Origin of the sequence: Halobaculum sp. EA56 (assembly GCF_051195075.1) — an archaeon.
Lineage (GTDB): Archaea > Halobacteriota > Halobacteria > Halobacteriales > Haloferacaceae > Halobaculum.
Window position 1 is genome coordinate 1 of record NZ_JBNTJX010000012.1, and the last position, 55484, is coordinate 55484.

Sequence of the window (55484 nt, forward strand, 5' to 3'; positions counted from 1 at the left end):
CGCTGCTGTTCCGCGGGACGCTCCGCGACGACGAGACGGTCGGCCTCGCGGTCCTGCTGGCGGGGTCGCCGCTGCTGCTGTACTACTCGCGGTTCCTCCGGGGCGACGTGCTCGCGGCCGGGTTCGGCCTGCTCGTCGTCGGCGGCGCCGTCCGCCACCGCGACACGGGCGCCCGGTGGCCGCTGTACCTGTCGGCGGCCGCGCTCCCGCTCGCGCTCGGCTCCTCTGGCTTCGCCGTCGTGTATCTCCCCCTGTGGCTGCTGGCGGCCGGACTCGCGCTCGACGAGGCGCGCGTCCGGGGAACGCCCGCCGCGGCGGCCGAGCGCCTCGGCGCCGGCGCCGCGTGGCTCCGCGGGAACGCGACGCCGCTGGCGCGGGCGCTGTTCGTCTTCCTCGGCGTCGCCCTCCTCGTGTTCGCACCCCGCGGCGGCGGCGTGGGGCCGGGGCTGTGGGACCCGGCGACGCTGCCGGCGGCGGTGTCGTTCGCGTTCGTCGAGGCGCCCGAGCGGTTCGTCTCCCTCCGGTTCGCCGACCGGCTCGCGCCCCCCGCCCGCGGCAACTCGTTCATCCCGGCGGTCGCGGGATACGTCCGCACCCTGCTCGCGACGGCGTGGCCGGCCGTCGCGCTCGGCCTCGTCGGCTTCCTCCGCGAGCGCTACCGCGCCGGAACGCGGGGCGTCGTCGCCTTCGGCGGCTACGCGGCCGGCTTCGGCCTGCTGGCGTTCCCCATCGCCTCGATGGGCGTGGAGCCGTGGACCGCCGTCCACGTCGTCCCGCTGCTCGCGCTCCCGGGCGCCGTCGCGCTCGCGTGGGTCGTCCGCGGGCTCCGCGCGCGGGCCGCGCCCGCGGAGCCGGCGCTGCTGGCGGCCGTGCTGCTCGTCGCCGCCGCCGGGGTCGCGGGCTACGGCGCCACCGCCGCGGGGGTCTACGCCGAGCCCTCCCCGGACTCGGAGTTCGCGCAGTTCGCCCAGCCCTCCTCGGACCTGGACCCGATGCTCGCGGCCGCCGGGTCGGCGATCGCGGCCGACGACGGCGCCGCCGGCGCGGACGTGGCCTACGTCGGCGACCGCTTCTACACCCGCCAGGAGTACGCGCTCCCGCCGGTCGAGCCCGCCGACCGGGACGCGTGGGGGGCGCGGCTCCCCCTGCAGTGGTACTTCGAGCGGATGGACGCGGACGTGACGAGCGTCCGCTCGGCGAGCCGGTTCGGGGAGGCGGCGCCGCCGGTCGTCGTTACCACGCCCGCCCGGCGCGTCTCGGTGAACGAGAACCTCGACGGCTACCGGCAGTACGACCTGAAACTGGGGCTGTGGGACCGCAGCGTCGTCGTGTTCGTCGAGGAGTGAGGCGAACCGGGCGGGGGGACGGCCCCTGCGCTGGCGACGCGGGCGTCGAACGAAGGGTGGCGGGGTGGACGGGAGGATATTCCGATTCGGGACGGCAGTACGGTACTGTCCGCGGCGCGCGTCAGCGGAAGCCCATCGCCTCGATCTGCTCCTGGTAGCGGTTGCGGATGGTGACCTCGGTGACCTGGGCGACGTCGGCGACCTCGCGCTGGGTCTTCTTTTCGTTGCACAGCAGGGAGGCCGCGTAGATGGCGGCGGCCGCGAAGCCCGTCGGCGACTTCCCCGACAGCAGCCCCTGCTCGGCGGACACGTCGATGATCTCCGTCGCCTTCGCCTGCGTCTCCTCGCTGAGGCCGAGCGCGGAGGCGAAGCGCGGGACGAACTGCTTGGGGTCGACCGGCTTCAGCTCCAGCCCGAGTTCCTGGGAGATGTAGCGGTAGGTCCGGCCGATCTCCTTCTGCTCGACGCGGGAGACCTCCGCGACCTCGTCGAGCGACCGCGGGATGCCCTCCTGTCGGCAGGCGGCGTACAGCGCCGCCGTGGCGACGCCCTCGATGGAGCGCCCCCGGATGAGGTCCTCCTTGAGCGCCCGTCGGTAGATGACGGAGGCGACCTCGCGTACCGAGCGGGGGACGCCGAGGGCGCTCGCCATGCGGTCGATCTCCGAGAGGGCGAACTGGAGGTTGCGCTCGCCGGCGTCCTTGGTCCTGATGCGCTCTTGCCACTTGCGCAGGCGGTGCATCTGCGACCGCTTCTCCGAGCTGATCGACCGGCCGTAGGCGTCCTTGTCCTTCCAGTCGATGGTGGTCGTCAGCCCCTTGTCGTGCATCGTCTCGGTCACCGGGGCGCCCACCCGGGACTTCGACTGCCGCTCGGAGTGGTTGAACGCCCGCCACTCCGGGCCGCGGTCGATCTGGCGCTCGTCCAGAACCAGCCCGCAGTCGTCACAGACCAACTCGCCCTGGTCCGCGTCCATCACCACCTCGCTGCTGGAACACTCCGGGCACGTGAGTGTCTCGTCCGATTCCTTCTCCGACTCGCCGCTCTCCCGCTGTCGCTGTCGGCTCGGACCTTCCATTAATAAGTCTTCTGTCGCGGCTCGTATTTAAACCTTTTGCGCCCCGCGAAACCGGGAGACGGCGTACAGAGGCGCCGAATGGCGCGAGAACGGGCGATACAGGGGGTAACGACGAACCGATAGGTATGTCACCCGGGAGTTCGCGGCCGGGATCCGCCGCGTCGCCGCCGCGCGCGCCGGTTCGGACCGGTCGTCGCCGAACGTCCCGTCCCGGCACGCAGGTCGCCCCTCCTCCCGTTCCCGACCGTCTTCGCCCGCGCCGCCGCGTACCTCCGTCCAGGGTAATAACTATCGCGCATTTACAAACGCTTTTGTATTACCGGCGTGTGTCGTTGATCCATGAGCACGCACGCGAGCACGCACGTCCGGCGGGCGGTCGACACCGCGGAACCGGTGGACGCGGAGCCGGTGACCATCGACGCCGGCGCGCTGGAGTCGACGGCGCCGGCCGACCTGCGCGACCTGCGCGCGGCGCTGGCCGAGGAGGGGTACGTCCCCGCCGGCCTGCGCGTCGAGGCGGACTTCTCCGCGGACTGTTCCTTCGAGACGCAGCGGGAGGCCGACCGCCTCCGCTCGTTCGTCCGGGCCGCCGGGCACCTGGGCGCCGGCGAGCTCGTCGTCGAGGCCGACGCCGTGGGCGACGAGACGAAGGTGACGCCGGCGCTGGAGGCGCTCGCCGAGCGGGCCGAGCGCGAGGGCGTCTCGCTGACCGTCGACGGCCCGGTCGACGCGTAGGCGGTGTCGACCCGTCGCGCGCTCGAGGGCGAACTGGCGGTCGTCGCCGGCTTCGCCGACCCGACCGCCAGCCTCGAACAGTACCCCACGCCCGCCGACGTGGCCGCCCACGTCGTCCACCTCGCGGACCTCCGCGGCGACGTGGCCGGCCGCACCGTCCTCGACCTGGGCGCCGGCACGGGCATGTTCGCGCTCGGCGCCGCCCTCCGGGGCGCCCGCCGGGTCGTCGGCGTCGAACTCGACGCCGGCGCGCTGGCAGTCGCGCGCGCCAACGAGCGCCGCGTGGGCGCCCGGACCGAGGTCCACTGGGTGCAAGCCGACGCGACGCGTCCGCCGCTGACCCGCGACCGCTTGGTCCGCGGGGGCGCGGACGCCGCCGGCTCCGACGCCGCGGACGCCGACGACGCAGACGCCGACGACGCAGACGCGGCGGAGTCCGGCCGGGTCACGGCGATCATGAACCCCCCATTCGGCGCCCAGGCGGGCAACGAACACGCCGACCGCGCGTTCCTCGGGACGGTGGCGGACCTCGCGGACGTCTCCTACTCGGTCCACAACGAGGGGAGCCGCGAGTTCGTCGAGGCGTTCGCCGCCGACGAGGGGGGCCGCGTGACCGACGCGTTCGCCGCGACGCTCACGCTCGACCGGACGTACGACCACCAGACCAGCGAGTCGGCCGACATCGACGCCGAGGTGTTCCGGATCGAGTGGAACCGCGGCGGCGACTGAAACGGGTCGCACGCCCCTCCGTCCCGCTCCCTTCCTCGTCCCGCGTTCTCTCCCCGTCCCGCACCCCCACGTTCGCCGGCCGCGGGCGTCGCTGCTCACCCGTTCCGCCCGCCGTACCGTTCCCTCGTCGCCACCCTGACCCGCGTCCCGGTGACGTTGCCGGTCGAGGCGTTCCCCTCGCCGGCGAGCGCGAACACCGCACGGCCGTCGCGTTCGAACCGGAGGCCGTTGGCCGTCACCGTCTCGTTCGCCCCGGGGATCGGCGCCCGCGCGGTCCGGTTGCCCCCGACGACCAGCAGTTCGAAGCCCGACTCGGTGGGGACGACCGACACGGCCCGGCCCTCGATCCGGGGCTCCGCGCGCGAGGCGTTCGACAGGAACGCCAGCCGCGTCTCCCCGTCGTACGAGAGCGTCACGCGGTAGGCGGGGCCGTCGCCGCCGACGGTCGTCCACCCGCGGCGCTCGACGAGGACGACCTCCCGCCAGCCGACGCCGCCGAGGACGACCCGCTGTCGCCCGGCGAACGCGAGCCGCCCCTTCGAGACGGCGGTCGTCCACACCCCGCGGTCGGGGTTGCGCACGATCACCCCCGAGGTGTTGACGCTCGTCGTCTCGCCGAACGCCTCCACGTCGACGACCGACACCATGCCGTTCTCCACGTCCTCGGCGTAGGTGACGGCGTAGCCGCGCACCTCGACGGGGTCGCCCGGCAGCGGCACGTCGCTGACGGCCACGAGGTTCACGAACAGCGCCGGCCCCGACAGCGCCGCGAGCACGACCAGGAGGACGGCGACCGACCCCCGACGCGGCGTGAGCGACCGGAGCGCCGCCCGGATCGAGTCCGCGGGCGGGGCGCCCCGCCCGACTGCGAGCGCGGCGACCAGCACCGCCGACAGCGCGACGAGGGCCACCCCGATCCCCCGATAGAGGACGAACGTCTCGCCGCCGCGGAACCAGTACACCGCCCACAGCGACTGCTCGACGCCGACGAGCAGGGCGCCGAGCGCGAGCCGTCGCGGCCGCGGCAGGTCGTCGCCGCGGGCGGCCGCCAGCCACGCGGCGAGCAGGACCCCGACGAGCAGGCCCAGCGCGTGCCCCTGGATCGCGATGTCGGCCCACCAGGGCGTGATGTAGGCGGACCGCCCCGAGGCGACGACGACCGGGTTCGCGAGCGCCCGGTAGCCGGTCGAGAGCGCGCCCGCCGCCGACAGCGCGACGACCGTGCCCAGCGGGCGATACAGCAGCGCGGCGCCGACGAACGCGAAGACGACGCCCGAGAAGCCGATCACCGGGCCGAGCGCGAACGCGCCGGAGAACAGCCCCGCGGCGACGACCGCCGCGGGGAACAGCACGAACGCCCGGACGAAGGGGTTGCTCCGGGCGGACCCGAACGACGACGCCCCCCGGCGTCGGGGGAAGTGGCCGACGGCGTACTCCACGAGCGGCGCGACCGCGAGCGTGCCGAACAGGTTCCCGAGGAGGTGGCCCGGCCCGGCGTGGGCGAACGCCGAGACGGCGACGCCGAGCGGCGCGAGGTACGACCACGCCCGGAACGGCAGCACGACGGGGCGGTACCAGTGGTCCCACCCGCCCTGGACGAACAGGTACACCGCGAGGACGAGCGCAGCGACGGTCAGCGTCCCCCACGGCACGCCGAGGACCAGCCGCCGCCGGAGGGTCGGACCGCGGTCGGCGCCCGCGAGGCGGTCCAGCGCGACCGTGAGCGCGACCGCGAGGACGGCCGCGGCGACGACCGCCGCGCGCGAGACGAGCGCGAGGTCCGGCGTGAGGTTCACACCGGCGCTGTGTCCGGGTCGTACTTGACCGTGCCGCCGTGGTGCCGCGACGCGACGCGAGCGCGCCCGGCGACGAGGCCGGCCGCGGCGACGCCGGCGGCGGCGGAGCGGTCCGCCGGTCCCGGTCCCTCGCCTCACAGCGTCCGGAGCGCGGTCTGTGGCGCCACGACCCGCTCGGTGCCGGACTCCGTGACGCGGACCATCTCCTCCTGGCCGACGTACCCCCACTCCGTCTCGACGCCCAACTCCATCGTGTACACCTCGCCCGGGCTGACCTCGTGGCGAGGGGCCTCGCCGTATCGGTCCCACTCCGGCCCGAGCAGGGTGCCCCCGTCATCAGAACGCGGCGCGTTCTGATTGGCTCACGAGAGCGGAGCTCTCGTGAACGTCGTGGGCGGCCCGGCCCACCTGGTGGCCGAAGGCGTGCTCGAAGGCGGGCCAGCCGCGGTCGGTCAGCTCCGCGCGCGCGGCGGTGTCCACCTCGTGGCCGACGGCGCCGGCCGCCAGCGCGCCGTGGCCGGCGTCGATGGCGGCGCGCACGTCCCGGAACGCCGCGCGCAGGCCCTCGCTCGCCCCGCCGCGTACCCACAGGCGCTGGATGTCGGCGGCGTACCCCTCCCGGCGGACGCCGAAGTCGACGTGGAGGAGGTCGCCCTCGTCGACGGTGTGGTCCGCGGGGAGGGTGTGGCCCACCTCCCGGTCGCCCATGTGGACCGTCGGGCAGTAGTCCCACGCCCACGCCGAGTCGAGGCCGCGCTCGCGCATCCGCTCGTGGAGGAAGTCGACGAACTCGCGTTCGGTCGTCTCGGGCGTCCACGTCGCCGCCGCGGTCTGGAGCAGTTCCTCGGTCGCCTCGGCGGCGCGCCGGATCCGCTCGAACTCCGTCTCGGACTTCGCCCCGCGGAGGCGCCGGACGAGGTCGCCCGACGGCACGAACTCGCGGTCGGGGAGAGACTCGCGCAGGCGCAGGAACAGCCCGTGCGAGAGGCTGTCGGCGACGACGTCGTCGCGGTCGTAGTTGAGCGCGACGCGCTCGGCGTCCATCCCGTCGAGCACCGCGCGGAGCCGGTCGGCGATCGACTCGTCGTAGGCGTGCACCTCGTGGACCCCGAGGTCGCGGGCGCTCGCGGCGGCGGGAGTTAGTCGTTCGGCCGGGTCCGAGCGCCCCGCCTCAGTCGTCGCGTTCGAGTTCGTCCATGATCGGTCGGACCTTCGGCTGGAGCTCGTCCCACTCGTCGTCGGGATCGGAGTCGGCGACGATGCCGTTGCCGGCGAACAGCGTCGCCTCGCGCCCGCCGGCGACGCCCGAGCGGATGCCGACCGCGAACTCGCCGTCGCCGGCGCCGTCGAACCAGCCGACCGGCGAGGCGTACCAGCCGCGGTCGAACGACTCCGTCTCGCGGATGGTCGCCAGTGCGGCGTCGAGCGGGAGGCCGCCGACGGCGGGCGTGGGGTGGAGCGCCTCGACGAGCTCGAGGACGTGGGTGTCCTCGTCGTCGAGCACCGCGGTGATCGGCGTCTGGAGGTGCTGGATGTTCGTGAGCTTCCTGACCCCCTGGTCGCCCTCGCCGACGGTGCCGAACGCGTCCAGCTGCTCGCAGACCGTGTCGACGACGACGCGCTGCTCGTGCTGGAGCTTCTCCGACTCCAGCAGCGAGCGGGCGAACTCGGCGTCCGCCTCGGGCGTGTCGCCGCGGGGCATCGACCCCGCCAGGGCCTCCGTCTCGACGACCTCCCCCTCGCGGCGGACGAGCCGCTCGGGCGGCGGGCCGAAGAAGCCGTTCCCGTCGGTCGGCTGGACGAGGAAGCGGTAGCACTCGGGGTAGGTGCGCCGGAGCCGACCGAGCGTGTCGGGGATGTCTATCTCGGCGGCCAGCTCCACCCGGAGCGCGGTCGCCAGCACCGCCTTGCGGAGGTCGCCCGCGCGGATGCGGTCGACGACGCTGGCCACCTGCTCGGTCCACTCCGCGCGGTCGACGAGCCACTCGGTGCGCTCGACGCCGGGCTTCTCGCCGCGCGGGCGCATCATCGGGAGGTCCGACAGCCGCTCGCGGGCGTCCGCCAGCGCGTCGGCGGCCCCCTCGGCGTCGGCGTCCGGACCGTAGCGGGTCACGGTGAGGTAGGTGCCGTCGTCGGCGCGGGTGAGCTGGACCGCCGGGAGCGTGAACGAGGCGCTCGGGAAGCCCGCCCACACCCCGTCGGCGTCGTGGTCGGGTCCGAACGCGAGCCCGCCGAACACCCGCGGGCGGGTCGCCTCGGGACCCTCGTGGTCGACGGTCGAGAACAGGGTCTCCGCCTTCTCCCGGAGGGTCTCGAACCGGTCGGGGCCGTCCGCGACGAGCCGCGCGGCCGCGCCGCCGCCGACGACCTCCAGCCCGTCGGGGGCGGCCCAGTGGACCCGGTGTCGGTCCCCGGCCGCCAGGAACGAGCCGAACGAGACGTCCGCCACCTCGCAACTGCGACTCACGAGCGCCGCGTCCGCGTGGGGGCGGAGCGCGGCCCGCGCCTCGCCGTCCGGCGGGTTCATTGGACGCGATAGGGGCGGGCCGCTCTTTACGCCGTTGGTTCGGGACCTCCCGCCGGCGTCTCCCCGGGGCCGCCCTCGCTCGCTTTCTGGGCGGCGCGGCACGAGGACCGCTCCGCCGTTCATCGAGACGCTCGCTTCGCTCGCCGCTCGGTGTCGCGGTCTCACAGCTGTTCGGCCGCGCAGACCTCGCCGCCGACCTTCCGAGGTCTCGCTTCGCTCGACCTCGCTTTCTTTTTGGGCGGCTCGGCACGGGGACCTCGCCGCCGTCAGCCGAGACGCTCGCTTCGCTCGCGTCTCGCTCTAGCTGTACCGCTCCTCGTTCCAGGGGTTGGCGGTGTCCGAGTACCCCCGCTTCTCCCAGTAGCCCCGCTCGGGTTCGGTGAGGAACTCGACGCCGGTCACCCACTTGGCGCCCTTGTACGCGTACTTGTGGGGCGTGACGACCCGGAGCGGGCCGCCGTGGTCGTCGGGGAGCCGGTCGCCGTCGTAGTCGTAGACGAACATGACCTCCTCGCGGTCGCACTCCGACAGCGGCAGGTCGGTGGTGTAGCCGTCGAGCGCGTGGAACATGACCCACTCGGCGTCGTCGCGGACGCCGGCGAGCTCGGCGACGTCGGGGAAGGGGACGCCGGTGAACTCGCAGTCGAACTTCGACCAGCCGGTGACGCAGTGGAAGTCCTGCCGCTGCGTCTCCGCCGGGAGGTCGCGGAACTCGTCGTACGTGAACGTCAGGTCCTCCTCGACGGCGCCCCACACCTCGAAGCGCCAGTCGTCGCGGTTCCAGTCGGGCGTCCCCGACTTCGAGAGGACCGGGAACCGGTCGGTCTTGCGCTGGCCCGGCGGGAGTCGCTCGTCCGAGAACTCCTCGTAGAGGTCCGTCCGGTCGGACACGTCGCTGCTCATGGTGCGAGAAAGCCGCCGCGCTCACCTGAGACTGTCGGCTCCGGCGGCGTGCGCGACGCCCCCGCCGAACGGCGGTCGACCGCTACGGCGCCGACGAGGGCGCCGTCGGAATTCGGGATACGAACAAGGATATTGCTCTCGACGGAAGCGAACAACGCGGAAGCAAAATATCACTTTCTACACTCGCAAAGAACCCCCGCAGGTTTTAAATAGCACGTCCGTCAAGCCCCGCGTAGATGCCGAAAGTCGAGATCACGGTCCCGGAGCACCTCGAGATGCAGATCGCCCAGATGGTCGAGCAGGGCGAGTTCGTCAACCGGGAGGAGGCGATCGAGGAGCTGATCTCAACCGGGATGAAGGCGTACAAGACGAGCGGACCGCAGGACAGCGAGGCGGAGCCCGGCTTCGAGGACGACGGGATGATGGGCCACGAGGACGAGTACGTCTTCTGACCGCCCGGGCGCGCCGGTCCCCCGGTCCCGTAGTCGCCCCCGTCGCCCCGTGTTCCGGCCGGCTCGCGGGCCGTGCGAGTGCGACACGAACAACGCTTAACCCGTAGAACGGCCAAGCGGCGCGTATGCACAAGGACGAACTCCTCGAACTCCACGAGCAGATGGTGACCATCATGGAGCACTTCTCCGCCCGCGAGGAGGTGGACGAGGGGCTGTTCGAGCCGTACCACGAACTCGACGTCGACCCCTCCCACGTCCACAAGTCGAAGAGCGAGCACAAACACGCCGTCTTCGTGCTCGGCAACGCGCTCGCGAACGCGATGTCCGAGGACGAGTTCTCCAACGCCGGCCGCGTCGGCAAGCGCATGGAGGAACTGGCCGACGACGCCGAGTCCAAGCTCTGATGCCCGGGCGGGGCGCGTCGGAGGCGACGACGTTCGCGGAACTCCCCGCCGAGACGCTCGCGTCGACGCGGGCGGACGCCCGCCGCCTCAGGCGCGCCCGCGGCGTCGCCCGGCTGCTCGACGACGCCGTCGAACTCCCCGTGGTCCGCTACCGCGTCGGCGTCGACGCGCTCGCGGGGCTGGTCCCCGTCGTCGGCGACGTCCTGGCGACGCTGCTCGCGCTCGTCGTCGTCTGGGAGGCGTACCGGCTGGGCGCGCGCCGCCGGACGCTCGCCGTGATGCTCGTGTCCGTCGCCGTCGACCTCGCCGTCGGCTCCGTCCCGGTCGTGGGGGACGCCCTCGACGCGGTCGTGAAGCTCAACCGCCGGAACGTCCGCGCGCTCGAACGCGACCTCGCGCGGGGCGAGTGAACGCGGACGCGCGGGTCGTCTACTCGCTGTCACCGCCGCGATCGCTCCCGGCGGGCCCGGCTCCGCGCCGGAGCGACGCCGCCGGCTACCCCGTCCACTCCTCGAAGTCCCGGTACACGCCCTTCGAGAGGTAGCGCTCGCTGGAGTCGGCGAACACCGTGACCACCGTGTCGTGGGGCGCGTCCACGTCGCCGTCGCGGATCTCCTCGGCCACCTCGATCGCCGCCAGGGAGTTCGCGGCCGCGCTGGAGGCGACCAGCTGCCCCTCCTCGCGGGCGAGCCGCGCCATCTCCTCGTGGACCGCGCGGTCGGGGATCGTCTTCAGGTCGTCCAGCGTCTCCGGGTCGACCAGCTCGTTCGTCGACACGTCGTGGGTGCCGATCCCCTCGGTCTTGTACTCGGCCTCCTCGGGGTCCTCGCCGAGGAGCTCGCCGTACGTCGACCCCTCGGGCTGGACGCCGACGATCCGGGCCTCCGAGCCCCGGTCGCGGGCGTAGTCGGCCATCCCCATCAGCGTCCCGCCGGTGCCCATGCCCGCGACGATCGCGCCGACCTCGCCGTCGAGCGCGTCGAACACCTCCGGCCCGGTCGTCGCGTAGTGCGCCTCCGCGTTCAGGGGGTTCCGGAACTGCTGCGGGACGACGGCGTCGTCGAGCTCCGCCGCGAGCTCGTGGGCGCGCTCGATGGCCCGGCTCATGCCGTCCTCGCTGGGCGTGTTCACCACCTCGGCGCCGAGCGCGCGCATGAGCTGCTGCTTCTCGACGCTGAAGCGCTCGGGGACGACGAACACCGCGTTCACGTCGAGCTGGCCCGCCGCGACCGCGAAGCCGATTCCGGTGTTGCCGGCGGTCGGCTCGATCACCGTCCCGCCCGGGGAGATGGTCCCCTCCTCCAGCATCCGTTCGAGCATGTACTTCCCGATGCGGTCCTTCACCGACGCGCCGGGGTTGAACGACTCCAGCTTCGCGTACACCGGCACCCCCTCGGGCGCGGCGTGGACCCGGACGAGCGGCGTCTCCCCGACCGTCTCCAGCACGGAGTCGAGGGGCTCGCGGTGCGTGGTCATACCCTGGCAACGATTGCCGACGAACACGTATCTTTCTATCCGAAACCGCCGACGGGGCCGGCGGGGTCGCGGCGGCCCCCGGTTCGGGGCGGGCTGAGCGGTTACAGCACGGGTCACCGCGTGCGGCGTGACCCGGGCGCGGGGCGGAGCGGCCCCGGTCAGGTGTCGCCCGTGTCCTCGGCGGCCGTCGTCTCCGTCCCGGCCGCGTCCGTTCCGCCGTCGCCGTCGGCGTCGGCGGCGGGGAGGTCGGCGTCCTCGAGGACGGCGTCCACGTCGATCCCCTCCGCCTCGGCCAGCGCCTCGACGACCGCCCGCTGTTCGGCGAGGTCGCGCTCCAGCGTCCCGACGCGCTCCTCGGTGTTCCGGACGCCCTCCTGCATCGACTCCACGCGCTCGCGGATCTCGTTGACCTTCGCGTACAGCTTCTCGGCGAGGTCGGCGACCGTCTGGAGCTTCTTGGCCGTGCTTCCGAGTCCCATACCGGCGTGTCTCGGCCGCCGCCCCTGTGCGTTGCGGTCCGCGACGGTCGCGCGGGCCGGGTCGACCCGACGCCGGAAGGGATTAAGTGACAGGCGGCGAAGCGTTCGGTCGACATGCCATCCGAGCCCGTCCCCGTCACCGCGCTCGCGGACAAGGAGGTGTACACCGCGGACGGCGCGCGCGTCGGCCGGGTGACCGACGTCGTCGTCGACCTGGATGGGGAGACCCCGGTCGAACTCGCGCTCTCGGACGTCGCCGAGGGGACCGTCGGCGGGCTCCCGTCGGGCGCGGCGGGCGTCCGGGTCCCGTTCCGCCTCGTGCGGGGGGTCAACGACGTGGTCGTCCTCCGGGCCGCCGCGAGCGAGGCCGCCCTCCCGCTCCCGGGATCGCGCGACGACGGCCCCGCGGCGTCGGACGAGGCGGGCCCGGCGGGGGCGCCGCCGTCGAGCGAGGGCGGGCCCTCGGAGACCGACGACGGCGACCCGATCGTCTGAGCGGGCCACCCGCGGGGCGACCCGACGGACCGGACCGGAGCCGATTCCGGCCGTCCGACGGTCGGCCGGTCCCGATGCCGCGGGCGGGGCGGGGTCCCCGCGCAAGCGGCGCGTTTTTGGAGCCGCCGGCCCAGGCGGACACAATGAGTTCCGGCGACGGGCCCCGCGTCCTCCTGACGAACGACGACGGCATCGAGAGCCCGGGGTTTCGCGCGCTGTACGACGCCCTCGACGCGGTGTGCGAGGTGATCGCGGTCGCCCCGGCGGACGACCAGTCGGCGGTGGGGCGAACGCTCTCGCGACGGGTGGCGGTGCGCGAGCACGACCTCGGGTACGTCATCGAGGGCACGCCCGCCGACTGCACGGTCGCGGGACTGGGGTCGCTGTGTCCCGACGCCGACATCGTCGTCGCAGGCTGCAACAAGGGCGCGAACATCGGGGCGTACGTCCTCGGGCGCTCCGGCACCGTCTCCGCCGCCGTCGAGGCGGCGTTCTTCGGCGTCCCGGCGATCGCCGTCTCGCTGTACGTGCCCGGGGGGAGCGGCGACGACTGGCGCGAGAAGGCGAGCGACCCCGCGGACTACCGGGAGGCGGCGTCGGCGGCCCGCTACCTCGTCCGTCGGGCGCCCGAGGCCGGCGTGTTCGCGGAGGCCGACTACCTGAACGTGAACGCGCCCTGGACCGGGGACGGCGAGGCGCCGACGCGGATGGAGGTCACGCGGCCGTCGACGCTGTACGACATGGGCGCCGAGCACGACGGCGACCACGTGGACCTGATCGACCGGACGTGGGACCGGATGCTGGAGGGCGACATCCCCGACCCCGTCGGCACGGACCGCCGCGCCGTCGTCGAGGGCCGCGTCTCGGTGTCGCCGCTGACGGCGCCGCACACCACCCGCCACCACGAGGCGCTCGACGCCCTCGCGGACGGCTACGACCCGGACGCCGTCGCGCGGACGGACGACGACTGAGCCGGGACCGGCGGCGGAGCGAGCCGTGTGCTCGGGGGGACCAGCCGCGTGGAGCCGACCGGCTCCGACCCATCGCCGGCGGGGATATACACGTTTATACGCCGGTCGGTCCCAGCCTCGGGCATGAATCCGCTTCCGCTCGTCGCCGAGTCCGGCTCGGAGGTCGCGCTCCCGACGACGCTCGTCGCGGGCGTCGTGCTGGTCGTCAGTCTCCTGATCGTCGTCGGCTGGCTGGCGTACCTCTACCGGTAGGGTGGCCCCCGGCCGACGCGACCGGACCGCCGACTCCCGGCCGCCCGCGGCGGACGTTTTATCTGAGCCCGCCACCGTGGTCCTCCAATCGAACCGTGATCCGCGATGAGTAGAACCGATCTGTCGGAGGACGAGGCGCTTCGGCGGATGTATCGGACCACCGCCGAGCAGGAACGCACCTTCGAGCAGAAGCTCCCGGAGCTGTTGGAGCTGGGTCGCACGTATCTCCGCGTGGAGACCGGGTTCCTCACCGAGATCAGCGACGACACACAGGAGATCGTCGACGCCGTGGGCGACCACGAGAAGCTGCAGGCCGGGCGGAGCTGTCCGCTCTCGAAGGCGTACTGTCGGCGCACCATCGACATGGATCGGGCGCTGACCGTCCAGAACGCGAGCGTGGAGGGGTGGGAGAACGACGCCGCCTACGAGGAGTTCGGGCTCGAGGCGTACATCGGCGCCAAGGTCGTCGTGAACCGTGAGGTGTACGGCACCTTCTGCTTCGCCGACTCAGAGGAACGCGACCGGCCGTTCTCCGAGGCCGAGGAGACGTTCGTGGAGCTGATGGCGCAGTGGGTCGGGTACGAGCTGTTCCAGACGCGGGCGACCGAACGGATGCAGCGCCAGCGGGACGAGCTGGAGGAGTTCACCCGCGTCGTCTCCCACGACATCCGGAACCCACTCGGCATCCTCGACGGCTACCTCCGGCTGGCCGAGGAGACGGGCGACCCCGAGCACTTCCGCCGCTGTCGGGACGCGGTCGACCGGATGGAGACGCTGATCGACGACCTGCTGTTTCTCGCCCGCGAGGGGAAGACGATCGGCGAGCGCGAGGCGGTCGACCTCGGGGAGCTCGTACGGACCTGTTGGTCGGTCGTGAACGGGGAGTCGGCGACGCTGGCGGTCGACACCGACCGCACCGTCATGGGCGACTGGAGCCGGCTCCAGCAGGTGTTCGAGAACCTCTTCCGCAACGCGATCGAGCACGCGGGCCCCGAGGTAACGGTTCGGGTCGGCGACCTCGACGACGGCTCCGGGATCTACGTGGAGGACGACGGCCCCGGGATCCCGGCGGAGGACGCCGACCGGGTGTTCGACGACGGGTACACGACCGATGAGGACGGCACCGGACTGGGGCTCACGATCATCCAGCAGGTCGTCTCCGCCCACGGCTGGGAGATATCGGTGACCGAGGGGACCGACGGCGGCGCCCGGTTCGAGATCGTCGGCGTCGATCCCGTCGACGACTGACCACCTTCGATCAGCGCTCGTCAGTCGGGACGGCGCCGTCGCCCTCCGCCTCGACGCCCTCGACGCGCTCGCGGAACCACGCGGCCGCCTCCCGCACGAGCGCCTCGTCGGTGCCCGTGAACTTCACGCGGACGTGTTCCCCCGGATAGGAGCCGACGGCGACGTCGTAGCGCTCCCGAACCGCCGCCAGGCGGTCGAGCAGGCGCGACTCGGGCTCGCTCGTCTCGACGGTGGCGACGTGGGGCTCGTCGCCGGCGAACTCGTCGGCGACGGACTCGAACATCGCGTGCATCTCGGCGGGGACGCCCGGGAACACGTACACCGAGTCGATCACGCACCCGGGGGCGACCCCCTCCTCGTTGTGGATGACGCGCGCGCCGGCCGGGACGTGGGTGGTCCCCTCGGTGAGGTCGTCGGCCGCGTAGCCGCCGTGCTCGGTGAGGTACGTCAGCGCCTCGTCGCTGGCCGCCAGGTCGACGCCGACGGCGGCGGCGACGCCGTCCATCGTCACGTCGTCGTGGGTCGGGCCGACGCCGCCGGTGACGAGCACGGCGTCGTAGGCGTCGCGGTACTCGCCCACCACGCTCGCGATGTCCTCGACGCGGTCGGGGACGGTCGTCACGCGCTCGACGGCGACCCCCCGGGCAGTCAGGCGCTCGGCGAGCCACGAGGCGTTCGTGTTCACCGTGTCGCCCGCGAGGAGTTCGTCGCCGACGGTGACGAGTGCGACCTTCATCGACGTGTGGGAGGTGACTCGCGGTGATAAGTTCGGCGGCGGGAACCGACGCGCGATCGGGCTCGGACGCCCGGGGAGGAAGTCCGTGCCGTGAAGCGACTCGGGCGGCCTCAGAGGTACCCGGCGTTGGGTAACACTCCGAGGAACGCCAGCACCGCGACGACCAGCATCGCGATGGCGATGGCCATCGCGGGCGGGTCGACGTGGGTGCCCGAGTGGGCGTACATGATCCGCTGGGTCACCTCGCCCAGCAGGCCGCTGACCGCGCCGAAGGCGCCGGCCGCCAGCAGCGCGACGACGCTCCCGGCGACCGGGGCGATCACGACCGCGCCGACGGCGCCGATGAGCGTGATGTGGTGGGTCACCGGGATCTTCTCGACGCCGAGCTGCAGGAACAGCAGGCTCATCGCCGAGATGGCGTAGCCGAGGAAGATGCTCCCCGTCTGGATCCAGATGTAGCCGCCGAGGATCCCGCCGACGAGACCGATCGCGGCGACGCCGCTCCACTTGTACTGGTGGGGGAGCCACGGCTCGGTGGCGAGCCGTCCCTCGTGCTCCTCGGGAACCTCGCCGCCGTCGGCGGCGGCCGCGCGGGGCTCCTCGCGCTCGAACGGCGTCATGTCGAGGATGCCCTTGCCGGCCGGCCGGCCGACGATCGGGTACCCGAAGGCGACGCGCGCGATCACCGCGGTGAGGACGACCGACAGCGCGATGGTGTCGGTCGGCGTGCCGACCGCGGCGCCGACCCGGTTGATGAGCATGCCGAGGAGGCCGAAGACGGCGCCCACCGCGAGGATGTCCGGCTTGGTGCCGAACGCGTACAGGATGTTCTTCCCGAAGTGGTAGTCCCACCCGTCGGGCTCCATCTCGGGGTACTTCTTGCCGGCGTACGCCGAGGCGGCGACGCCGCCGGCGAAGGCGATGTGCGGGCCGGTGACCGCGCCGAACCCGATCACGCCGGTCACTCCGGCGGCGAGCTCGCCGGCGTTGACCCCCGGGAGCGTGCCGATCTCGCGCTGGAGGATCGCCAGCCCCTCGCCGAGGAAGACGACGAATCCCGTGAAGATGAACGCCGGGAGCGCGCCGATGGCGGCGCCGAACGCGCCGCCGGCGAGCGCGGTGATGAACAGGAGCAGGAACGTCTCCCACTCCATGCCGAGCAGCGGTACCTGCAGGAGTACGTCGTACATCGGTCAGTCCTCCCTGGCCCAGTCGAGCGACTTCTCGACGGCGTCGCCCCAGCGGTCGTACAGCTTGTCCACCTCCTCGCTCTCCCGCTCGGGGGAGAACTCGCGGTCGACCTGCCAGTTCTCCCGCAGCTCGTCGACGGTGTCCCAGTAGCCGACCGCGAGGCCGGCGGCGTAGGCGGAGCCGAGCGCGGTGGTCTCGTCGACCTCCGGCCGGGCGATGTCCGTCTGGATGATGTCCGACTGGAGCTGACACAGGAAGTTGTTCTTCACCGCGCCGCCGTCGACGCGCAGGGTCGTGGTCTCGACGCCGGAGTCGGCCTCCATCGCCTCGGCCACGTCGCGGGTCTGGTAGGCGATCGACTCCAGCGTCGCCCGGACGATGTGCTCCTTGCGCGTGCCGCGGGTCATCCCGACGATGGTGCCGCGGGCGCGGCCGTCCCAGTGGGGGGCGCCCAGCCCCGTGAACGCCGGGACCATGTAGACGCCGTCGGTCGAGTCCACCGACCGGGCCAGCTCCGCCGTCTGTGCGGCGTTGTTGATGAGGTCGACGTCCTCGAGCCACTCGATGGCGGCGCCGGTGATGAAGATCGCTCCCTCCAGCGCGTACTGGACGGGCTCGCCGGACAGCTGGAAGCCGATGGTGGTGAGCAGGCCGTGGTCGGACTCGACGGCCTCGTTGCCCGTGTTCATCAGGTAGAACGAGCCCGTGCCGTAGGTGTTCTTCGCGTCGCCCGCGTCGAAGCACGTCTGCCCGAACATCGCCGCCTGCTGGTCGCCGAGGGCGCCCGCGACCGGGATCTCCGCCCCGAGGAAGCCGTCGGCGTCCGTGTGGCCGTACAGCGCCTCGTCCGAGGAGGGGCGGACCTCCGGGAGCATGGACGCCGGGACCCCGAACTCGTCGAGGAGCTCGTCGTCCCACTCCAGGTCGCGGATGTTGTACAGCATCGTCCGCGAGGCGTTCGTCACGTCCGTGATGTGGTTGCCCGTGAGGTTGTAGATCAGCCAGCTGTCGATCGTCCCCATCAGGAGTTCGCCGTTCTCGGCGCGGTCGCGGACGTCCTCGCCGCGGGAGGCCTGCAGCTTCAGCGGCTCGGCGTTGTCGAGGATCCACTCGGTCTTCGTCGCCGAGAAGTACGCGTCCGCCTCCAGGCCGGTCTTCCCGCGGATCCACTCGACCTTGTCCTCCTCCTGCAGTTCCTCGACCCGGTCGGTCGTCCGGCGGTCCTGCCAGACCAGCGCGTTGTGGACGGGCCTGCCGGTCTCGGCGTCCCACACCACGGTGGTCTCGCGCTGGTTGGTGATCCCCAGCGCCTCCAGCTGGGTCGCGTCGAGGCCGGCCTCGTCGAGGCCGGCCGTGACGACCTCCTGGGTGTTCTCCCAGATCTCCGTGGGGTCGTGTTCGACCCACCCGGGCTCCGGATAGATCTGCTCGTGTTTCCGGTACGCGTTCGCGACCACCTGCCCGCCGTGGTCGAACACCATGAACCGCGTCCCGGTCGTTCCCTGGTCGATAGCGCCGACGTACGTGTCTTCCATTCGTGTGTCCTCCGTGCCGGGTCTCGCTCCCGCGAGCTCCCTTGCCACCACACAACATAGTGAACTATTATAAACGTTACTGACGCATGGGGTACCAACAGTAAACAATGGGCCGACCCCACCCGTCGACCGACGCCGAACCGGCCCCCGCGGGCGTCCCGTCGCGGGAGCGCCCCCGACGCGGCCGTTCGGAAACCGGGCCGAGTATAACCCCCGCCCCCGTAGGCGGCGTACCGACCGCGTCGAGCCGACCGCCGCGTCGGCCGACACCCACGACCCATGGACATCGAGGACCGCATCGCACGTCGACAGCGCACCGGTGACCGCCACCGCCTCGTGCTCGACGAGGAGCCGTTGAGTCCGGTGTGGCACCCCGAGGAGCCGATCGGGCGGGGGCCGCTGATCGAGCGGCTGCTCGACCACCTCGACCCGGTGTTCGACGGTCGCGCGCCGCCGAACGGCTACCTGTACGGGCCGGGCGGGACGGGCAAGTCGGCCGTGACCGTGTCGCTCGTCGACCGGCTCGCGGAGACGCTCCCCTCGACGGGCGACGCGCTGTACACGACCACCCGCGGGGCGAGCGCGCCCGGCGTCTCGTTCGTCCGGGTGGACCTCCGGGCGGCCGACTCGGCGTTCGAGTTCTCCCACGCGGTGCTGGACGCGCTGACGGCCGAGTCCGTCCCCCGGCGGGGCGTGGGCACCGACGAGCTCCACGAGCGCCTGGAGCGGCGCGTGCGCGGGGCGGGCCCGGTCGTGGTCGTCGCCGACCACGCGGGCGAGCCCGAGACGGTGGACGTGCCGACGGTGGCGGAGCGACTCGACGCGGTCGAGGGGACCTTCGCCTGGCTCGCCGTCGGCCGCGCCGACCCGGACGAGGTGGGCGTGCCCGACGACGCGGCGACCGTCGAGGTGGAGCCGTACTCGCGGGCGGCGCTCACGGACCTGGTCGCGGCCCGCGCGGACGCCGGCCTCGGCCAGGGCGCGCTCGCGCACGGGGCCGTCCGGCGCCTCGCGGAGTGGGCCGAGGGCGACGCCGGCGTCGCCCTCTCGGCGCTCCTGGGGGCGGTCGAGGCGGCCTCCGCGGACGGCGACGGCGCGCTCGACGACGAGGCCGTCGAGGCCGGCATGGCGGCGGTCCCGTGGCCGTGCGTGCCGCTCGGGCGCGTGCTCGCGCTCCCGACGAACCGGGTGCGGACGCTGGCGTGTCTGGTCGACCTCGATCCGGCCGAGCGCGCGCCCGTGGGCGACTGCGCCGCCCGGATCGCCGACCGCGTCGACCTGACGGCCTCGACGGTGGAGCGGTTCCTCTACGAGCTCGCGGAGACTGGGATCGTCGAGCGCGTCCGCCTCGACGACGCCGACGGGCCCGGACGGCCCCCGAGCCGCGTGGACCCCCGGTTCCCGACGCTGGCGTTCCGCCGGCTCGTCAGGCGCCGCGTGGACGAGGTCACCGCCTGACTGCGCCCGTACCTTTCGGCCGTCTGTTATCTACGTTCACTATGGGGTGATCGATAACGTAATACCCGGCGCGTCCGTGGGGTGTGATACACGGAGTCATACTATGAGCGACCGGACGGAGGTGCTCGTCGTCGGCGGCGGGTCGACCGGCTGCGGCGTGGCCCGCGATCTGGCCACCCGCGGGGTCGACGTGACGCTCGTCGAGCAGGGCAACCTCACACACGGGACGACGGGGCGGATGCACGGCCTCCTCCACAGCGGCGGCCGGTACGCGGTCTCGGACCAGGCCAGCGCCCGGGAGTGTATCGAGGAGAACCGGGTGCTGCGCGACATCGCGAGCCACTGCGTGGAGATGACGGGGGGGCTGTTCGTGAAGCGCCCCGAGGACACCGAGGAGTACTTCCGGGAGAAACTGGAGGGGTGTCGCGAGTGCGGCATTCCCGCGGAGGTGCTCACCGCCGAGGAGGCGCGCGAGGTCGAGCCGTTCCTCGCGGGCGACATCGACAAGGCGATCCGGGTACCGGACGGGGCCGTCGACCCGTTCCGGCTGTGCGTCGCGAACGCCGCCGACGCGGAGGCCCACGGCGCGCGCATCGAGACCCACTCGCCGGTCACCGACGTGCTCGTCGAGGACGGCGAGGTCGTCGGCGTCGAGGTGACCCACGAGTCGGGGGCGGGGAACCGGGTCCACGGCGTCGAGGGCGGCACCGAGGAGATATACGCCGACCACGTCGTCAACGCGACGGGCGCGTGGGCCGGCCGGATCGGCGACATGGCGGGCGTCGACGTGGAGGTGCGACCGAGCAAGGGCGTGATGACCGTGATGAACGTCCGCGAGGTCGACACGGTGATCAACCGGTGCAAGCCGAAGGGCGACGCCGACATCGTCGTCCCCCACGAGACCACCTGCATCCTCGGCACCACCGACGAGGAGGTCGACGACCCCGAGGACTACCCCGAGGAGGCGTGGGAGGTCGACCTCATGATCGAGGAGCTGTCGAAGCTCGTGCCGATCCTCGACGGCGCCCGCACAATCCGCTCGTACTGGGGGGTGCGCCCGCTGTACGAACCGCCGGGCACCGGCACCGAGGACCCGACCGACATCACGCGGGACTTCTTCCTGCTCGACCACGACGAGCGCGACGGCCTCCCGGGGATGACCTCCATCGTCGGCGGGAAGTTCACCACCTACCGGCTGATGGCCGAGCAGATCTCAGACCACGTCTGCGACCTCCTCGGCGTCGACGCCGACTGCACCACGGCGGACCGGCCGCTCCCCGGCAGCGAGGACTTCTCGGTGCTGCGCGACTACATGGACGAGTTCGGCCTGCGCTCGCCGATCGGCCGCCGGAGCGTCCAGCGGCTCGGCTCCCGCGCCGACGAGGTGCTGAAGACCGACGAGCCGAACCCCGTCGTCTGCCAGTGCGAGGCGGTCACCCGCGCGGAACTACGGGACGCCATCGGGGGATCGGGCTCGGACCTGAACGCGGTCCGCCTGCGCACCCGCGCCTCGATGGGCAACTGTCAGGGGGGCTTTTGCGCCCACCGGATGGCGAACGAGCTCCACGCGCGCGGCGACTTCGACCGGCCGACCGTCGACGCAGCCCTGGACGAGTTGTGGCAGGAACGCTGGAAGGGCCAGCGCCACGCGCTGTGGGGCGAACAGCTCTCGCAGGCGATGCTCAACCACCTGCTGCACGCGACGACGTTCAACCGCGACGGCGCCGCCCCGGAGGACTTCGCGGCCTTCGACGCCGGCGCGGACGAGCGGCCCGCCGGGACGGACGACGCCGGCGACGCGACCGGTCCGGCGGCCGCCGACGGCGGCGTGTCCGCCCGCGAGGACGGGGGTGACGCCGGTGGCGATTGAGTCGGACGTGGTCGTGATCGGCGGCGGCCTCGCCGGCGCGACGGCGGCGCTGTCGGCAGCTCGCGAGGGCGCCCACGTCCACCTGGTCTCCGCGAAGGAGAGCACGCTCCGGCAGGCCAGCGGCCTGATCGACGCGCTCGGCTACGCCGTCGGCGACGCGGCGGAGAACGACGGAGAGGACGCGGGAGCGGGCTCGGGCGGCGCCGACGGGGCGCCCGGCCCGCTCGCGGACCCGTTCGCGGGCATCGACGACCTCCCGGCGGACCACCCGTACCGGGTCGTCGGCGCCGACGCGCTCCGCGAGGGGCTGGCGCTGTTCGACGAGGCCGTCGGCGACCTCTACCGGGGCGCTCACACCGACCGGAACGCGCTCGTCCCGACGACCTCGGGGCGCGCGAAGCCGACGGCGCGCTACCCGCGGAGCGTGGCCCCGGGGCTCGCCAGCGACGGCCGTCCGATGCTCCTCGTGGGGTTCGAGGCGGACACCGAGTTCGACGCGCCGCTGGCGGCCGAGCGGCTCTCGGCCGCGGGCGTCCCGTTCGACGTGTCCGGCGCGACGGTGGAGTTCCCCGGGGAGTACCGGGCGGACGCGGCCGTCACCCGGCTGGCGCACGCCCTGGAGCGGGATGAGGACGCAGGGGAGGGCCGGACGACCCGCCGGCGGCTCGCCGACCGCGTGCGCCCGCACCTCGGCGACGCCGAGCGCGTCGGCTTCCCGGCGATGCTCGGCGACAGTCACGTCGAGGCGGTGCGCGCGGACCTGGGCGAGCGGCTCGACGCGGAGGTGTTCGAGGTCCCGACCGGGCCGCCGAGCCTGCCGGGGATCCGCCTGGAGGACCGGCTGTTCGAGGCGCTCGACGGGGCCGGGGTATCGATGACCACCGGGAACCCGGTCGTCGACTTCGAGACGGACGGCGACGACCGGGTCGCGTCGGTGACGATCGATCGCAACGGCGCGCGGATCCCGTACTCGGCGGGTGCGTTCGTCCTCGCGACGGGCGGGCTCGTCGGGAAGGGGCTCGACTCCGACCGCGAGCGGGCGCGCGAGGCGCTGTTCGGCTGTCACGTCCCGCAGCCCGACGACCGGATGGCGTGGTCGGCGGGGGGCGCGTTCGCCGACCACGCGTTCGCGCGCTTCGGGGTGCGGCCGGACGGGCGGATGCGCCCGCTGGACGCGGCCGGGGAGCCGGAGTACGCGAACCTGACGGCCGCCGGCGGCGTCGTCGGCGGGGCGGACGTAGCGAGGGAGAAGTCGGCCAGCGGCGTCTCGCTGGCCACCGGGCTTGTCGCGGGCCGGACCGCGGCGGAGGAGGCATGAGCGACACACACGACACACACCACGACTGCGGCTGCGACGGCGACGGGGAGACGGATCGATCGGCGGCGACCGACGGCGGCGCCGTCGCCGGGTCGGCGGCCGGGGGCGAGGACGACTTCGAGCCGGTCGACGTGTTCGAGGGTTCCGACATGGACCTCCGGCCGGGCGCCGACTCCTGTTACAAGTGCACCTCCTGTGACACCTCCTGCCCGGTCGCGGAGGTGGACGACTCCTTCCCGGGGCCGAAGTTCCAGGGCCCCGAGCAGTGGCGCCTCAAGCGCAAGGAGGACACCGAGATCGACGAGTCGATCACGGGCTGTTCGAACTGCATGCGCTGTGACGGCGCCTGCCCCTCGGACGTGCCGCTGTCGCAGATGCACAACACCGCCCGCGCGGAGTACGTCGAGAACCAGCAGCCGAAGCTCTCCCGGGAGTACCTCCGCAACCGGATCCTCGCGAACTACGGCACGCTCGCGGCGATCGGATCGAAGGTGCCCCGGCTCACGAACGCGGTCATGGGCAACTCGCTCGTGCAGAAAGTGAACGAGAAGGTGCTCGGCATCACCGCCGAGCGCGACTTCCCGGAGTTCTCCACGCAGACGTTCCGCGGCTGGTGGAAGGAGCGCGGCGGCCCGAAGGTCGAGAGCGAGGAGAAGCGGGTCGCGTACTTCCACGGCGACTACGCCAACTACAACACCGTCGAGGTGGCGAAGGCGCTGGTCCGCGTGTACGAGGAGTTCGGCTACCAGATCGCGGTGCCGGACCAGCGCTGTTCGGGCACGCCGATGTTCGCTAACGGCATGCTCGACGACGCGCGCCGGGCCGCGGAGGTCAACGTCGAGTCGCTCGGGGACATGATCGAGCGGGGGTACGACGTCGTCGCCTCCTGCACCTCCTGCTCGATGGCGCTCCGGCAGGAGTACCCCGAGCTGTTCGACTTCGAGGGCACCGAGACGGTCTCGGCGAACACCTACGACGCGCTGGAGTACCTCCTGATCAACGAGAACGTGATCGACCCGATCCGCGCGGTCGACGGCGACGACCTCGCCCTCCCGGACTTCGCGTACCACGCGCCGTGTCACTCCCGGAACCAGGGGCTCGACCGGCAGGCGGTTGAGCTGTTCCGCCACCTCGACGGCGTGAACGTGGAGGACGTCGGCGACTCCTGCTCGGGCATCTCGGGGACGTACGGCTGGAAGGAGGAGAAGTACGAGTACTCCATGGAGATCGGCGAGGAGATGTTCGAGCACATGGAGCACGCCGAGGGCGAGACCGGCATGACCGAGTGTCCGACCTGCTCGATGCAGATGGAGCACGGCACCGGCTACGACATCGACCACCCGTTACAGGTGCTGGAGGCAGCGCTGGTCGACACGGACGTCGAGGTCTGAGTTCGGACCGGCGGGCAGACGGGACCGCGCTCCGCTGTTCGCCTCGCCCCCCGCTACCCTAGCGGCACCCACGCCGCCGACGGCAGGACCCCCAGCCACGCCAACACCGCGATACACGACGACGTGCAGACGATCGACGCGGCCGGCGGGTCGAGGTGCGTCTCCGAGTGGGCGTAGAACACGCGCTGGAGCAGTTCGCCCAGCACCGCGCCGAGCACCCCGAACGCCCCGCCCGCGAGCAGCGCCACGGTCGGCGACACCGCGCCGGCGACGGCGCCGGGCAGGACCGACCCCCGGGCGGTCCCCGCGAGCGCCAGGACGACCGTGCTCGCCGGCAGCGCCATGTGGTGGGTGACGGGGACCCGCGCGGCGCCGCCGACGAGCAGCGCGAGGGCGGCGACGCTGAGCCCGAACGAGAGGAAGGCGCTGCCGGTGACGTACGCTAGGTACCCCGAGAGGACGCCGACGACCGCGCCCAAACCGGTCACGTCGCGCCAGCGATAGAGGTACGGGAGCCACGGCTCCACGCGGATCCGTCCGGGAGGGTCGTCCGCCGCGACGGAGCCGGCCGCCCCGGTGCCGCCGTCGGCGACCGGGTCGCCCGGAGCGGCGTCGCCGTCGGCGACCGAGTCGCTCGCGCGGCCGACGACCGCCTCGCCCCGCTCGTACGGCGACATGTCGAGCAGCCTCCCGACGGGCGCCCCGACGAGGCTGTACCCGAAGGCGGCCCGGTGGGCCAGCGCGGAGGCGACGACGCCGAGCGCGACCGGGTCGGTCGGAACCCCGAGGGTCCCCGAGACCGCGGCGACGACGAACCCGAGGACGCCGAAGGCCCCCCCGACCGCGAGCACGTCGGGGCGGCCGCCGAGCCCGGCGGTCACCTCCTTTGCGGGGTGAAACTCGAAGCCGGGGGCGTCGACGTACCCCCGGCGGACGGCGTACGCCAGCGCGGCGGCGCCGCCGCCGAAGGCGACGTGGGGCCCGAGGACGACGCCGAAGGCGACCTGCCCGGTGACGTCGACCGGGACCGACCCGCCGGCCGCCCGGGTCGCGAGCGCGTACGCCTCCCCGACGACGACCGCGAGCCCGCAGAGCACGAAGCTGTTGAGCGCGCCCAGCGACGCGCCGAGGGCGCCGCCGGCGAACGCCGCCAGCAGCAGATCGACGGCCAGCAGGTCCACGAGGGGCACGGACTACTCGTCGTCCCCGTCCGCCGGTCGCGCCGCGGCCCCGCTCCGTTCGGCCTCGTGCGCCCCGAAGACCTCGTCGAACAGCGCGACCACGTTCGCCTCGATCTCGTCGCGGATCGCCGCCACCTCCTCGGACGACCTCCCGTCGGGGTCCGCCAGCGCCCAGTCGCGCGCCTCGACGCCGTTGGCGAGCGAGAGGGTCGAACAGCCCATCGTCGCCACGTAGTCGCACTCGTTCAGTTCGGCGTCCGTGACCTCCCGGGGGGTCCGTCCGGACAGGTCGATACCGAGTTCCGCCATCGCGTCGACTACCTCCTCGTGGACGTGGTCGGCGGGGTGGGTGCCGCCCGTGAGCAGTTCCACGCGGTCGCCCAGCCCCCGGCGCTCGACCTCGCGCTCCGCGAACGCGTACGACATCTGCGAGCGGCCGGCGTTCTGGACGCAGACGAACGCGAGCCGTACGGGGTCGTCGGAGCCGACGCCGTCGGCTTCGGCGCCGTCGCTCACGCCTCCACCTCCCGGGTCGAGTCCAGCCCGGCCAGCAGCGCCTCCGCGCGTTCGGTGGTGTCGTAGTAGCGCCACTTCCCCTCCTTGCGGCGCGTCACCAGCCCGGCGTCTGTCAGCGTCGACAGCGCGTGACTGACCGCGGACTCGCTCACGTCCACGAGCGGTTCCAGCTCGCAGACGCACAGGTCGCCGTCGGCGGCCGCGAGCAGGCGCGCGATCCGATAGCGCGTGTCGCTCCCGAGCGCCGCCAGCGCCTCCACGTCCCGCTCCCCCCCGTCCACGGACGCGCGCTCCGCCAGCGCGTGCAGGTCCGCGAGCCGGTCGTTCACGTCCCCCGCGCAACACTCGCCGACCTCGTCGGCGATGAGCCGTTCCAGTCGCTCGCTCGTGGCCATACGAACGATTGCAGAAACGTTCAAATGAATCTGCCGGTCGTGTACGGCGAGCCGTCGCCCGGGTCGTCGGGAGGGCGGCCCGGATCGGCGCGGCCCGGCGCGTCCGTTCCCGCCGCTCGGGAAGCGTGGGTGGTTTGAGGTCGTCCCGTGCCCAAACAGCGAGCGCCGTCCGGGACAGCCACACGGACGGCGAGAACTCGGTTCCGTGCTCCGATCCGCTCTCGACGTGCGGCCCGCGACCCGGCGGTCACGGCCGACCGCCGGGACGCGACGGCCGCCTCGGCGTCGACCCCGTCGCTCCTCCGACGGGGCGCGTCATACTGTCGGACGTACGCACTTCAAGAATTTCGTCACCCCGAGGTGGCGAATATCCTCACGAAGGTACGTCCGACAGTATCAGTCCTCCGCGGGCGCCTCGGCGCCGACGCGCGAGACGCCGATCGTGACGGTCACTCCCTCGACCGTCCACTCCTCCTCGAGGTCGAACTCGACCTCGTCGGGCTCGACGAACCCGTCGGTCCGGGTCTCCTCGGCGACGTAGTCGCGGTGCTCGTCGACGAAGCGCGCGACGCGCTCGTCGTCGACGTCCAGCGAGACGCGGATGCGCTCGTCCACGTCCAGGTCCAGTTCCTTGCGCATCTCCTGGACGCGTCGGACCACGTCGCGGGCGTACCCCTCCGACTCCACGTCCTCGGTGAGCTCGGTGTCGACGTAGACGGTGCCGTCCTCGAACTCGGCGCTGACGACGCCCTCGGGCGCCTGCGAGTGGAAGGTGACCATGTCCTCGTCCAGCTCGTACACCTCGCCGTCGACCTCGACCGCGAGGCGACCGCTGGCCTCCAGCTCCGCCCGCGTCGAGCCGCTGATCTCCGCCATCACGTCCTGGGCGTCGCCGCCGAAGGCGGGGCCGAGCTTCGACATCTCCGGCTCGGCGACCTCGACGAGCTCGCCGTAGGAGTCGACCACCTCGACCGACCGGCTGTTCACCCGGTCGGCCAGCAGGTCGCGGAGGGCCGACACCGACTCGCGGGTGTTCGGGTCGTCGCTCTCGACGACGACCCGGGTGACGGGCCAGCGGAGCTTGCGCTCGGCGCGCTGGCGGGCGTTCGCGGCCGCCTCCTCCACGTCGCGGAGGACGGCCATGTCGCGCTCCAGCTCCGGGTCGCGGAGGGCGGGGTCGACCTCGGGGTAGTCGAGCTGGTGGACCGTCGTCGCCTCGCCGTCGAGGTGCTGGTACATCCGCTCGGTGAGGTACGGCGCGTACGGGGCGAGCAGACGGGTTACCTCCCCGAGGACCGTCGCCATCGTGTCGTAGGCGGCGCGCTTGCTCGCGGAGTCCTCGTCCTCCCACATGCGCTCGCGGATGGCCTTCACGTAGAAGCGCGAGACGTCGCCCGTGACGAAGTCGAGGAGGGCGTTGAGCGCGTCGTCGACCTCGTAGTCGTCCCAGGCGTCGTCCATCTCGGCCTTCACGGTCTGCAGGCGCGAGAGCACCCACTCGTCGACGACCTCGAGGTCGGCGTCGTCGAGGTCCGCGTCCGCCGGGTCGTAACCGTCGAGGCGCATGTACGGCAGCGGGAAGCGGAACACGTTCCAGAGGATGTTCAGGGTGGACTGCATCTCGTGGAGGCCGTCCCACTCGAACGCGAGGTTCTTCTCCTGCTGCTCGTGGCTCAGGAGGTAACAGCGGAGCGGGTCGCGCCCGGCGGCCTCGATGGCCTCCGCCGGCTCGACGATGTTCCCCTTGGACTTGGACATCTTCGAGCCGTCGCCCATCGTCGTGAAGCCGTGCATGAGCACCTCGTCGTACGGCGATTCGCCGAGGGCGGCGGTGCCCATCCCGAGCTGCGACCAGAACCACCCGCGGGTCTGGTCGTGCGCCTCGATGATGAGGTCCGCGGGCCACAGTTCCTCGAACGCCTCCTCGTCGCTCGGGTAGTCGATAGTGCCCAGGGTGGCGACCGAGGAGTCGAACCACACGTCGAACACGTCCGGGACGCGCTCGTAGGTGGTCCCCCCCTCGGTGATCGTGAGGTCGTCGACGGAGGGACGGTGGAGGTCGATGGCGTCGGGGTCGACGTCCTGGTCGACGCGCTCGGCGAGTTCCTCGCGCGTGCCGACGACGATCAGGTCGTCGGCGTCGTACGTCTCGGCGTCCTCCGGGACCCAGATGGGGAGGGGGATGCCCCAGTAGCGCTGCCGGGAGATGTTCCAGTCGGGCGCCTCCTCGACGAAGTTGCGGAAGCGGCCCTCGCGGGCGGACTGCGGGTGCCACTCGGCGTCCCCGATGTTGTCGAGGAGCTCGTCTTTGATCTCGGTGATCCGGATGAACCACTGGTCGGTCGCGAGGAAGACGATGGGCGTGTCACACCGCCAGCAGTGGCCGTAGCTGTGCTCGTGGGTCTCGCTCGCGAGCAGGTGGCCCTTCGCCTCCAGGTCGGCGACGATGTCGTCGTTCGCGTCGCGGACGAACTGGCCGGCGTACTTCCCGCCGGCCTCGGTGTAGACGCCGTCGCCGCCGACGGGGCAGAACGCTTCCAGTCCGAGTTCCTCGCCGCGCTCGAAGTCCTCCTGGCCGTGGCCGGGCGCGGAGTGGACCAGCCCGGTGCGGTCGGCCTCGACGTACTCGGCGGTGTACACCTGCCCGGCGCCCTCGAAGCTCGGGTGCTCGGGCACCTCCTCGGCGAGCGGGTGGTCGTACTCCCAGCCGACCAGCTCCTCGCCCGCGTACTCGGCGACGACCTCGTAGTCGTCGTAGCGGCCTCGCTTGAGCGCGTCCTCGACGCACGACTCCGCGAGGAACAGCGTCTCCGTCTCCCCGTCCTTGGTCGCCTCGACCTCCTGGTAGGTGAGGTCCTCGCCGACGGCGACGAAGGTGTTGGCGGGGATGGTCCACGGGGTGGTCGTCCAGATGACGAGGCTCCCCTCGCGGTCGGAGAGGGGGAACTTCACGTAGATGGAGGGGGATTCGATGTCCTCGTACTCGACCTCGTTGTTGGCGATGGCCGTCTCACACCGGGGACACTGCGAGATGGAGCGTTTGCCCTGCTCCACGAGCCCGCGCTCGTGGACCTGTTCGAGCGCCCACCAGGCCGCCTCCATGTACTCCGGCTCGATGGTCTGGTACGGGTCGTCCCAGTCCATCCAGGCGCCGATGGACTGGAAGTCCTCGTCCATGTTCTCGCGGTTGCGGAGGGCGAACTCCCGGCACTCCTCGATGAAGTTCTCCATGCCGAACTCCTCGATGTCCCGCTTGGTCTCGAAGCCGAGCTCCTGCTCGACCTTCGTCTCGATGGGGAGCCCGTGCATGTCGTAGCCGGGGCGGTCGGTCACGTCGTGGCCGTTCATCCGGAGGTAGCGGATGACGGTGTCCTTGAGGGTCTTGTTCCAGGCCGTCCCGAGGTGCATCTGGCCGGTCGTGTACGGCGGGCCGTCGACGAAGAAGAACGAGGGGTCGTCGGCGTGTGCCTCCTTCGCCGCCTCGTAGGCGTCCGTCTCGTCCCAGCGCTCGGAGACGGCGGCCTCCACCGCCTCCGGCGTGTACTGGTCCGAGATGTCGCTGTCGTCCATACTCGCCGTGAGCCGGCGGGAGTACATCAAGTCGGTGGTCTGGCAGAGGCGCTGTCGAACGAAGTGAGACGGCGGAGCAACGGCGGCGAGCTCGTGGGCGAGCCGCCCAGGTAAAGCAGCGATGCCGAACTGAGTGAGCGAAGCGAACGAAGCGAGGCATCGGCAAGTCGGCGGCGAGGGCACCGGACGGCCCCGCGCTCTCACCCGTGAGAACCGCGGGGGAGCGTTCTTACCTACGGCCCGGAACCGCCCGACAATGAGCGACGCAGACGGCCCGGACTCCGACGCGGCGGACGGCGAGGAGGGACCGGTCCGGGACGTGGTTCGCGTCGACGGCGACGAGCCGGACGGCGCCGAGGGCGGGGACGATGACGGCGGGCCGCCGCCGGGTCGCGACGGCGTGATGGACCCCGACGACCTCGACATCCGCGAGCGCGACGGCGTCGACGAGACCGACGACGGCCGCTACGTCATCTCCACGGGCGTCGCGCGCGACGACGTCGAGGCGTCGGCGGGGGCCCCCGGCGAGCGTCCGATCGACGGTCCGCCCGGAGGGCCGGCGGCCGGGTCGCCGCCGGACGCACCTGTCGGCGCGGAGGGAGCGGAGGAGGGAGACGGGTCGGACGCGGACCGGGACCGCGACGCCGGGGCCTCGGACTCGGGGGTCGATGCCCGGGCGGGACCGGGCGGTGGCGAGCGGCCGGGGGCCGCCGCGGACCCCGACCGGGACGACGACCCGCTGGAGGCGGTCGCGGCCGAACTCGACGCGCTCTCGGCCTCGCACGGCTTCGCGCTCGCGGTCGCCGCCGGCGGCGAGACGGACACGCTGCGGGTCGCCTCGGGCGAGCCGACCGACACGCTGGAGACGGCGCTGCGGTGGTACGCCCGCCGGGTCAACCCCGGCACGCCGGCCGAGGAGACGGTCGCCGCGTTGCTCGCTGCGTCGGATCTAGACCTCGGGTAGGCCGGCCCCCCCGGGGATCGTCGCCGAACCGACGGACGAACGGCCGGGGAACGAACGCGGTATCCCGTCAGATCGACACGCTCGTGACCCGATCCCGCCGCTACCGCCCCGAACTTTATCGGTCGGGCGACTGTAGTGGACGTATGATCGAACGCGTCCTCGTCCCGATGGACGAGTCCGAGACGGCCGAGCGGGCGCTCCGTCACGCGCTCGAGGCCCATCCGGGGGCGGATATCACCGTCCTGCACGTCGTGGGCGAACCGTCCGGGATGATGGGGGCGGCGGCGAGCCTCGCCCTCGAGGAGGACGCAGAGCAGGCGGGCGAGGAGGCCTCGAACGAGCTGTTCTCGCGGGCCGACGAGATCGCCGCGGAGTACGACGCGACGGTCGAGACCGAGGTGGGGTGGGGGAGCCCGGCGAAGGAGATCGTGAGGCTGGCCGAGGGGTTCGACGTGCTCGTGATCGGCGCGCACACGGGCGGCGTGGCGGAGCGGCTGTTCGTCGGCAACGTCGCGAAGGACATCGTCCAGCACTCGCCGGTGCCGGTGACGGTCGTACACTGACGGCCCGCGCGCGGCGGCGGGGGCGGATGTGCCGGGTCCGGGACCAGGCGTGTCGGGTCCGGCGTCGAGCGGGTCGGGACCGGCGTCGAGCGTGGAAAGCCGTAAGCCCCGCGCCGCCGAAGGCGGCGACATGAGCGACGACGAGGGGCTGGCGCTGACGGTGCGCGGCGCCGCCAAGCGGGACGCGGGGCGCGGCATCGCCAGGCTCTCCGACGCGACGATGAGCCGCCTCGGCGTGCTGTCGGGCGAGACGGTCGTCATCGCCGGCGGGCGCGAGACGGCCGCGAAGGTGTGGCCCGCGGGCGCCGACGCCGGCGACGGCGAGGTGCTCGTGGACGGCGAGACGCGCGCGAACGCCGGCGCGAAGATCGGCGAGCAGGTCCGGGTCCGCAGGGAGCGCGTCGGCGAGGCGGACGCGGTGACGCTCTCGGCGCCCGAGGCGCTCGACGGCGTCGACATCGACGACGACACGCTCGCCCGGGCCGCCAGGCGCGACCTCGACGGGCGGCCCGTCCGGGCGGGCGAGCAGGTGCGGCTCTCGCACCTCGGCGGCAACGTGTTCGTCGTCGAGGACACGACCCCCGACGGGCCGGTGAAGGTCCACGACGGCACCCGGCTGACGGTGCGGCGCCCGGGCGACCGCGGCGGCGACGGCGGAGCCGGGAGCGGGTCCGGCGGCGGCCGCGGGGGCCGGGCGAACACGTCCTCCTCCGGCACCGGCGCGTCGGTGGACCTCCCGACGCGGGACCGGCGCGCGGGCGACGACGGGAGCGACGCGGCGTCGGGTTCGGGAGGGGCGGGCGGTTCGGCCGGCGCCGGGTCGGGGACGGCCGCGCCGACGCCCCCCGCCGGCGGCGTCACCTACGAGGACATCGGCGGCCTAGACGACGAGCTCGACCTCGTGCGCGAGACGATCGAGCTCCCGCTGTCGGAGCCGGAGGTGTTCGCCCGCCTCGGCATCGACCCGCCCAAGGGCGTGCTCCTGCACGGCCCGCCCGGCACCGGAAAGACGCTCATCGCGAAAGCCGTCGCCAACGAGGTGGCCGCGAACTTCATCTCGGTGTCCGGCCCGGAGATAACCTCGAAGTACAAGGGGGAGAGCGAGGAGCGCCTGCGCGAGATATTCGCGGAGGCCGACGAGAACGCGCCCGCGATAATCTTCTTCGACGAGATCGACTCGATCGCCGGCCAGCGCGACGACGGCGGCGACATGGAGAACCGGATCGTCGGGCAACTGCTCTCGCTGATGGACGGGCTCGACGCCCGCGAGGACGTGATCGTCATCGGCGCGACCAACCGCGTCGACTCGATCGACCCCGCGCTCCGGCGCGGCGGCCGCTTCGACCGCGAGATCGAGATCGGCGTCCCGGGCGAGGCGGGGCGCCGCGAGATCCTGGAGGTCCACACCCGCCGGATGCCGCTCGCGGACGACGTGGACGTGGGCCGCCTCGCCGCGCGGACGTACGGCTTCGTCGGCGCCGACATCGACTCGCTGACGACGGAGGCGGCGCTGACGGCGCTCCGCCGGGCCCGCCGGGAGGACAGCGCGGTCGACCTGGCGACGGTGGAGGTGACGCGCGCGGACTTCGAGTCGGCGCTGGCGAGCGTCGAGCCCTCGGCGATGCGCGAGTACGTCGCAGAGCAGCCCGACACCACCTTCGCCGACGTGGGCGGGCTCGCGGAGGCGAAGGAGACGCTCTCGCGGGCGGTCACCTGGCCGCTCACGTACGCGCCGCTGTTCGACGCCGCGGGCGCCGACCCGCCGACCGGCGTGCTCCTGTACGGCCCGCCCGGCACCGGGAAGACGCTGCTCGCGCGCGCGATAGCGGGCGAGTCCGAGGTGAACTTCATCGAGGTCGCCGGGCCGGAGCTGCTCGACCGCTACGTCGGCGAGTCCGAGAAGGCGGTGCGGGAGGTGTTCGAGCGCGCGCGCCAGGCGGCCCCCAGCATCGTCTTCTTCGACGAGATCGACGCCATCGCGGCCGACCGCGACGGCATGGGCGACTCCTCGGGCGTCGGCGAGCGCGTCGTCTCCCAGCTGCTCACGGAACTCGACCGCGCCGGCGACAACCCCAACCTCGCGGTGATCGCCGCCACGAACCGACGGGAGGCGCTTGACGACGCGCTCGTCCGGCCCGGCCGCCTGGAGAGCCACGTCGAGGTTCCCCTGCCCGACGTGGAGGGCCGCCGGAAGATCCTCGCGGTCCACACCGAGCGCACCCCGCTCGCCGACGACGTGGACCTGGACGAGGTGGCCGGCCACACCGAGGGCTACTCGGGCGCGGAACTCACCGCGGTCGTCCGCGAGGCGACGATGCGGGCTGTCGAGCGCGTCGCCGACGAGTTCGGCGAGGAGGCGAACGACCACGCCGACGCCCTCTCGGTGACGGCCGACGACTTCGAGGCGGCCCTGGAGCGGGTGACCCCGCCCGAGGCGGCCGACTGAGGGGCGGACCCTCCCGGCGTCGCGGTGCCGCAGGCCGGCGACGCCGCCGGCGGCGCCGGCGCGCTCCCGCTACTCCTTGTGCAACACCGCCTCGTAGTGGTGATCGTTGCTGTAGCGGATCCCGTCGACCGTCCACGCCGAGCCGACGCACGCGTCCCGGAGCACGTCGGGCGTGAACGGCCGGAACAGCAGCGTCTCCCCGACGTCGCCCTCGTACTCGAAGTGCATCACGCGGTACCCCGTCCCCGGCGTCGGGTCGGGTCGCCAGCCGAGCAGGTCGCTCGCGCCGTCCGCCCCGGGGTCGTAGTTGTCCAGCACCGCCACCGCGTCGGCGTCGGTCACGAACGCCAGGTCCGCGAGGAACGCCCGGAGGCGGTGCGGCGGACGCGCCAGCCCCAGCTGCGTGCCGTGGGCGTAGACCCCGCGGAAGCGGTCCCGTCCGAACGACTCGCGGAGCGCGAACATGTCGCCCTCGACGGCCCGGTCGACGCCGCGCTCCCGCATGGTCTCGACGAGGTGGGCGGAGGGTTCGAGGCCGACCGCCTCGCCGTCGTAGCGCTCCTGGAACCGGAGCACGTCGCGGCCGGCGCCCGCGCCCAGATCGAGCAGCGGCGTCGCGAGGCCGTCGGCGTCGAGCGTCTCGTACACCTCGTCGTCGCGCTCGACGAAGTAGAAGCGTTCGATGGGATGCTCCAGTCGCTCGTCGCCGTCGACGGTCCAGAGCGGCTCGGACTGTTCCCCGCGATGGACGTCGCGGATCGCGCGGCCGAACGGGTCGGTCACGGACGGGTCGACGCGACGGGTGCGGTAAACGATAGGTGAGGGACGGTACCGGGTCACGTCCGGACCCCGGACAACTCGGACCCGAGTACATCCGCGGCGACTGCCGGCAAAACTGACGGCGAACCGCACGGTTGAACACCGCGGACGGCGCGTGGCGAGTATGTCCCAACTGCTACCGGACGAGGCCGCCGAGCGGCTCGTCTCGACGTGTCGAACGACGGTCGGCGACAACGCCCGGTCGGTGACGTTCTTCTCGCGGACGGACCACGAGCAGCTGTACCTCCGCGACGACCTGGAGCAGGACGCGGACCTGATGGCGTTCATCGGCACCGAGCGCCAGGACTTCGCGATGGCCAGCGACGGCTACTCGGGCACGGAGCTGGGCGAGTACCGCTACACGCTTCGCGTGTTCGAGAACGGCTACGCCGTCCGCATCGACGGCCGGGACAAGGGCGTGCTCGTCACCAGCGACGGGATGGCGCTGCGCGACTTCAACCACCTCGCCAGCGCCGTCGCGGCGACGCTCGAGGAGTGGGAGGGCGAGGACTGACCGCGGGGACGGCGGCCCGAACGACTACTTCCGCAGGTACTCCTCTCCCTTCCGCCCGCTGGCCTCGTCGATCCGGAGCCGCACCCGGCGGACCTCCGTCATCGGCTCCGTCGCCGCGCTCGCGAAGAGGCTCGGGTGCCAGGCGTTGTCGTCCATCACTTCCTCGGCGTACTCGGCGTCGTCCACCTCCTCCAGCGTCCCCGCGACGACGACGCTGCGCCAGTCGAACCGCGACTCCACCTCGAAGGCGGTCAGGCAGGCCCGCTCGCTCCGCTCGGCGGCGTCGATCTTCCGGCTCTCCTCGCCGAACCGGAGGAGGTACGTGTACACCGCGTCGCCGTCGTACCCGAACGACACCGGGACCGCGTACGGCCCGGACTCCCCCTGCAGCGAGAGCGTCCCGTACCCGATGTCGGCGAGCGCGTCGGCTATCTCCCCGTCGGTCATCTCGTTGCCGTGCGCGTCCCCGTCGTCGACGGACATGATCGGGAGTTCCCGCCGGACCCCCTAAGGCGGCGGACGCGATTCCCGAACGCTGGGACTCGCCCCGTGGCTATTCGGTGGGGATCGCTCCCGGTCCCTCCGGGTGCCACGAGGAGGAGATCACTCCCAGAAGCTCTTCGTCCGGGCGTACTGCCGCTCCTGTCTCAGGATGTCGCGGTAGAAGTCGTCCTCGTTCTCCCGGAGCTTCCCGATGATCCGCGCGGCGTTGTGCGGGCCCACGCCGCGGGCCGCCAGCGCGATCACCGCCTGCTTGCCGTGCGCCTGCACCAGGTTCGCCGCCCGGTTCGCCTTCCGCGTGAGGCGCTCCTGCTCGTCGTCCTTGTCGCCGGCCCGCACCGCCGCGACGGTCTCCTCGTCCCACGGGTTCAGCGCGGCGATCCGGGTGGAGCCGCATTCGGGACACTCGGGGGTGTCGCGGACGCGGCGCACCTTCGTCCGCTGGTTCCACTCGCCGCAGTGGACGCACAGCTGGATGACGTGGTCGTCCATGATCCGGTCGCGGATCGTCTCGATCACGGAGGCGTCGGCGTTCTCGGGGACGAGGAACTCCCGTCCGGACGAGCGTCCGGCGGTGCCGAGCGGCGTCCGCTCGCGGGCGGCGACGACCTCGACGTCGCCGTCGCGGACGTCCCCGAGCAGGTCGGCCGTCTCCTCGACCGCCAGTTCCGTGTGGAACACCTCCCGCACGGCCTCGTCGAACACGGGCGTGTCCTCCAGCGCGGCCACGAGGCGGTCGCCGCCGAAGCGTTTGTTCCCCTGGTAGCGCTTGAGCGCGCCGAACTTCGCGGCGACGTGCGCGAGCGTGAACTTGAGCGTGTCCGAGTTCTTCAGCGCCAGCTCCAGCAGCGCCTCGACGTGGGCGGGGTCCGTCTCCTCCAGCACCTCGATGACGGTGCCCGGGGTGACGCCGCTCGGCACCTCCAGCTCGACGCGGTAGGGGTCCGCCTCCATCCCGACCGACGAGCCGGTCCGCTGGCCGATCAGCGCCGAGAGCAGCCGGCCGAGCGTCCGGTTCACCTCGTGGCCGAAGGCGGCGTTGACGGCGATCGAGCGGCCCCGCCCCTCCACGACGATCCGGTCGTCCGTCGGCATCGGGTGCCCCGCCTCGGCGTGCTTCCGTACGGTATCGAGCCCCACGCCGACCGTGTCCGCCTCCGCGGGATAACGGGCGGCGAACTCCCGGGCGACCGCGTCCGCGTCGGCGCCGCCGGCGAACTGGGACTCGGCGACCCGGCGCATCTCGCCCACCTCCGCGGCGACGGCGCGTGGGACCGGGATCTCCTGCCCGGTCCAGGAGGGCACCTCGCCGGCCGGGTCCTCGATGGGCGTGACGTTCACCTCCGACTCCTCCTCGTCGATGTCGTTGATCCGCCACAGCTCCCCGCGCTGGATGAACGCCTCCCCAGGCTGGGCGAAGTTGACGACGAAGCGCTCGTCGAGCGTGCCGATCTGGCGGCGCGAGGAAATGTCGTACACGTCGTACGTCTCCTCGTCGGGGATCATCGAGAGGTTCCGGTAGTAGTACTGCCAGGTGCCACCCGAGGTTTCGAGCACGTCGCGCTCCTCGTCGATCCACAGCAGGCGGTTGCCCGACAGCTCCCGCGCGACCTCCCGGAACGTCTCCTCGGGGAGGTCGCGGAACGGGTACGCCCGCGTGATCAGCTCGTACGCCCCGCGGGCGTCGACCTCCCCCATGTCCATCAACAGGCCGACGATCTGGTTCGCGAGCGTGTCGAGGCTCCCGTGGTGGATGCCCGACTCCTCCACGTCGCCGTCTGCGGCCCGGCGGGCGATGGCCAGCGCCTCCATCGTGTCGTCGGGGCTGTCGGTGACGATCGTGCCGTGGCTCGTCTCGCCCCGCCGGTGTCCCGCGCGCCCGACGCGCTGGAGCAGGCGGGCGACCTCGCGGGGGGAGTTGTACTGGACGACGTGGTCGACGCGCCCCACGTCGATCCCCAGTTCCATCGAGGAGGTGCACACGAGTCCCGCTATCTCGCCCGACTTGAACGCGTCCTCCACCTCGATGCGCGCGTCCTTCGACAGCGATCCGTGGTGGACGCCGATCGGCTCGCCGAGCGTCTTGAACCGCGAGCCGAGCGCCTCGGCCGTCTGGCGGGTGTTCACGAAGATCAGCGTCGACTCGTGCTCGCGGACGATATCGCGGATCAGCCGGACGTGGCTCGCGATGTCGGGGTCGGTCGCCAGCTTCCCCGCGAGCCGTTCGTCCTCGTCGGTCACCTCCGGGGAGACCACCTCGAACTCGACCTCGGTTCCGGCGTCGATCTCGACGATCGCACAGCCGCGGTCGCCCGTGAGGAAGCGGCCGACCTCCTCGGGGTCGCCGACCGTCGCCGAGAGGCCGATCCGCTGGAAGTCGCCCGCGAGGCGCCGGACGCGCTCCAGCCCCACGGTCAACTGTGCGCCGCGCTTCGAGGCGGCCAGTTCGTGGACCTCGTCGACGACGACGTGGTCCACGTCCGAGAGGGCCGCCCGGAGCTTCTCGCCCGTCAGCATCGCCTGCAGCGTCTCCGGCGTCGTCACGAGCACGTCCGGCGGGTCGTCGGCCTGCTTGCTCCGCCGGTAGTCGGAGGTGTCGCCGTGGCGGACCTGGACGTCGAGGTCGAGGTACTCGCCCCACCACTCCAGGCGCTCGCGCATGTCGCGGTTGAGCGCCCGTAGCGGCGTCACGTACAGCGCGCCCAGCCCCTCGGGACGGGTCCCCGCCAGCGCCGAGAACACCGGCAGCATCGCCGTCTCGGTCTTGCCGGTGCCCGTGGGGGCGATAACGAGCGCGTCGCGTCCCTCCGCGAGCGGCGGGATGGCGCGGCGCTGGGGCGCCGTCGGCGTCGAGAAGCCGCGCTCGGACAGCGCCGACCGCACCTCCTCGCCCAGCGCCGCGAAGGCGTCCATCCCCGTCGCTCGCGGCGGCTCGCTCATCGGCGTCGATTGCGGCGCGATCGGGTTAAGGGTCGCGCTCCCGGCCGGTACGGCCGCTCGCCGGGAACCGATTCGGCCGTTCCGACGACCGTCGACCGGGACCGAAACGCGGGCTGAGGTATCGAGGTGCCCGAGCGGCCGCGTGCGGACGACGGACGCCTACTCCCGGCTCACCGCGATGTTGCGGACCTCGCCGCCGCAGCTCTGACACGTCCCCGGGGTGCTCTCCGCCTCGGTCCGTCCGCCGCAGTCGACGCACTCGAAGAGCCCGCCGGAGGCCTCGTACGGGTCGATGTCGTTGGCTGGCATACGAGATCGTCCCCCACACGGACGGGTAAGCATTATCTATAGATCGATCCCAGCGATCAAAGGACCTAGAGGGTTGCTGGTGGACACACGTCCAGTTTCGTTCCCTACCGGAGCTCCTCCTCAGCGAGTTCGACGGCGTTGCGCACGGCGCCGACGGAGGTGAGGTAACCAGCGCCCACGGACGCCTTGGTGGCCCGCGCTGCGGCGCCGGTGAGCACGGTCGGCCCGAGCTGCGCCACGGCGCCGTCGCCGACGGAGACGAGCCAGCCGGGCACGTCGAAGCGGTACCGCGCCAGTCGCGGCGCGAACCCGTCCGCCGACGGCGAGCGCTCGTGGTCGACCAGCCGCGCGAGGTTCTCGGCGGCGGTGTCGGCCTCGCGGACGGCCGCCGAGGCGGACGCCGGGACCGGCTCGCCGGCGGCGTCGACGACGCTGGCGGCGTCGCCGAGCGCGAACGTGCGCTCCCCGAGCCGGAGGTCCGCCCGGACGGCGGGGCGGTCGCCGTCGAGCGCCTCGTCGCCGGCGATGCCGCCGGTCCAGACGAACTGGTCGTACGCGAGGTCGCCGTCGTCGGTGACGATCCGGTCGCCGCGCACCCGCTCGACGGTGGTCTCCGTCCGGATCTCGACGCCGCGGGCCTCCAACTGCTCCCGGACCGCGCGGCGGAAGTTCGGCGGGAAGTTCGCGGCGACCTCCGACAGCATCTCGACGATCACGACCTCCACGTCTCCCGGCACCGCGCGTCCCTCCTCGTCGGCCAGCGCGGCGAGTTCGCCCGCGACCTGCACGCCCGAGAGACCGGCGCCGCCGACGACGGCCCGCCCGCCGTCCGCGAGGACGTCGAGGAAGTCCGCCCGGATGGTCGCGGCGTGGTCGAGGGACTTCAGCGGCGTCGCGTGCTCGCGGAGCCCCTCGATCCCGTAGTAGGCCGTTTCCGAGCCGAGACACAGCGCGCCGTAGTCCCACTCGACGGCGTCGCCGGACGCCAACTCCGCGCGTCCGCCGTCGGGGTCCACGTCGACGACGCGGTCGACGACCAGCTCGGCCCGGTCGAGCAGGTCCGACAGCGGCACCGAGATGGCGTCCGCGACCGCCGGCCGCCGGATCGCGCGGTGGGTCTCGTGGACGAGGACGTGCTCCGGGTTCTCGTTGACGAGCGTGATGTCGACCTCGGGGGGAAGCCGGGATTCGAGTTTCCGGGTCAGGGTGACGCCGGCGTAGCCGGCGCCGAGAACGGCGACGTGCATTCGGACACAGCTACGGGTCGCGCGGGTAAGGACGTGGCGGGACGTGGGAGGCGCGAGGGAGCGAAGCGCGGTCGACCGGAGGGAGACCGCGAGGCGAACGGCGAACAGCGTGAGCCGTGAGCGAAGCGAGCGCCTCGACCGACGGCGGCACCGCGAGAGTTCATATCCGATACCGGGACCAGACGCCCCGATGACGTGACGACGGCCCGCGGGCGACGAGCGGGTGTGCGGCGCACCGCCCGCGGCGGCGAGGGGTTCGGGGATCCCTCGGACGCATCCGCGCCGCCTGTCAGCCGGAGGACGCAGCGACGGCAATGCGTCGGCCCGGACCCGCGTCCCCGGGGCTCAAAACAGCGACTTCGACTCCCCGAGGACGCGCGCCGGGCCGCCGACCTCCCAGACGTCGGTCTCGACGCCGACCTGCGCGACGCGCTCCTCGACGCGCTCGGCGTGCTCGGCGGGCGTGTTGACGTAGACGCTCGCGCCGGTATCCGTCGAGAAGTAGACGGGCACGCCCTCCTCCTCGCGGAGCTCCCGCACCGCGTTGAACACGGCGACGGTCTCGGGCTGCCAGTACACCCAGCCCGCGGGGCCGGTCATCGTCGTCGCCGTCAGCGACAGCGAGTCGTGTTCGGCGATCTCGAAGATGCCCGGGAACTCCCCGGCCCGGAGGCGGTCGCGCATCCGCTGGAGCTGCTCGTGGACGTGGGCCATCCGGGCGTCGAACATGTGGCTCGCCTCCGCCTCGCGGTGAGCCTCCTCGGTCTCCTTGTAGGCCGGGACGAGCGCCGTCACCACGCGCAGGTCCTCCTCCGGGTCGAAGCCGTCGGGACCGACGCCCACGTCGAGGCGCTCGGCGCGGCAGTCCTCGTCGTTCATCCCGGCGTAGAGCACCGAGTAGGCGCCGGTGACCGCGCGGGCGGCCGACGAGGAGCCGCGGCGCGCGACCGTCGAGATCTCCGGGCGCGTCATGTCGAGGCCGGCGGCCTCCACCAACGCCGTCGCCAGCGCGGCGAACCCCGACGACGAGGAGCCGAAGCCGACGTTCGACGGGAAGGAGTTCTCGGACTCGACGCGGACGGCGGCGTCCAGATCGGCGATGTCGCGGACGTGGTCGGCGACCATCCCGATGCGCTCGGCGCCGCGTCCGTCCACGACCTCGCCGTCGATACGGAACTGGTCGTCCGCGGGCGGGGCGTCCGGTTCCCACTCGACGGTCGTCGTCGTCCGCGAGGGGGCCGTACAGAGGCTGATCGAGTCGTGGTACGGGAGCCGCCGCTCCGCGTCGCGCATCCCGTGGTACTTCACGAGGCCCTGGATCGGGTGGGCCGTCGCGGTGGCCTTCATACCCGGCGAACGGGCGGGCCGGGGGTTAGTCGTTCCGAATGGTCGTATCCGGGCCGTCGGCGTCGGCAGCGGTGCCGGTGTCCTGTCCGGGGCCGCGTCGGCGTCGACGGGGGCCGACCCGCGTCACTCGTACTCGTAGAAGCCCTTCCCGGTCTTCTTGCCCAGGTCGCCGGCGTCGACCTTCCGCTTGAGGAGGTAGGCCGGCTTGTAGCGGTCGCCCAGCTCCTCGTGGAGCGTCCGGCTGGCGTCGAGACAGATGTCGAGCCCGATGTGGTCGGCCAGTTCGAGGGGTCCCATCGGGACGTTCGTCCCGAGCTTCATCCCCTTGTCCATGTCCTCCTTCGTCGCGACCCCCTCGTCGTACGCGCGGATCCCCTCGTTGATCCACGGCATGAGCACGCGGTTGGTGACGAACCCGGGCTTGTCGTCGCTCTCCCACGTCTCCTTGCCCAGGTCCTCGGCGAAGGCGTGGGCGAACTCGGCCGCGTCGTCGCCCGTCTTCTCGCCGGTGACCACCTCGACCCCCTTCATGACGGGGACGGGGTTCATGAAGTGGAGGCCGACGACCAGGTCCTCCCGGTCGGTGGCCGACGCGATGGTCGTGATGGAGAGCGTCGAGGTGTTCGTCGCGAGCACCACGTCGTCGTCGGTGATCGAGTCGAGGTCCGCGAAGACGTCCCGCTTCACGTCCATGTCCTCCAGCGCCGCCTCGACGACGAGGTCGGCGTCCGCCAGGTCGTCCAGGTCCGTCGTGCCCGTGATGCGGTCGACGATGCCCTCCGGGTCCTCGTCGAGGGCGTCCTTGCCGTCGAGGCGCGACAGCGACGACTCGATGGCGTCGAAGCCGTCGTCGACGAACTCCTGTTCGATGTCGCGCATGACCACGTCGTAGCCGGCGGTGGCGGCGACCTGCGCGATGCCGTTGCCCATCGTGCCCGCGCCGACGACGCCGACCGTCTCGATCTCGGAGAGTCCGCGCATGGAGGAGTGGTGTCCGGCCGGTCACCGTAAGCGTAGCGGAGCGGAGCGACGCGGGCCGGCGGCTCGGACTCCGTGACCGAGGTGGTAGTGTAGCGCAGCGTCCGTCCGTCCCCCGGACGGAATTATCCGCCAGTGAGAACGTGCGCAGAAAGGTTAAAGGGTTCCGCGTCGACCGTGCCCACAGGTGACCGGGAGTGGGGGATGAGGACGTCCGGGAGGTGAAATTCGTGGGGGACGCGACAGCCGCGGTGCTGGCGGACGCGCCGTTCGGCGCGGCCGAGATCCGCGACCGGCGGGTGTCGTACCGGATGCTCACCGACGCCGGCGTCAACCCCGGCGTCGCCGCGCGCATCCGCCGGGAGCACTCGCTCGCGTGGTCGTTCGAGTCGGAGGGCGAGGACCTCCGGCGGCGATCCTCGCAGGTCCGCGGCCTCGGCGACGAGGAGCGCGCGTGGGTCGCGGCGTCGTCCGGCGATTGGCAGGCCGCCGACGCCGACCCGGACGACGACGCCGACACCGGCCCTCTCGAGGCGACGGACCACGGCGACGGGTCCGGGGGGCAGTCCGACGACGACGCCGAGGCGGCGTGGGTCGCCGCCGCCGGCGACGGCGCGGCCTCGACGAAGACCGACGGGTCCGGCGACCCCGTCGCCGCCGAGTCCGCGTGGCGCGAACGCTCGCGTCCCGTCCCGGTCGAGGAGGTGGCGGGCGTGACCGCCGGCGACGCCGCCGACCTCGCCGAGGCCGGGATCACCTCCGCCCGCGCGCTCGCCATCGCCGACCCCGACGAGGTGGCCGACGCCCTCGACCGCGACGCCGACCGCGTGGCCGCGCTCCGCGACGCCGCCGCCGAACACGTCGACTGACCGAACGAAGGCGCTACTCGGGGGCGAGTAAATATCATATCGTCGACACCATTCGATTTATGCGCGATGGCGTTGCCATGTACCATATATGATCCCCGACGCCGACGAGGCGATCACCCGGAACGGGAAGGCGCTGATCCTCGCGTACGACCACGGCATCGAGCACGGTCCCGTGGACTTCGAGCCGAACCCGGAGACGGCCGACCCCGAGCGCGTGTTCGACCTCGCGACCCACGACGCCGTCACGGCGTTGGCGGTCGGGAAGGGCGTCGCCGAATCGTACTACCCGAGCTACGAGGACGACGTGACGCTGCTGGCGAAGCTCAACGGCACCTCGAACCTCTGGATGGGCGAGCCCGACTCCGCGGTGAACTGGTCGGTCGACTACGCGGCCGAACTGGGCGCGGACGCGATCGGGTTCACCCTGTACGGCGGGTCGAACCACGAGGTCGAGATGGCCGAGGAGTTCCGCGACGCGCAGGAGGCGGCCCGCGAGCACGACATGGGCGTCGTGATGTGGTCGTACCCGCGCGGGCAGGGGCTGAAGAACGACACCGCCCCCGACACGATCGCGTACGCCGCGCGCCTCGGCCTCGAACTCGGGGCCGACATCGCGAAGGTGAAGTTCCCCGGATCGACGGAGGCGATGGCGAAGGCGGCGCGGATGGCCGGCCCGACGAAGGTCGTGATGTCGGGCGGGTCGAAGACGGACGACCGCGCGTTCCTCGAGACCGTCTCCGAGGCCCTCGACGGGGGCGCACAGGGGCTCGCGGTCGGCCGGAACGTCTTCCAGCGTGAGAACCCCGGGGAGATCCTCGACGCGCTGGAGGCGGTCATCTTCGAGGACGCGAGCGTCGAGGAGGCGCTGGAGCACACCACCGCCTCGGCCGTCGCCGACGACTGATGTCCGGACAGGACCGGGACCCCGTCGCCGTCGCCGAGGCGGCGCTGGAGACCGTCGCCGCCGTCGCGCCGGACGTCCGCGACGGCCTCCCCGGGCGTCGACGGTACCTGGAGGGGGAGAACCCCTCCGGCGAGGAGGTGCTCGCGGCGGACGTGTACGCCGACGACCTGCTGGAGGAGGCGCTCTCGGACGTGGACGGCGTCGGCACGTACGCCAGCGAGGAGCGCGAGTCGGCCGTCGACGCCGGCGGCGGCGGCGTGTCGGTCGCGGTCGACCCGCTCGACGGCTCCTCGAACCTCAAGTCGAACAACCCGATGGGCACCGTCGTCGCGGCGTACGACGGCGACCTCCCGGCCTCGGGCCGTGACCTCGTCGGGGCCGGGTTCGTGCTGTACGGGCCGGTGACGACGATGGTAGCGGGCGTCGGCGCCCCCGGCGACGCGACGATCCGGGAGTACCTGGTCACTGACGACGGCGAGCGGGAGCCGCTCGACCGCGTCGACCTCCCGGACGACCCGACGGTGTACGGCTTCGGCGGCCGGGTCCCCGACTGGCCCGACGACTTCGCGGCCTACGTCGACGAGGTCGAGGAGGAACTCAAGCTCCGGTACGGCGGCGCGATGATCGCCGACGTGAGCCAGGTGCTCTCCTACGGCGGCGTGTTCGCCTACCCCGCGCTGGAGTCGGCACCGGACGGGAAGCTCCGCCTCCAGTTCGAGGGGAACCCCGTCGCGTACCTCGTCGAGGGCGCGGGCGGCCGCTCCTCCGACGGCGACCGCTCGCTGCTGGACGTGCCCGCGACGGGGATCCACCAGCGCGTGCCGGTGCACGTCGGGAACGCCGAGCTGATCGAGCGGCTGGAGTCGGCGCTGTCGTGACCGTCGGGAACCGATAAACCCACACGTCGCCGGTGCCGAACGCGGACAATGAGAGACCGCTACAAGGCGCTCATGTTGCGGAGCTTCAAGGACGCCATGGACATCGTCGACGAGTACAACACCTGGGCGGAGGGCGCCTTCGACGACGCCTCGCCGGTCCCCCCGCAGGCGGTGCCAAAGGTGGCGATGATGCTGTACCAGAGCCGGGTGATGGAGGGGTGGGGCGGCGAGGGCGGCTTCGACGTGCTGGAGTTCGACGACAAGATGTTCGACTAGCGCGGTCGAGCGAGGCGAAGCCGAGCGAGACCGCGGCCGGACGGCGGAGCGGTCCTCGTGCCGCTCCGCCCGGAAGGCCGGCGACGTCGACCGCCTCAGTCGTCGCCCGCGGCGACGTCGGCCTCCGTCGTCCCGACGCGCCGCCCGAGGAAGTCGTCGAGCAGTTCGAGGCTCCGGATCTTGTCGTCGATATCGGAGGAGCCGTGTCCCTCCTCGCCGAGCTCCTCGTACTCGAAGTCATCGCCCTCCTCGAACCCCGCGTCCTCGAGCGCGTCGCGGAGAAGCCGCGCCTGCGACACCGGCACGCGGGGGTCGTTGACGCCGTGGACGACGAGCAGCGGCGCGTCCAGGTTCTCGGCGTGGGTCACGGGCGAGCGCTCCTCGTACAGGTCGGGGTTCTCGTCCGGTTCCCCGAGGTACTTCACCATCAGCTCCGAGCGGAAGTGCGGCATCGTGTTCTCGGCCATGTCGAACAGGTCGGAGACGCCGACCCAGGTGACGCCCGCGGCGTACAGGTCCGGGAACTGCAGCATCTGCCAATTGGCCGAGTACCCGCCGTAGGAGCCGCCGTACACGACGACGCGATCGTCGTCGAGCCAGTCGTGTTCGTCGAGGACGTGCTCGACTGCGGTCGCCACGTCGCCCTGCTCGGCGCCGCCCCAGTCGTCGTACAGTTCCTCGACGAACTCGCGTCCGCGGCCGGTGGAGCCGCGGTAGTTCACCTGGAGCACCGAGAAGCCGCGCGAGAGCAGGAACTGCGTGCGGTAGCCGAACGACAGCGTGTCCCGGTGGCGCGGGCCGCCGTGGGGGTTGACGACCAGCGGCGACGGGCGCTCGCCGGAGTCGTAGAGGATCGCGCCGATCTCCAGTTCCTCGTACGGGTCGTGCTCGACCGCGCGCTGGGGCGTCTCGGGCACGCCGTCCGACTCGACCGTGAAGTACTCGGCGTCGCGGAAGTCGTCGGGCGAGAACGGCCCGTACTCGGCCTCCAGTACCGTCTCGTACTCGTCGTCCGCGAGGTCGTACGCGAGCAGTTCGGGACGGCGGGTCGGGGTGGTGTGCATGATCAGCACCCGGTCGTCGTCGAGGACCCACCCGTCGCCGGAGGCGCCGCGGCCGAACGTGGCGACGCCGCCGGGCACGTCGAGTTCGCGGCCCTCGCCGGTCGTCGTGTCGTAGACGACGGGGACGACCTCGGCGTCGCGCGTCCGCGTCGCGAGGAAGCGCTCGCCGTCCGGGAGGAAGAACGCCGGCTCCTCCTCGTACTCGGCCCCGCCGTACCACGTCACCTCGTCGGCGTCGAGGTCGTAGACGCCGCAGCGACCCACGTCGGTCGTGTTGTCCGAGACGAGCAGCGCGTCGCCGTCGGGGCGCCAGTCGGCGGGGACGGACTCGGCGCCCGTCTCGCCGATGCCGAGGTTTCGGGCGTTCGAGCCGTCGATGTCCGCGAGGAACACGTCGACGTTGTCGTAGTCGTCCGACTCGTTCGTCGAGTACGCGAACCGCTCGCAGTCGGGGGACAGATCCGCCGTCCACACCGCGCGGTCGGAGTCTGTGAGCTTCGTCGACTCCCCCGAGGCGAGGTCGTGGCGGTAGACGTTCATCTGCCCGCCGTGGTTCGAGCCGTACAGCAGCGTCTCGCCGTCGTCGCCGACGGACTGGAGCGCCACCTGCCCGTCGTGCTCGACGACGGGCGCCGCGTCGCCGTCGCGGTCGATGACGTGGACGTCGTTCTGCTCGTCGCCGGCCTCGTCGAGGTGGAAGAAGACGCGCTCGCCGTCGGCGCTCCAGGCGAAGCCGTGGCGGGCGTCCTTCGGGACCTGCCCGTCGGACCACCGCTCCAGCTCGCCCGTCTCGGGGTCGAGGAGGTACAGTTCGTTGCGGCCGTCGATGTCGTAGTACAGCGCCACCTCGTCGCCGTCGGGGGCGGCGGCGGGGTGGGCCATCGTCGGCAGTTCCGCGAGGGACCGGAGGGTGTCGTCGTGATCGTCCGTCACGGTCCCACGTTCGACGCGGCCGACTTGAGTCTGTCCAGAACGACCGTTCGGAAACATAGTTGACAGTTCGGCGCGAACGCGGGCGCCCCGCGCCGCCGTCCATGGAAAACCCTTTCCGCAATTCTTGCGCACACCACGGTATGAAAGTCCACGTGGGCCCGGCGGCGACCGAGGACGAGGCCGCCGCCATCGCCGAGGCGATGGCCGAGCACTTCGGCGTCGCCGTCGACGTGTACGCCGGTGAGGACGCCGACGAGCCGCTCGCGGGCGCCGAACCGCCCGAGGTCGAGTACCCCCTGGAGGACGACCTCGGGCCGACCGACCGCGAGGCGGAGCTCCGCGCGGAGATCGAGGACATCCTGGAGGGCGGCCCCGAGAAGTACAGGGACCGCCTGCCCGAGCAGGGGAAGCTGTTCGTTCGCGACCGCCTCGATCTCTGGTTCGGCGAGGGCGGGACGGGCGGCGCCGGCGACGCCGACCGCGAGGGCGCCGCCGACGGCGTGAAGTTCGAGGACGGCAAGTTCGCCCACTTCGACGCCTGGCACCCCAACTCCCCCGACGTCGACGAGTACGACGAGGGAACCCGCCTCCCCGCGGACGGCCTCATCACCGGCGCGGCCGAGTTCGAGGGGCGGGACCTCCACTTCATGGCGAACGACTTCACCGTGAAGGCGGGGTCGATGGCCGGCCGGGGCGTCGAGAAGTTCCTCCGGATGCAACAGCGCGCGCTGAAGAACGGCAAGCCCGTGCTGTACCTGATGGACTCCAGCGGCGGCCGGATCGACCAGCAGACCGGCTTCTTCGCCAACCGCGAGGGCATCGGGAAGTACTACTACAACCACTCGATGCTCTCGGGGCGCGTCCCGCAGATCTGCGTGCTCTACGGACCCTGCATCGCCGGCGCCGCCTACACCCCCGTCTTCGCGGACTTCACGGTCATGGTCGAGGGGATGTCAGCGATGGCGATCGCGTCGCCGCGGATGGTGAAGATGGTCACCGGCGAGGAGATCGAGATGGACGACCTCGGGGGCCCGGACGTGCACGCGAAGTACTCCGGGAGCGCGGACCTCGTCGCCGAGGACGAGCGCCACGCCCGCCGGCTCGTCGCGGACCTGATGAGCTACCTCCCGGACAAGGCCGGCGAGAAGCCGCCGCGGAGCGAGGCGAAGCCGCCGACGTACTCCCCGGAGGGGATCGACGAGCTGATCCCGGAGGCGCCGAACCGCCCGTACGAGGTCCACGACCTCCTGGAGCGGATCTGCGACGCGGAGTCCGTCTTCGAGCTGAAATCGGAGTACGGGAAGGAGATCGTCACGGCGTTCGCCCGCATCGACGGCCGGCCGGTGGGGGTCGTCGCGAACCAGCCGACCGAGCGCTCGGGCGCCATCTTCCCCGACGCCGCCGAGAAGGCCGCCGAGTTCATCTGGACGTGCGACGCCTACGAGGTCCCGCTGCTGTACCTCTGTGACACGCCGGGGTTCATGGCCGGTTCGCAGGTCGAGAAGGACGCCATCCTCGAGAAGGGCAAGAAGTTCATCTACGCCACGTCCTCGGCGACCGTCCCGAAACAGACCGTCGTCGTCCGCAAGGCGTACGGCGCGGGCATCTACGCGATGGGGGGCCCGGCCTACGAGCCCGAGTCCGTCATCGGCCTCCCGTCCGGCGAGATCGGGATCATGGGTCCCGAGGCGGCCATCAACGCGGTGTACGCGAACAAGCTCGCCGAGATCGACGACCCGGAGGAGCGCGAGGAGACCGAGCGGGAACTCCGCGAGGAGTACCGCCGAGACATCGACATCCACCGGATGGCGAGCGAGGTCGTCATCGACGAGATCGTCGCCCCGTCGGACCTGCGCGAGGAACTCGTCCACCGGTTCGACTTCTACGAGGACATCGAGAAGTCGGTTCCCGACAAGAAGCACGGCACGATCCTCTAGTCGGATTTATATCCGGTGACGGGACCACCCCGCCCGTGACCTGACCGACCGACCGGACGACGGTCAGCGGGTGTACGGCGCCCCGTCGTCCGAGCGAACCGCGCCGTCTGTTCGCTACCATCCCGACCACTAAGCTTCGCGTCTCCCTCCTGACGCCGAGCGTCCATGCCGCCTCCGGTGCCGCCTCACCTCTCGATCGCCGCCCGGATCCGTCGGACCTCTTCGCGGACGGCCCGCCACGAGCCGATCGACCCGGGGATCGAATCGTCGGCCTCGTCGCCGGCGCCGCGGGTGTGTTCGTCGACGAGCGACCGTACCGCCTGCGGGTCGTCCACCCGCCGGAAGGAGACGCCGTCGGCCGCCGTCTCCAGCGTCACCGTTCCGTAGCCGAACAGCGATCCGGTGACCGACTGCTCGTACGCGGAGTTCTCGACCGTCGAGAGCCGCGCGCGGGCCACCCGTCGCCCGACGACGCCCGTCTTCACCGACGCCGCCCGGTCGGTGAGAACGTAGCGGGTGTTCACCAGCGACAGCACCGCGACCCCCGGAATCGCGAGGCCGACCAGGACGGCGAGCGCGGCGACCATGAGACCGACCCTGGCGCCAGTCGCGGGGCCGACGGCGACGGCCACCCCTACGCCGGCGACGAGCACCCCGACGAACGCCGCGGGCAGCGCCGCCGAGAGCCGCGGCCGCCCGGTCCACAGCACGGACTCGTCGCCGCCGACCGGCACGGCGTCCGGGACGCCGGCGGAACCGGAGTCGGACATCACTCCTCGTCGCCGGCGGCGGCGTCGGCCGACGGCGTCGCATCGCGGCCGACCGGTTCGTCGTCGCCGGCGGCGCGAGTGCCGTCGCCCTCGACGGCGGCGCGGATCGCGCGAAGCTCCGCGAGGATGTCGTCGAGCACGTCGCCCGTCGACTCCTCGCCGGAGCCCCGGCCGTCGCGGGCGCGGATGCGCTCGTTGACCAGCTCCTGGATCCGTTTCGGCTCCTCGACGTTGTCGAAGCTGAGCTCGACACCGGCGCCGCCGGCCGTGGAGATGTCGACCGTGCCGTAGCCGAACTGGGTGCCGAAGAAGTCCTGCGTGTAGGAGGTGTCCTGCACCTTCTCGAACCCGACGCGCTTCACGTCGCGCGAGAGGACGCCGCGCTTCTTGTACAGCGCCTCGGTCGTGATCACGTACTCGGTGTTCTCACGCTGGAGGTACGCCGACGCGATGATCGCGATTCCGACGAGCACGAGCGACAGCGGGACCCCGACCACGAGGGCGGGAACGAGGCTCATCGAGTGGGGCTTGCCGGTCCAGACGACCTCCTCCTCGGGGTCGAGCGAGAGCCAGTCGAAGCCGGCGGGCAGTTCGCCGTCGGCGGAGGGTGACGACATGGCCGGGGATGTCGTGCCGGTGTGATAAAGCCGCCGGCGCGCGCGCCGGTCAGCCGTCCCGGTGTGCGGCGAGGATCCGCCGGTAGTACGGCTGCATCACGCGCTCCGCCTCCGCCCAGCGGCGCCGCTCGTGGAGGTCGTGGAGTTCGACGCCGACCAGGTAGCGGACGGGTGCCGGGCCGAAGCCCGACTGCCCGTCGCTCGGCTTCCCGGGGTAGGCGTCGTCGCCGACGGCGGTCCGGAACTCGATCGCCTGGGCCCGCAGCATCGGCGTCCAGTAGTCGCCGCCGGCCTTGTGCTCGCGCCACGCCCGCGTGGTCGCCGTCGCGTACTCGCGGTCCATCCCGAGCAGGTCCGCCCGCTCGGCGAGCGGTTGGCGCACGGGCGCCCAGTCGGCCGCGGCGAGGGCGTCGCGGTCGGGGTCGCCGTCGACCGCGTGCGCGTTCTCGATGTCGTCTTTCGCCCACAGCGCGTCGACGTACGCCCGCGCCGCCCGCTCCGCCCGGTCGTCGCCGACGTGTGAGAACTGTCGGCGGTCGACCTCCGCGAACGACTCGACGGCGGCCGACCGCTCTCCCCTGTCGTGGTACCGGAACCCCGCGCACAGTTCGCGGGCCATGTACCGGGCCACCCTGTCGAGCGTCCCGTCGTCGTCGATTCCGACCGGGCGACCGTCGACAGTCGCTCCGGGCTCCTCCGCGGCGCCGTCGTGGTCCGTCCCGTCCATCGTCACTCGGTGATCGGCGTGACCTCGGGCGTCGGGTCACATAGTAGTATGCCCCGTATTCCGAGATAATTTTGCCGGGCGTCGGGGGATTGCTATCCCGAGAGCGGGACGGGGCCGACGGCCCCGCGGCGTCACCCGTCCGCGCTACTCGGCGTTCTCCCGTTTCAACGACAGCACCGTGCGCTCGAACGAACAGACGAGCGTGTCGTCGTCCCCGTCGTCGACCTTGTACGCGTCGACCCGCATCGTCACGACGCCGCGCTCGCCGTCGCTGGTCTCGCGCTTGTCCAGCACCGTCGACTCCGCGCGGATCGTGTCGCCGTGGAACACCGGGTTCGGGTGCTCCACGTCGTCGTACGAGAGGTTCGCGACGATGGTGCCGTCGGTCGTGTCGGGGATCGACAGCCCCGTCGCCAGCGCCATGGTGTAGATGCCGTTGACCAGTCGCTCGCCGAACTGCGTGTCCGCGGCGAACTCGGCGTCGAGGTGGAGCGGCTGTTGGTTCATCGTCATGTCGCAGAAGGTCTGGTTGTCGCGCTCGGTGACCGTCCGGCGCTTCCCGTGGACGATGGTCTCGCCGACCTCGAACTCCTCGTAATACTTGCCGGCCATGTGCGGGGGGTCGCCTGCGGGCGTCTAAAACGGTGCGGGAACCGGCCGCGGAACGCCGTCGGGATTGATACCGCCCACGGCCGAACCGTCGCCCATGCCGAGACGCAGCGTCATGTTCTCGCCGGGGGACCGCCCGGAGCTGATGCGGAAGGCGCCCGCGGCCGGCGCCGACACCGTCGTGTTCGACCTGGAGGACGCCGTCGCGCCCGCCCGGAAGGCGGAGGCGCGCGCGGCCGTCCGCGAGGTGCTCGCGTCGCCGGAGTTCGACCCGGACGCCGAGGTGTGCGTCCGCGTCACCGGCACGGAGACGTACCGGGACCTGGAGGTGCTGACCGACGACGGCGACGGGAGCGACGGGGGTGCCCCGTTCGACGCGGTGATGCTCCCGAAGGCCGAGTCGGGCGACGCCGTCGAGCATCTCGGCGACCAACTGCGCGAGCACGGCCGTCGCGTCCCCGTGATCGCGCTGATCGAGACCGCGCGGGGCGTGCTACGTGCAGAAGAGATCGCCGACGCCGGACCGACCGACGCCGTCGCCTTCGGCGCCGAGGACCTCTCGGCCGACCTCGGCGCGTCGCGGACCGACGAGGGGACGGAGGTGCTGTACGCCCGCGAGAAGGTCGTGACGGCCGCCGCGGCCGCCGGCGTCGACGCGATAGACACCGTGTTCACCGACTTCGAGGACGCCGACGGCCTGCGCGAGGAGACGCGCTTCGCGGCGACGCTCGGGTACGACGGCAAGATGGCGATCCACCCTGCGCAGGTGCCCGTGATCAACGACTCGTTCACGCCTGACGGCGAGGAGATCGCGTGGGCCCGCGAGGTGCTGGCCGCCCGCGACGAGGCCGCCGACGAGGACCGGGGCGTGTTCGAGGTCGACGGCGAGATGATCGACGCCCCCCTGATCGCGCGGGCCGAACGGGTGCGCGAGTACGCCCGGCTGGCGGGCGAGTGGTCCGGGACGGAGGAGTAGAGGGAGGGTGTCGAGTAGGACGGGAGAGGCGCCCGGCGCGAGCCGCTACCGCCCCCGCGTCAGGGCCACAGGCCCCGGACGCTCTTCGCCTCCGCGATGCGGCCGAGCGCGACGACGTAGGCCGCGTCGCGCCACGTGACGTCGCGGGCCTCCACCTCCCGCCGCACGTCGTCCCACGCCGAGAGCATCTCCGATTCGAGTTCGGTTCGGACCTGTTCGAGCGTCCAGGTGCGCCGGTTGATGTCCTGGAGCCACTCGAAGTAGCTGGCGGTGACGCCGCCGGCGTTCGCGAGGATGTCCGGGATCACGTGGATGCCGCGCTCGGCGAGGATCTCGTCGGCCGCGAACGTCGTCGGGCCGTTGGCCCCCTCGACGACGACGTCGGCGCGCACGTCGGTCGCGTTGTCCGCGGTGAGCACGTTGCCGACGGCGGCCGGCACGAGCACGTCCACGTCGAGTTCGAGGATGTCGCTCCCGTCGTCGAGCAGGTCGACGCCCGGCGCGTCGCTCCCGAACTCGGTGACTGCGTTCGGCTCCTCGGCGAAGCTGGGGACCGCGTGCGTGTCGAGGCCGTCCGGGTCGTAGACGGCGCCCCCGGTGTCGGAGACCGACACCACGTCCGCGCCCCAGTCGTCGAGCAGGCGGGCGGCGTTCGCGCCGACCGAGCCGTACCCCTGCACGGCGACCGTCAGACCGTCAAGGTCGTAGCCGTAGTAGTCGGCGGCCTCGCGGGCGACGATGGCGACCGAGCGCCCCGGCGCCTCCTCCCTGCCCTCGGTGCCGCCGACGACTGGCGGCTTGCCCGTGACGACGCCGGGGATCGTCTCGCCCTCCTGCATCGAGTAGGCGTCCATGAACCACGCCATCGTCTGGGCGTCGGTGCCCATGTCGGGCGCGGGGATGTCCTTCTTCGGCCCGACGAACGGGCGGAGTTCCTCGGCGAACCGCCGGGTCAGCCGCTCCCGCTCCCCGTCCGACAGCCGCTTGGGGTCGGCGACGATGCCGCCCTTCCCGCCGCCGAAGGGGAGGTCCATCACGGCGCACTTCCAGGTCATCCACATCGACAGGCCCACGCACTCCTCCTCGCTGACCTCCGGGTGGAACCGGAGGCCGCCCTTGTACGGGCCGCGCACGTCGTCGTGCTGGGCGCGGTACCCCGTGAACACCTCGACGGAGCCGTCGTCACGTTCCAGCGGCACCGCGACGCGGTGGACCGTCGTCGGGTGCTTCAGCCGCTCGATGACGCCGGGGTCGACGTCGAGGTGGACGGCGGCGTGCTCCAGTTGCCGCCGGGCCGTCGCGAGCGCGCTCTCGGGGTCGGCGTCGTCGTTCGTCGCGGGCCGGTTCTCGGCGGAGTCTGCGGTTCCGGTTGACATGGTGGTGTGTCGGCCGCCGCCGGACGCGGCGGGGTCGATACCGCCCCGTCCAGCGCTGGCGGATTTAATATTGATGGTATTCATTCGACTAAGGGATATAACCACAATGGGAACGGCCAGGTTCGGGCGGGATCGGCCCGGAGCCCCCCGATCGGCCGGGACGGGAGACCGGCGGCCGACCCGCCAAGCGTCGCCGCGGCGGCCCCTCGACCCCCGACACGGCCGTTCGGCGTCGCCGGCGACGACCGGACGGAGGGCCGGACGTGACCCCGTCCGATAGATGTGAATTTTAGGTACTATAAGGTATATGCATGGTATTGATTCGGCACGGTTAAGAACGGCGCCGATGGCCGATCAGGTATGTCCGGTGACGAGGCGAACCCCTTCGAGAGCCTCCAGGAACAGATCGACGACGCCGCGGCCTACCTCGACGTCGGCGACGACGTGATCGACCGGCTGAAGAACCCCGAACGGGTGCTCGAGCTGAACCTCTCGGTCGACATGGACGACGGGTCCATCGAGCGCTTCCGCGCGTTCCGCTCGCAGTTCAACGGCGACCGCGGGCCGTACAAGGGCGGGATCCGCTATCACCCCGGCGTCACGCGCGACGAGGTGAAGGCGCTGTCCGGGTGGATGGTGTACAAGTGTGCGACCGTCGACATCCCCTACGGCGGCGGCAAGGGCGGGATCGTGATCGACCCCTCCGACCACTCGGCGTCGGAGCTGGAGCGCGTCACCCGTTCGTTCGCCGAGGAACTCCGCCCGCTCATCGGCGAGGACCGCGACATCCCCGCCCCCGACGTGAACACGGGCCAGCGGGAGATGAACTGGATCAAGGACACCTACGAGACGCTGGAGGGGACGACCG

52 protein-coding genes (1 of these 52 running past the window's edge) are annotated in these 55484 nt (G+C 72.2%); 25 read left to right on the plus strand and 27 right to left on the minus strand.

What is annotated here, in order from left to right; all coding sequences use genetic code 11:
- Positions 1–1346: flippase activity-associated protein Agl23 (locus ACQUQ1_RS16635; protein ID WP_435065423.1), on the plus strand; the 1346-nt coding region annotated here is incomplete at its 5' end.
- Positions 1347–1467: 121 nt separating this feature from the next.
- Here ACQUQ1_RS16635 and ACQUQ1_RS16640 read toward each other — a convergent pair.
- Positions 1468–2424: a transcription initiation factor IIB gene (locus ACQUQ1_RS16640; protein ID WP_435065424.1), complete on the minus strand. Its 957-nt coding sequence runs from the start codon at positions 2422–2424 to the stop codon at positions 1468–1470.
- 339 nt (positions 2425–2763) lie between these two features.
- On the opposite strand from ACQUQ1_RS16640, the gene ACQUQ1_RS16645 reads away from it, so the two are divergent.
- On the plus strand, positions 2764–3159 hold the full coding sequence (locus ACQUQ1_RS16645) for a hypothetical protein (protein ID WP_435065425.1): 396 nt from the start codon (positions 2764–2766) through the stop codon (positions 3157–3159).
- Between the two features lie 3 nt (positions 3160–3162).
- Positions 3163–3888 (plus strand): METTL5 family protein, encoded by a 726-nt coding sequence (locus tag ACQUQ1_RS16650; RefSeq protein WP_435065426.1) that lies wholly within the window; start codon positions 3163–3165, stop codon positions 3886–3888.
- 95 nt (positions 3889–3983) lie between these two features.
- Here ACQUQ1_RS16650 and ACQUQ1_RS16655 read toward each other — a convergent pair whose 3' ends face one another.
- From ACQUQ1_RS16655 to ACQUQ1_RS16670, 4 genes are all read right to left on the minus strand, one after another.
- A complete protein-coding gene (locus ACQUQ1_RS16655) occupies positions 3984–5684 on the minus strand; it encodes a rhomboid family intramembrane serine protease (RefSeq protein ID WP_435065427.1) in 1701 nt (566 codons plus the stop codon).
- A gap of 336 nt (positions 5685–6020) precedes the next feature.
- Positions 6021–6782 carry a M24 family metallopeptidase gene (locus ACQUQ1_RS16660; protein WP_435065428.1) on the minus strand — a complete coding sequence of 254 codons (762 nt, stop codon included), beginning with the start codon at positions 6780–6782 and terminating at the stop codon, positions 6021–6023.
- Positions 6783–6855: 73 nt separating this feature from the next.
- Positions 6856–8211 carry an isochorismate synthase gene (locus ACQUQ1_RS16665; protein ID WP_435065429.1) on the minus strand — a complete coding sequence of 452 codons (1356 nt, stop codon included), beginning with the start codon at positions 8209–8211 and terminating at the stop codon, positions 6856–6858.
- Between the two features lie 300 nt (positions 8212–8511).
- The gene (locus ACQUQ1_RS16670) at positions 8512–9114 is read right to left on the minus strand and encodes a sulfite oxidase-like oxidoreductase (RefSeq protein WP_435065430.1); all 603 of its coding nucleotides are present in this window, start codon (positions 9112–9114) and stop codon (positions 8512–8514) included.
- Between the two features lie 236 nt (positions 9115–9350).
- Between ACQUQ1_RS16670 and ACQUQ1_RS16675 the strand changes: the two genes are divergently transcribed.
- From ACQUQ1_RS16675 to ACQUQ1_RS16685, 3 genes are all read left to right on the plus strand, one after another.
- Positions 9351–9566: a ribbon-helix-helix domain-containing protein gene (locus ACQUQ1_RS16675; RefSeq protein WP_284030803.1), complete on the plus strand. Its 216-nt coding sequence runs from the start codon at positions 9351–9353 to the stop codon at positions 9564–9566.
- A 125-nt stretch (positions 9567–9691) separates the two neighbouring features.
- Complete coding sequence (locus ACQUQ1_RS16680) at positions 9692–9970, plus strand: UPF0058 family protein (protein WP_435065431.1); 279 nt, start codon at positions 9692–9694, stop codon at positions 9968–9970.
- Positions 9970–10380 carry a DUF4112 domain-containing protein gene (locus ACQUQ1_RS16685; protein ID WP_435065432.1) on the plus strand — a complete coding sequence of 137 codons (411 nt, stop codon included), beginning with the start codon at positions 9970–9972 and terminating at the stop codon, positions 10378–10380. Before ACQUQ1_RS16680 ends, ACQUQ1_RS16685 begins: the two co-directional genes overlap by 1 nt.
- Before the next feature lie 85 nt (positions 10381–10465).
- On the opposite strand, the gene ACQUQ1_RS16690 is transcribed toward ACQUQ1_RS16685, so the two are convergent.
- On the minus strand, positions 10466–11446 hold the full coding sequence (locus tag ACQUQ1_RS16690) for a PLP-dependent cysteine synthase family protein (protein ID WP_435065433.1): 981 nt from the start codon (positions 11444–11446) through the stop codon (positions 10466–10468).
- Between the two features lie 158 nt (positions 11447–11604).
- The gene (locus tag ACQUQ1_RS16695) at positions 11605–11925 is read right to left on the minus strand and encodes a DUF5798 family protein (RefSeq protein ID WP_435065434.1); all 321 of its coding nucleotides are present in this window, start codon (positions 11923–11925) and stop codon (positions 11605–11607) included.
- A 114-nt stretch (positions 11926–12039) separates the two neighbouring features.
- Between ACQUQ1_RS16695 and ACQUQ1_RS16700 the strand changes: the two genes are divergently transcribed.
- From ACQUQ1_RS16700 to ACQUQ1_RS16715, 4 genes are all read left to right on the plus strand, one after another.
- Positions 12040–12420, plus strand: a complete 381-nt coding sequence (locus tag ACQUQ1_RS16700) for a PRC-barrel domain-containing protein (RefSeq protein WP_435065435.1) — start codon at positions 12040–12042, stop codon at positions 12418–12420.
- A gap of 143 nt (positions 12421–12563) precedes the next feature.
- Complete coding sequence (gene surE / locus ACQUQ1_RS16705) at positions 12564–13391, plus strand: 5'/3'-nucleotidase SurE (RefSeq protein WP_435065436.1); 828 nt, start codon at positions 12564–12566, stop codon at positions 13389–13391.
- Between the two features lie 123 nt (positions 13392–13514).
- Positions 13515–13643, plus strand: coding sequence for a hypothetical protein (locus tag ACQUQ1_RS16710; RefSeq protein ID WP_435065437.1), 129 nt, complete (start codon positions 13515–13517; stop codon positions 13641–13643).
- A 105-nt stretch (positions 13644–13748) separates the two neighbouring features.
- Complete coding sequence (locus tag ACQUQ1_RS16715; RefSeq protein WP_435065438.1) at positions 13749–14891, plus strand: sensor histidine kinase; 1143 nt, start codon at positions 13749–13751, stop codon at positions 14889–14891.
- A gap of 10 nt (positions 14892–14901) precedes the next feature.
- On the opposite strand, the gene ACQUQ1_RS16720 is transcribed toward ACQUQ1_RS16715, so the two are convergent.
- The 3 genes from ACQUQ1_RS16720 to glpK form a co-directional block, all read right to left on the minus strand.
- Entirely contained in the window at positions 14902–15627 is a 726-nt protein-coding gene (locus ACQUQ1_RS16720) for a competence/damage-inducible protein A (protein WP_435065439.1), read from the minus strand.
- 110 nt (positions 15628–15737) lie between these two features.
- Positions 15738–16817 (minus strand): hypothetical protein, encoded by a 1080-nt coding sequence (locus tag ACQUQ1_RS16725; RefSeq protein WP_435065440.1) that lies wholly within the window; start codon positions 16815–16817, stop codon positions 15738–15740.
- Positions 16818–16820: 3 nt separating this feature from the next.
- Positions 16821–18353, minus strand: a complete 1533-nt coding sequence (gene glpK, locus ACQUQ1_RS16730) for a glycerol kinase GlpK (protein ID WP_435065441.1) — start codon at positions 18351–18353, stop codon at positions 16821–16823.
- A 279-nt stretch (positions 18354–18632) separates the two neighbouring features.
- Between glpK and ACQUQ1_RS16735 the strand changes: the two genes are divergently transcribed.
- The 4 genes from ACQUQ1_RS16735 (at position 18633) to ACQUQ1_RS16750 (ending at position 24390) form a co-directional block, all read left to right on the plus strand.
- Complete coding sequence (locus ACQUQ1_RS16735) at positions 18633–19811, plus strand: Cdc6/Cdc18 family protein (RefSeq protein ID WP_435065442.1); 1179 nt, start codon at positions 18633–18635, stop codon at positions 19809–19811.
- Positions 19812–19914: 103 nt separating this feature from the next.
- Positions 19915–21681: an anaerobic glycerol-3-phosphate dehydrogenase subunit GlpA gene (gene glpA / locus ACQUQ1_RS16740; RefSeq protein ID WP_435065443.1), complete on the plus strand. Its 1767-nt coding sequence runs from the start codon at positions 19915–19917 to the stop codon at positions 21679–21681.
- Positions 21671–22999, plus strand: a complete 1329-nt coding sequence (gene glpB / locus ACQUQ1_RS16745; protein WP_435065444.1) for a glycerol-3-phosphate dehydrogenase subunit GlpB — start codon at positions 21671–21673, stop codon at positions 22997–22999. The genes glpA and glpB overlap by 11 nt, the downstream gene beginning before the upstream one ends.
- Before the next feature lie 149 nt (positions 23000–23148).
- Positions 23149–24390: an anaerobic glycerol-3-phosphate dehydrogenase subunit C gene (locus ACQUQ1_RS16750; RefSeq protein ID WP_435065497.1), complete on the plus strand. Its 1242-nt coding sequence runs from the start codon at positions 23149–23151 to the stop codon at positions 24388–24390.
- A 53-nt stretch (positions 24391–24443) separates the two neighbouring features.
- Here ACQUQ1_RS16750 and ACQUQ1_RS16755 read toward each other — a convergent pair whose 3' ends face one another.
- The 4 genes from ACQUQ1_RS16755 to ileS all read right to left on the minus strand — a co-directional run bounded on the left by ACQUQ1_RS16755 (position 24444) and on the right by ileS (position 30052).
- The gene (locus tag ACQUQ1_RS16755; RefSeq protein WP_435065445.1) at positions 24444–25580 is read right to left on the minus strand and encodes a hypothetical protein; all 1137 of its coding nucleotides are present in this window, start codon (positions 25578–25580) and stop codon (positions 24444–24446) included.
- A gap of 3 nt (positions 25581–25583) precedes the next feature.
- Complete coding sequence (locus ACQUQ1_RS16760; protein ID WP_435065446.1) at positions 25584–26087, minus strand: low molecular weight phosphatase family protein; 504 nt, start codon at positions 26085–26087, stop codon at positions 25584–25586.
- Positions 26084–26482: an ArsR/SmtB family transcription factor gene (locus ACQUQ1_RS16765; protein ID WP_435065447.1), complete on the minus strand. Its 399-nt coding sequence runs from the start codon at positions 26480–26482 to the stop codon at positions 26084–26086. The genes ACQUQ1_RS16760 and ACQUQ1_RS16765 overlap by 4 nt, the downstream gene beginning before the upstream one ends.
- A gap of 396 nt (positions 26483–26878) precedes the next feature.
- Entirely contained in the window at positions 26879–30052 is a 3174-nt protein-coding gene (gene ileS / locus ACQUQ1_RS16770) for an isoleucine--tRNA ligase (protein ID WP_435065448.1), read from the minus strand.
- Positions 30053–30308: 256 nt separating this feature from the next.
- Between ileS and ACQUQ1_RS16775 the strand changes: the two genes are divergently transcribed.
- The 3 genes from ACQUQ1_RS16775 (at position 30309) to ACQUQ1_RS16785 (ending at position 34025) form a co-directional block, all read left to right on the plus strand.
- Positions 30309–31016: a DUF7500 family protein gene (locus tag ACQUQ1_RS16775; RefSeq protein WP_435065449.1), complete on the plus strand. Its 708-nt coding sequence runs from the start codon at positions 30309–30311 to the stop codon at positions 31014–31016.
- A 143-nt stretch (positions 31017–31159) separates the two neighbouring features.
- Positions 31160–31579 carry a universal stress protein gene (locus tag ACQUQ1_RS16780; protein WP_435065450.1) on the plus strand — a complete coding sequence of 140 codons (420 nt, stop codon included), beginning with the start codon at positions 31160–31162 and terminating at the stop codon, positions 31577–31579.
- Positions 31580–31709: 130 nt separating this feature from the next.
- Positions 31710–34025: an AAA family ATPase gene (locus tag ACQUQ1_RS16785; RefSeq protein ID WP_435065451.1), complete on the plus strand. Its 2316-nt coding sequence runs from the start codon at positions 31710–31712 to the stop codon at positions 34023–34025.
- Positions 34026–34094: 69 nt separating this feature from the next.
- Here ACQUQ1_RS16785 and ACQUQ1_RS16790 read toward each other — a convergent pair whose 3' ends face one another.
- Complete coding sequence (locus ACQUQ1_RS16790) at positions 34095–34808, minus strand: class I SAM-dependent methyltransferase (RefSeq protein WP_435065452.1); 714 nt, start codon at positions 34806–34808, stop codon at positions 34095–34097.
- A 160-nt stretch (positions 34809–34968) separates the two neighbouring features.
- Here ACQUQ1_RS16790 and ACQUQ1_RS16795 point away from each other — a divergent pair, with 160 nt between their 5' ends.
- The gene (locus tag ACQUQ1_RS16795; RefSeq protein ID WP_435065453.1) at positions 34969–35358 is read left to right on the plus strand and encodes a DUF7522 family protein; all 390 of its coding nucleotides are present in this window, start codon (positions 34969–34971) and stop codon (positions 35356–35358) included.
- 24 nt (positions 35359–35382) lie between these two features.
- Here the strand turns inward: ACQUQ1_RS16795 and ACQUQ1_RS16800 are convergent, their stop codons facing one another.
- The 6 genes from ACQUQ1_RS16800 to ACQUQ1_RS16825 all read right to left on the minus strand — a co-directional run bounded on the left by ACQUQ1_RS16800 (position 35383) and on the right by ACQUQ1_RS16825 (position 42683).
- Entirely contained in the window at positions 35383–35841 is a 459-nt protein-coding gene (locus ACQUQ1_RS16800) for a pyridoxamine 5'-phosphate oxidase family protein (RefSeq protein WP_435065454.1), read from the minus strand.
- Between the two features lie 120 nt (positions 35842–35961).
- Positions 35962–38799 carry a DEAD/DEAH box helicase gene (locus tag ACQUQ1_RS16805; RefSeq protein ID WP_435065455.1) on the minus strand — a complete coding sequence of 946 codons (2838 nt, stop codon included), beginning with the start codon at positions 38797–38799 and terminating at the stop codon, positions 35962–35964.
- Positions 38800–38958: 159 nt separating this feature from the next.
- The gene (locus tag ACQUQ1_RS16810) at positions 38959–39108 is read right to left on the minus strand and encodes a rubrerythrin-like domain-containing protein (protein WP_435065456.1); all 150 of its coding nucleotides are present in this window, start codon (positions 39106–39108) and stop codon (positions 38959–38961) included.
- A gap of 104 nt (positions 39109–39212) precedes the next feature.
- The gene (locus ACQUQ1_RS16815) at positions 39213–40355 is read right to left on the minus strand and encodes an NAD(P)/FAD-dependent oxidoreductase (protein ID WP_435065457.1); all 1143 of its coding nucleotides are present in this window, start codon (positions 40353–40355) and stop codon (positions 39213–39215) included.
- 345 nt (positions 40356–40700) lie between these two features.
- Entirely contained in the window at positions 40701–41702 is a 1002-nt protein-coding gene (gene mvaD / locus ACQUQ1_RS16820) for a phosphomevalonate decarboxylase MvaD (protein ID WP_435065458.1), read from the minus strand.
- A 123-nt stretch (positions 41703–41825) separates the two neighbouring features.
- Positions 41826–42683, minus strand: coding sequence for a 3-hydroxyacyl-CoA dehydrogenase family protein (locus ACQUQ1_RS16825; protein ID WP_435065459.1), 858 nt, complete (start codon positions 42681–42683; stop codon positions 41826–41828).
- Between the two features lie 227 nt (positions 42684–42910).
- Here ACQUQ1_RS16825 and ACQUQ1_RS16830 point away from each other — a divergent pair, with 227 nt between their 5' ends.
- The 4 genes from ACQUQ1_RS16830 to ACQUQ1_RS16845 all read left to right on the plus strand — a co-directional run bounded on the left by ACQUQ1_RS16830 (position 42911) and on the right by ACQUQ1_RS16845 (position 45607).
- A complete protein-coding gene (locus tag ACQUQ1_RS16830) occupies positions 42911–43549 on the plus strand; it encodes a DUF7409 domain-containing protein (RefSeq protein ID WP_435065460.1) in 639 nt (212 codons plus the stop codon).
- A gap of 88 nt (positions 43550–43637) precedes the next feature.
- Positions 43638–44453 (plus strand): class I fructose-bisphosphate aldolase, encoded by an 816-nt coding sequence (locus ACQUQ1_RS16835; RefSeq protein WP_435065461.1) that lies wholly within the window; start codon positions 43638–43640, stop codon positions 44451–44453.
- Positions 44453–45331 (plus strand): class 1 fructose-bisphosphatase, encoded by an 879-nt coding sequence (locus ACQUQ1_RS16840; RefSeq protein WP_435065462.1) that lies wholly within the window; start codon positions 44453–44455, stop codon positions 45329–45331. Before ACQUQ1_RS16835 ends, ACQUQ1_RS16840 begins: the two co-directional genes overlap by 1 nt.
- 48 nt (positions 45332–45379) lie before the next feature.
- Positions 45380–45607, plus strand: coding sequence for a hypothetical protein (locus ACQUQ1_RS16845; protein WP_435065463.1), 228 nt, complete (start codon positions 45380–45382; stop codon positions 45605–45607).
- A 95-nt stretch (positions 45608–45702) separates the two neighbouring features.
- On the opposite strand, the gene ACQUQ1_RS16850 is transcribed toward ACQUQ1_RS16845, so the two are convergent.
- Positions 45703–47553 (minus strand): S9 family peptidase, encoded by a 1851-nt coding sequence (locus ACQUQ1_RS16850; protein ID WP_435065498.1) that lies wholly within the window; start codon positions 47551–47553, stop codon positions 45703–45705.
- Positions 47554–47744: 191 nt separating this feature from the next.
- Here ACQUQ1_RS16850 and ACQUQ1_RS16855 point away from each other — a divergent pair, with 191 nt between their 5' ends.
- Positions 47745–49541, plus strand: coding sequence for an acyl-CoA carboxylase subunit beta (locus ACQUQ1_RS16855; protein ID WP_435065464.1), 1797 nt, complete (start codon positions 47745–47747; stop codon positions 49539–49541).
- 185 nt (positions 49542–49726) lie between these two features.
- Here the strand turns inward: ACQUQ1_RS16855 and ACQUQ1_RS16860 are convergent, their stop codons facing one another.
- The 4 genes from ACQUQ1_RS16860 to ACQUQ1_RS16875 form a co-directional block, all read right to left on the minus strand.
- Positions 49727–50311 (minus strand): PH domain-containing protein, encoded by a 585-nt coding sequence (locus ACQUQ1_RS16860; RefSeq protein WP_435065465.1) that lies wholly within the window; start codon positions 50309–50311, stop codon positions 49727–49729.
- Entirely contained in the window at positions 50311–50928 is a 618-nt protein-coding gene (locus ACQUQ1_RS16865; protein ID WP_435065466.1) for a PH domain-containing protein, read from the minus strand. Before ACQUQ1_RS16865 ends, ACQUQ1_RS16860 begins: the two co-directional genes overlap by 1 nt.
- Before the next feature lie 49 nt (positions 50929–50977).
- A complete protein-coding gene (locus ACQUQ1_RS16870) occupies positions 50978–51655 on the minus strand; it encodes a hypothetical protein (RefSeq protein ID WP_435065467.1) in 678 nt (225 codons plus the stop codon).
- Positions 51656–51799: 144 nt separating this feature from the next.
- Positions 51800–52267, minus strand: coding sequence for a MaoC family dehydratase (locus ACQUQ1_RS16875; protein ID WP_435065468.1), 468 nt, complete (start codon positions 52265–52267; stop codon positions 51800–51802).
- 94 nt (positions 52268–52361) lie between these two features.
- On the opposite strand from ACQUQ1_RS16875, the gene ACQUQ1_RS16880 reads away from it, so the two are divergent.
- Positions 52362–53240, plus strand: coding sequence for an HpcH/HpaI aldolase/citrate lyase family protein (locus ACQUQ1_RS16880; RefSeq protein ID WP_435065469.1), 879 nt, complete (start codon positions 52362–52364; stop codon positions 53238–53240).
- A 59-nt stretch (positions 53241–53299) separates the two neighbouring features.
- Here ACQUQ1_RS16880 and gdhB read toward each other — a convergent pair whose 3' ends face one another.
- On the minus strand, positions 53300–54616 hold the full coding sequence (gene gdhB, locus ACQUQ1_RS16885) for a glutamate dehydrogenase GdhB (RefSeq protein ID WP_435065470.1): 1317 nt from the start codon (positions 54614–54616) through the stop codon (positions 53300–53302).
- 360 nt (positions 54617–54976) lie between these two features.
- On the opposite strand from gdhB, the gene ACQUQ1_RS16890 reads away from it, so the two are divergent.
- Positions 54977–55484, plus strand: the start of a protein-coding gene (locus ACQUQ1_RS16890) for a Glu/Leu/Phe/Val family dehydrogenase (protein ID WP_435065471.1). It continues 752 nt past the right edge of the window; 508 of the gene's 1260 nt are visible here — the first part of the coding sequence; the start codon lies at positions 54977–54979; its stop codon lies off the right edge, out of view.

Bases quoted from the DNA above. Each gene is read 5' to 3' on its own strand.
- ACQUQ1_RS16640 (WP_435065424.1), bottom strand. From the start codon at position 2,424: ATGGAAGGTCCGAGCCGACAGCGACAGCGGGAGAGCGGCGAGTCGGAG.
- ACQUQ1_RS16645 (WP_435065425.1), top strand. From the start codon at position 2,764: ATGAGCACGCACGCGAGCACGCACGTCCGGCGGGCGGTCGACACCGCG.
- ACQUQ1_RS16665 (WP_435065429.1), bottom strand. From the start codon at position 8,211: ATGAACCCGCCGGACGGCGAGGCGCGGGCCGCGCTCCGCCCCCACGCG.
- ACQUQ1_RS16670 (WP_435065430.1), bottom strand. From the start codon at position 9,114: ATGAGCAGCGACGTGTCCGACCGGACGGACCTCTACGAGGAGTTCTCG.
- ACQUQ1_RS16675 (WP_284030803.1), top strand. From the start codon at position 9,351: ATGCCGAAAGTCGAGATCACGGTCCCGGAGCACCTCGAGATGCAGATC.
- ACQUQ1_RS16680 (WP_435065431.1), top strand. From the start codon at position 9,692: ATGCACAAGGACGAACTCCTCGAACTCCACGAGCAGATGGTGACCATC.
- ACQUQ1_RS16685 (WP_435065432.1), top strand. From the start codon at position 9,970: ATGCCCGGGCGGGGCGCGTCGGAGGCGACGACGTTCGCGGAACTCCCC.
- ACQUQ1_RS16690 (WP_435065433.1), bottom strand. From the start codon at position 11,446: ATGACCACGCACCGCGAGCCCCTCGACTCCGTGCTGGAGACGGTCGGG.
- ACQUQ1_RS16695 (WP_435065434.1), bottom strand. From the start codon at position 11,925: ATGGGACTCGGAAGCACGGCCAAGAAGCTCCAGACGGTCGCCGACCTC.
- ACQUQ1_RS16700 (WP_435065435.1), top strand. From the start codon at position 12,040: ATGCCATCCGAGCCCGTCCCCGTCACCGCGCTCGCGGACAAGGAGGTG.
- surE (WP_435065436.1), top strand. From the start codon at position 12,564: ATGAGTTCCGGCGACGGGCCCCGCGTCCTCCTGACGAACGACGACGGC.
- ACQUQ1_RS16710 (WP_435065437.1), top strand. From the start codon at position 13,515: ATGAATCCGCTTCCGCTCGTCGCCGAGTCCGGCTCGGAGGTCGCGCTC.
- ACQUQ1_RS16715 (WP_435065438.1), top strand. From the start codon at position 13,749: ATGAGTAGAACCGATCTGTCGGAGGACGAGGCGCTTCGGCGGATGTAT.
- ACQUQ1_RS16720 (WP_435065439.1), bottom strand. From the start codon at position 15,627: ATGAAGGTCGCACTCGTCACCGTCGGCGACGAACTCCTCGCGGGCGAC.
- ACQUQ1_RS16725 (WP_435065440.1), bottom strand. From the start codon at position 16,817: ATGTACGACGTACTCCTGCAGGTACCGCTGCTCGGCATGGAGTGGGAG.
- glpK (WP_435065441.1), bottom strand. From the start codon at position 18,353: ATGGAAGACACGTACGTCGGCGCTATCGACCAGGGAACGACCGGGACG.
- ACQUQ1_RS16735 (WP_435065442.1), top strand. From the start codon at position 18,633: ATGGACATCGAGGACCGCATCGCACGTCGACAGCGCACCGGTGACCGC.
- glpA (WP_435065443.1), top strand. From the start codon at position 19,915: ATGAGCGACCGGACGGAGGTGCTCGTCGTCGGCGGCGGGTCGACCGGC.
- ACQUQ1_RS16750 (WP_435065497.1), top strand. From the start codon at position 23,149: ATGGACCTCCGGCCGGGCGCCGACTCCTGTTACAAGTGCACCTCCTGT.
- ACQUQ1_RS16765 (WP_435065447.1), bottom strand. From the start codon at position 26,482: ATGGCCACGAGCGAGCGACTGGAACGGCTCATCGCCGACGAGGTCGGC.
- ileS (WP_435065448.1), bottom strand. From the start codon at position 30,052: ATGGACGACAGCGACATCTCGGACCAGTACACGCCGGAGGCGGTGGAG.
- ACQUQ1_RS16775 (WP_435065449.1), top strand. From the start codon at position 30,309: ATGAGCGACGCAGACGGCCCGGACTCCGACGCGGCGGACGGCGAGGAG.
- ACQUQ1_RS16780 (WP_435065450.1), top strand. From the start codon at position 31,160: ATGATCGAACGCGTCCTCGTCCCGATGGACGAGTCCGAGACGGCCGAG.
- ACQUQ1_RS16785 (WP_435065451.1), top strand. From the start codon at position 31,710: ATGAGCGACGACGAGGGGCTGGCGCTGACGGTGCGCGGCGCCGCCAAG.
- ACQUQ1_RS16795 (WP_435065453.1), top strand. From the start codon at position 34,969: ATGTCCCAACTGCTACCGGACGAGGCCGCCGAGCGGCTCGTCTCGACG.
- ACQUQ1_RS16800 (WP_435065454.1), bottom strand. From the start codon at position 35,841: ATGTCCGTCGACGACGGGGACGCGCACGGCAACGAGATGACCGACGGG.
- ACQUQ1_RS16805 (WP_435065455.1), bottom strand. From the start codon at position 38,799: ATGAGCGAGCCGCCGCGAGCGACGGGGATGGACGCCTTCGCGGCGCTG.
- ACQUQ1_RS16810 (WP_435065456.1), bottom strand. From the start codon at position 39,108: ATGCCAGCCAACGACATCGACCCGTACGAGGCCTCCGGCGGGCTCTTC.
- ACQUQ1_RS16815 (WP_435065457.1), bottom strand. From the start codon at position 40,355: ATGCACGTCGCCGTTCTCGGCGCCGGCTACGCCGGCGTCACCCTGACC.
- mvaD (WP_435065458.1), bottom strand. From the start codon at position 41,702: ATGAAGGCCACCGCGACGGCCCACCCGATCCAGGGCCTCGTGAAGTAC.
- ACQUQ1_RS16825 (WP_435065459.1), bottom strand. From the start codon at position 42,683: ATGCGCGGACTCTCCGAGATCGAGACGGTCGGCGTCGTCGGCGCGGGC.
- ACQUQ1_RS16835 (WP_435065461.1), top strand. From the start codon at position 43,638: ATGATCCCCGACGCCGACGAGGCGATCACCCGGAACGGGAAGGCGCTG.
- ACQUQ1_RS16840 (WP_435065462.1), top strand. From the start codon at position 44,453: ATGTCCGGACAGGACCGGGACCCCGTCGCCGTCGCCGAGGCGGCGCTG.
- ACQUQ1_RS16845 (WP_435065463.1), top strand. From the start codon at position 45,380: ATGAGAGACCGCTACAAGGCGCTCATGTTGCGGAGCTTCAAGGACGCC.
- ACQUQ1_RS16850 (WP_435065498.1), bottom strand. From the start codon at position 47,553: ATGGCCCACCCCGCCGCCGCCCCCGACGGCGACGAGGTGGCGCTGTAC.
- ACQUQ1_RS16855 (WP_435065464.1), top strand. From the start codon at position 47,745: ATGAAAGTCCACGTGGGCCCGGCGGCGACCGAGGACGAGGCCGCCGCC.
- ACQUQ1_RS16860 (WP_435065465.1), bottom strand. From the start codon at position 50,311: ATGTCCGACTCCGGTTCCGCCGGCGTCCCGGACGCCGTGCCGGTCGGC.
- ACQUQ1_RS16865 (WP_435065466.1), bottom strand. From the start codon at position 50,928: ATGTCGTCACCCTCCGCCGACGGCGAACTGCCCGCCGGCTTCGACTGG.
- ACQUQ1_RS16870 (WP_435065467.1), bottom strand. From the start codon at position 51,655: ATGGACGGGACGGACCACGACGGCGCCGCGGAGGAGCCCGGAGCGACT.
- ACQUQ1_RS16875 (WP_435065468.1), bottom strand. From the start codon at position 52,267: ATGGCCGGCAAGTATTACGAGGAGTTCGAGGTCGGCGAGACCATCGTC.
- ACQUQ1_RS16880 (WP_435065469.1), top strand. From the start codon at position 52,362: ATGCCGAGACGCAGCGTCATGTTCTCGCCGGGGGACCGCCCGGAGCTG.
- gdhB (WP_435065470.1), bottom strand. From the start codon at position 54,616: ATGTCAACCGGAACCGCAGACTCCGCCGAGAACCGGCCCGCGACGAAC.